We start from the raw sequence: 54,565 nt of genomic DNA, 5'->3' as shown, positions 1-54,565 counted from the left end.
CGGTACGCGGTGCCGGCGGTACGCGGTGCCGGCGGTACGCGGTGCCGGCGGTACGCGGTGCCGGCGGTACGCGGTGCCGGCGGTACGCGGTGCCGGCGGTACGCGGTGCCGGTCGGCGCGGCGGCGCACGGCGCGTCCGCCGGCGTGTCGGGGCCGGCTCGTAGACTCCCCGGGTGACCTCATCGACCGAGACGCGCACCACCGACGCCCTCGGCGTGCTGCGCCGGGTCTTCGGCTACGACGCCTTCCGCGGCTTCCAGCGGGAGGTCATCGACCACGTGGTGGCCGGCGGCGACGCCCTGGTGCTGATGCCCACCGGCGGCGGCAAGTCGCTCTGCTACCAGGTGCCCGCCCTGGTCCGCGACGGCGTGGCCGTGGTGGTCTCCCCGCTGATCGCGCTGATGCAGGACCAGGTCGACGCACTGACCGCGGTGGGCGTGCGGGCCGGCTTCCTCAACTCCACCCAGGATCTCGACGCCCGCCGCGCGGTCGAGCGGGCGTTCGTCGCCGGCGAGCTCGACCTGCTCTACCTGGCCCCCGAGGCGCTCGGCACCCGGGGCGTCCAGCAGCTGCTCGACCGGGGCCGGATCGGCCTGTTCGCGATCGACGAGGCACACTGCGTCTCCCAGTGGGGGCACGACTTCCGCCCCGACTACCTGGGCCTGTCGCTGCTGCACGAGCGCTGGCCGGCGGTGCCGCGGATCGCGTTGACCGCCACCGCCACCGGCGCCACCCGGGCCGAGATCGCCACCCGGCTCCAGCTCACCGACGCGAAGCACTTCGTGGCGAGCTTCGACCGGCCCAACATCCAGTACCGGATCGTGCCAAAGAAGGAGCCCCGCCGGCAGCTGCTCGCCCTGCTGCGCGACGAGCACCCGGGCGACGCCGGCATCGTCTACTGCCTGTCCCGCGCCTCGGTGGAGAAGACCGCCCAGTTCCTGGTCGACAACGGCGTCGCCGCCCTGCCGTACCACGCCGGCCTGGACGCCCGCACCCGCGCGGCCAACCAGCAGCGGTTCCTGCGCGAGGACGGCCTGGTGATGGTGGCGACCATCGCGTTCGGCATGGGCATCGACAAGCCGGACGTCCGGTTCGTCGCCCACCTCGACCTGCCCAAGTCGGTGGAGGGCTACTACCAGGAGACCGGCCGCGCCGGCCGGGACGGGCTGCCGTCGACCGCCTGGCTGGCGTACGGGCTGCAGGACGTGGTGCAGCAGCGCAAGATGATCGAGACGTCCGACGGCGACCTGGCGCACCGGCGCAACCTGGCCGCCCACCTCGACGCGATGCTGGCGCTCTGCGAGACGGTCCGCTGCCGCCGGGCGCAGCTGCTCGACTACTTCGGCGAGCCGGGCACGGCCGACTGCGGCAACTGCGACACCTGCCTGAACCCGCCGGAGACCTGGGACGGCACGGTTGCCGCGCAGAAGCTGCTCTCCACGGTCTACCGGCTGGACCGCGAACGCAACCAGCGGTTCGGCGCGGGGCACTGCGTCGACATCCTGCTCGGCAAGCAGAACGACAAGATCGGCCAGTACGGTCACGACACGCTGAGCACCTTCGGCATCGGCACCGAGCTGCGCGAGGCCGAGTGGCGCGGGGTGGTCCGCCAGCTGCTGGCCGAGGGGCTGCTCGCGGTCGAGGGCGACTACGGCACCCTGGCCCTGACCGAGGCCAGCGCCGAGGTGCTGGGCCGGCGGCGCTCGGTCATGCTGCGCAAGGAGCCGGAGAAGGCCGCTTCCACCCGGACGGCGAAGCCGCGCGGCGCCGCCACCGTGGTCGCCGAGCTGCCGCCCGCCGCCGCGCCGGTCTTCGAGCGCCTGCGCGCCTGGCGGGCGGCCACCGCCAAGGAGCAGGGCGTCCCGGCGTACGTGATCTTCCACGACGCGACCCTGCGGCAGATCGCCGCCGAGCCGCCGGCCTCGCTGGCCGAGCTGTCCCGGTTCAACGGAGTGGGCGAGAACAAGCTCGCCAAGTACGGCGAGGGCATCCTCGCCGTACTCGCCGCGCCCGCCTAGTCGGTCGCCGGAGCCGCGGGCTGGTCGGCGTCCAGGGCGGCGAGGATCGCCTCGGCGGTCCGCTTGCCCACCCCGGGCACCTCGGTGATCTCCTCCACCGTGGCGGCGGAGAGCCGCTTCAGCGAGCCGAAGTGTCGCAGCAGCGCCTTGCGCCGCACCTCACCCAGCCCCGGGATGGTGTCCAGCGCCGACTCCGTCATCCGCTTGGAGCGCCGCTGCCGGTGGAAGGTGATGGCGAACCGGTGCGCCTCGTCCCGGGCCCGCTGCAGCAGGTAGAGCCCCTCCGAGGTGCGCGGCAGGATGACCGGGAACTCGTCGTCCGGCAGCCAGACCTCCTCCAGCCGCTTGGCCAGCCCGCACAGCGCCACGTCGTCGATGCCCAGCTCGGCCAGCGCCTGGGCGGCCGCCGCCACCTGCGGCGCGCCGCCGTCGACCACGACCAGCTGCGGCGGGTACGCGAACTTGCGCGGCCGCCCGGTGGTCGGGTCGATGCCGGGGCGGTCCGGGTCGGCGGCGGTCTCCTCGCCCAGCTCGCCGGTCTCGGCCCGGGCGTCGAGGTAGCGGGCGAACCGTCGGCGCAGCACCTCGGACATCGCCGAGAGGTCGTCGGTGGCGCCCCGGACGATGAACCGGCGGTACTCGCTCCTGCGCGGGAGGCCGTCCTCGAAGACCACCATGCTGGCCACCACGTCGGTGCCCTGGATCTGCGAGATGTCGAAACACTCGATCCGCAGCGGTGAGGTGCGCATGTCGAGCGCCTCGGCGATCTCGTCCAGCGCCTTGCTGCGGGTGGTCAGGTCGCTGCCCCGCTTGAGCTTGTGCCGGGTCAGCGCGTCCTTGGCGTTGCGCTCGACCGTCTCCAGCAGCGTGCGCTTGTCGCCGCGCTGCGGCACCCGCAGCGACACCCGGCTGCCGCGGCGGGCGGAGAGCCAGTCGGCGAGCGCGTCGGCGTCCGCCGGCAGCTCAGGCACCAGCAGCTCGCGGGGCACGTCGGCCTCGCCGTGCTCGCCGCCGTACACCTGGGTGCAGAAGTGGTGCACCAGGTCCCCGGTGGTCAGCTCCTCGGTCTTCTCCACCACCCAGCCGCGCTGCCCGCGCACCCGGCCGTCGCGGACCCGGAACACCTGGACGGCGGCCTCCAGCGGGTCGTCGGCGAACGCCACCACGTCGGCGTCGGTGCCGTCGCCGAGCACCACGGTCTGCTTCTCCATGGCCCGGCGCAGCGCGGCCACGTCGTCGCGCAGCCGGGCCGCCCGCTCGAACTCCAACTGCTCGCTGGCCTCGGTCATCTCGCGTTCCAGCCGGCGGACCATGCTGTCGGTGCGGCCGGCCATGAAGTCGCAGAAGCCGTCGACGATTTCCCGGTGCCGCTCCGGCGTGACGCTGCCCACGCAGGGCGCGGAGCACTTGCCGATGTAGCCAAGCAGGCAGGGCCGCCCGACCTGGCCGGCCCGCTTGAACACCCCGGACGAGCAGGTCCTTGCCGGGAAGACCCGCAGCAGCAGGTCGAGCGTCTCGCGGATCGCCCAGGCGTGCGAGTACGGCCCGAAGTAGCGCACCCCCTTGCGCTTGGCGCCCCGCATCACCTGCAGTCGGGGGAACTCCTCGTCGAGGGTGACCGCCAGGTAGGGGTAGGACTTGTCGTCCCGGTAGCGGACGTTGAACCGGGGATCATACTGCTTGATCCAGGTGAACTCCTGCTGGAGCGCCTCCACCTCGGTGCCGACGGTGATCCAGTCGACCGACTCGGCGGTGGTGACCATCTGCCGGGTGCGCTCGTGCAGGTTCCAGATATCGCCGAAGTAGGAGTTGAGCCGGCTGCGCAGATTCTTCGCCTTGCCGACGTAGATCACCCGGCCGGTGCCGTCCCGGAACCGGTAGACCCCCGGCGACTCCGGAATGGTGCCGGTTGCGGGACGGTACGTCGACGGATCAGCCACCCCCCAACCCTAATCCGCACCCCCGACACCCTCCCCACCCCGCGCCCGGCGCCGCCACCGTCCCCGCCGATCTAGATCAGTAATTCCTAAGTGTTAGTGGTCGTAGGCGATGAGGGATCGGGTGGTGGGTTGGTGGGTGTGGCGGTTGTGCCAGATGGTGGCGGTGTAGGCGAGGAGTCGTTGGGCGATGCGGGTGGTGACGCCGTCGATGGTGCGGCCGCCGTGCAGTTCGAGGTCGAGGCGGCGTTTGAGGGTGTCGTAGACGGCTTCGATGAGTTGGCGGACGGGTTTGAGGAGGTGGTGGTCGGGGCGGGGTTTCTGGTGGCGGTAGGCGGGGCGTAGGAGTCGGATGCCGCGGTCGGTGAGCCAGCGGTCGAGTTCGTGGGAGATGTAGCCCTTGTCGCCGACGATCAGTAGGTCGTGCCGGGTGGTGTGCAGGTCGGGGTCGTGGTCGAGGATCGCGGTCAGGACGGCGCGGTCGTCGAGGTTCGCGGCGGCCAGGGCCCAGGTGATGGGCAGGCCGGCGGGGGTGCAGATGAGGTGGAGGCGTAGTCCCCAGAACCAGCGTGAGTGAGAGGCGCAGTAGCTGTAGTGGGCCCAGCCGGCCAGGTGTGAACGTTTCACGGTGGGTCGGGAGCGGGCGCATTCCACGGGTGTGGAGTCGACCAGCCACACGGTGTCGGCCCACAGGTCGGTGTCTTCGGCCAGCACCCGGATCGCGCGTTTGAGCAGCGGCAGCGCGGCGCGCAGGCGTTTGTTGTAGCCGGACTGGCCGGGCAGGTAGGGAAACGCTCCGGGCAGATGCGCGGGCACGAACCGCAGCCAGCGGGCCTCGGAACGCACCCCGAGCAGGGCCTGCGCCACGGCCAGGGTCAACAGCTCCGCGTCCGACAGTTTGGGTGCCCGGCCCTGCCGGACCGGCCGTCCGAGCCAGTCATCGATCGTCACGTACAGTGCGGTCAGAAGGGTGTTGAGGTCTGTCGTCACACACGGATCCTCAACACCCTTCCCTCGTTCCGCAGCCCCACCACCCCACCCGACTTAGGAATTACTGATCTAGGGCGAATCGCTGTGATTGGAGATCAACAAGCAGCGACAATCCCTAGATCGGCGAGGTCAGCGGGGAGCGCGGCGCGAGCGCCGTCAGGCGAGGGAGATCTGGTCGCCCTGGACCTTGATCTGCTTGGGGGGCAGGGGCTTGGTGGCGGGGCCCTGCTTGACCGAGCCGTCGGTGATGGCGAACCGGCTGCCGTGGCAGGTGCAGTTGATGGTGCCACCGTCGATGTTCGACACCGGGCAGTTCTGGTGGGTGCAGATCGGGTCGAACGCCTTGAACTCCCCGGCGGTGGGCTGGGTGATCACCACGCCCTGGGCCGCGAAGATCGCCCCGCCGCCGACCGGGATGTCCGCGGTCCGGGCGATCGACGCCGCGCCCTGCCGGTCGCCACCCCCGGCGTCGCCGGCGCTGGCCCCGGGCCCGCCGCTGGTCGGGGCGGCCGCGCCGTCGCCGGAGTCGTCGCTCCCGCAGGCGGCCAGGACCACCGACACCCCCACCGCGCCGGCGCCGGCGAGCAGCGCCCGCCGGGTCTGCGTACCGGGCCCGTTCACCATCTGATCGTCACTCATCTCCGGCCTCTCTGTGTCGTCGTCGCCGCCGGTCGCGATCCCGGGGCCACCACCCGTGCACACGCACGGCCGCGCCCGACGGTTCACCGATCGTCCGGGACGCCCGGATACGGCGACGGGTGGGTCGATCGTCGACCCGCCCGTCGTACCGTCGCTCAGCGGGCCCCGGCCGGCACCTTGCGGGTACGCGTCTTCGGCGCGCTGCCGTTGGCCTTCGCGGCGCGGGTGGTGGCCGCCCGGGCCCCCTTCGCCTCGCCGTCGAGCTTGAGCACCTGCCGCAGGAACTGGCCGGTGTGGCTCTCGGCCACCTCGGCGACCTCCTCCGGAGTGCCGGTGGCCAGCACGGTGCCGCCGCGGTGGCCGCCCTCCGGGCCCATGTCGATCAGCCAGTCGGCGGTCTTGATCACGTCGAGGTTGTGCTCGATCGTGATCACCGTGTTGCCCTTGTCGACCAGGCCCTCGAGCACCATCAGCAGCTTGCGGATGTCCTCGAAGTGCAGGCCGGTGGTCGGCTCGTCGAGCACGTAGACCGTCCGCCCGGTGGAGCGCTTCTGCAGCTCGGAGGCGAGCTTGACGCGCTGCGCCTCACCGCCGGAGAGGGTCGGCGCGGGCTGACCCAGCCGGACGTAGCCGAGGCCCACGTCGTTGAGCGTCTTGAGGTGCCGGTGGATGGCCGGGATGGCGGAGAAGAACTCGGCCGCCTCCTCGATCGGCATCTCCAGCACGTCGGAGACGGTCCTGCCCTTGTAGTGCACCTCCAGGGTCTCCCGGTTGTACCGGGCGCCCTTGCACACCTCGCACGGGACATAGACGTCCGGCAGGAAGTTCATCTCGATCTTGATGGTGCCGTCGCCGGAGCACGCCTCGCAGCGGCCGCCCTTGACGTTGAACGAGAACCGACCCGGGCCGTACCCCCGGACCTTGGCCTCGGTGGTCTCGGCGAAGAGCTTGCGGACGTGGTCCCACACCCCGGTGTAGGTGGCCGGGTTGGAGCGCGGGGTACGACCGATCGGCGACTGGTCGACGCCGACCACCTTGTCGACGTGCTCCAGCCCGGTGACCCGGGTGTGCCGGCCGGGCACCAGCCGGGCGCCGTTGATCTGGTTGGCCAGCACGGCGTGCAGGATGTCGTTGACCAGCGTCGACTTGCCCGAGCCGCTGACCCCGGTGACCGCGATCAGCTGCCCCAGCGGGAAGCCGACGGTGAGGTTGCGCAGGTTGTGCTCGCGCGCCCCGTGCACCACCAGCTCGCGGCCGGGGGTCTGCGGACGGCGGCCGCGCGGCGTCGGGATCTCCTTGCGCCCGGCCAGGTACGCCCCGGTGATCGACTCGGGATTGTCCAGCAGGGCCGGCACCGAGCCGCTGTGCACGATCTTGCCGCCGTGCTCGCCGGCGCCCGGGCCGATGTCGACGATCCAGTCGGCGACCCGGATGGTGTCCTCGTCGTGCTCGACCACGATCAGCGTGTTGCCCAGGCCGCGCAGCCGCAGCAGGGTCTCGATCAGCCGGTGGTTGTCCCGCTGGTGCAGCCCGATCGACGGCTCGTCCAGCACGTAGAGCACGCCGACCAGGCCGGAGCCGATCTGGGTGGCGAGCCGGATGCGCTGCGCCTCGCCGCCGGAGAGGGTGCCGGCGCCGCGGTCCAGGGAGAGGTAGTCCAGCCCGACGTCGAGCAGGAACTTCAGCCGGGCGTTGATCTCCTTGAGCACCCGCTCGGCGATCAGCTTCTGCCGGTCGGTCAGCTCGATCCCGGCGAGCAGCTCGGCCGCCTCGCCGACGGACAGGTTGCACACCTCGGCGATGCTCCGGCCGGCCAGCGTGACCGCCAGCACCTCGGGCTTGAGCCGGGTGCCGCCGCAGGCCGCGCAGGGCACGTCCCGCATGTAGCCCTCGTACTTGTCGCGCGACCACTCCGACTCGGTGTCGGTGTGCCGGCGCTCGATCCACTGCACCACGCCCTCGAAGCCGGTGTAGTAGGAGCGCTCGCGGCCGTACTTGTTGCGGTAGCGCACGTGCACCTGGTCGTCCGAGCCGTGCAGGATGATCTTCTGGGCCCGGGACGGCAGCGCCCGCCAGGGCGTGTCGATGTCGAAGTGCTGGCTGTCGCCGAGCGCCTCCAGCAGTCGGAGGAAGTACTCCAGGTTGTGCCCGGTGGCCCAGGGCTGGATGGCGCCCTCGCGCAGGGTGCGCTCCGGGTCGGGGACGACCAGCTCCGGGTCGACCTCCTTCTTGGTGCCCAGGCCGGTGCACTCGGGGCAGGCGCCGTACGGCGCGTTGAACGAGAAGACCCGGGGCTCCAGGTCCTCGATCGCCAGCGGGTGGTCGTTGGGGCAGGCCAGGTGCTCGGAGTAGCGGCGCTCGCGGTCCGGGTCGTCCTCGGGCAGGTCGACGAAGTCCAGCAGCACCAGCCCGTCGGAGAGACCGAGCGCCGCCTCCACCGAGTCGGTGAGCCGCTGCTTGGCGGTCGGCTTGACGCTGAGCCGGTCGATCACCACCTCGATGGTGTGCTTCTCCTGCTTCTTGAGCTTCGGCGGCTCGGTCAGCGGGTGCACCACGCCGTCGACCCGGGCCCGGGCGTAGCCCTTGGCCTGCAGCTCGGCGAAGAGGTCGACGTACTCGCCCTTGCGGCCACGGATCACCGGGGCGAGCACCATGAACTTCGTGCCCTCGGGCATGGCCAGCACCCGGTCGACGATCTGCTGCGGGCTCTGCTTGGAGATCCGCTCGCCGCAGACCGGGCAGTGCGGCTCGCCGATGCGGGCGAACAGCAGGCGGAGGTAGTCGTAGACCTCGGTGATCGTGCCGACGGTGGAGCGCGGGTTGCGCGAGGTCGACTTCTGGTCGATGGAGACGGCCGGGCTGAGCCCCTCGATGAAGTCGACGTCGGGCTTGTCCATCTGGCCGAGGAACTGCCGGGCGTACGACGACAGCGACTCGACGTAGCGCCGCTGTCCCTCGGCGAAGATGGTGTCGAAGGCCAGGCTCGACTTGCCCGAACCGGACAAGCCGGTGAAGACGATCAGGGCGTCCCGGGGCAGGTCGAGACTGACGTCACGCAGGTTGTGCTCGCGCGCGCCACGGATGATCAGTCGGTCGGCCACGGTGCGTGTGCTCCCGGAGAAAGAGAGTGAGCGGAACTGTCCGCTTCAAGCGGGTTCTGAGCGGTTCGCGGGCGCAGAAAGTACGCCTGGGCAAGACTAGCCCCGAGGTACGACAACTTTCCGCGCCCGCCCATTCCCCCAGCTCACGCCGGCCCTGGCGGAGCCGACCGGTCAGAATCCCCCGGGCCCGGGCGGCACCGACGGACGCCCGGTGCGACGCCGACCGGCACGCCAGCCACCACGCCGCTCCGCCGCGAGCCGGGCCTCCCGCCGGCCGCCCTCGTACGCCACCTCCCGCCGCAACCGGCGCCAGCTCTCCCAGCGCCGGACCGGCAGCTCACCCGTCTCCAGCGCCTCCCGCACCGCGCACGCCGGCTCGGCGTCGTGCGCGCAGTCGGCGTACCGGCAACCGGTGGCCAGCTCGGCGATGTCGGCGAACGCCCGGTCCAGCCCGGCGGCGCCGTCCAGCAGGCCGACCGCGCGTACCCCCGGGGTGTCCAGCACCGCGCCACCACCCGGCACCGGCACCAGCGCCCGCCAGGTGGTGGTGTGCCGGCCCTTGCCGTCCACCCGGCGGATCGCCTGGGTGGGCATCACGACGGCGCCGGCCAACGCGTTGACCAGGCTCGACTTGCCGGCGCCGGACGGCCCGAGCAGGCCCAGGGTGAGCCCGGGGGCGACCAGCGGCCGCAGCGGCGCCAGCCCGGTCCCCCGCTCGGCGCTGACCGGCAGCACCGGCACCCCGGGCGCCACCGCGGCCAGCTGCCGCGCCACCGCCGCCGGATCGGCGGCCAGGTCGGCCTTGGTGAGCACCACCAACGGCCGGGCGCCGGACTCGTGGGCCAGCGCCAGCAGCCGCTCAATCCGGGCCAGGTCCGGCTCCGGGTGCACCGGCTCGACCACGGCGGCGGCGTCCAGGTTCGCGGCGAGCACCTGCCCGCTGGCGTCCTTGCCCGCGGTGCGGCGCACCAGCGCGGTCCGCCGGGGCAGCACCGCGTCCACGGTCACCGGCCCGTCCGGCCAGCTGGCCAGCAGCACCCAGTCGCCGGCGCAGGGCAGCGCGGTCAGGTCGCGCGCGGCGGCCGCCAGCACCGCCGGGCCGAGGCTGGCCCGGACCGGGCCGTCCGCGCAGAGCACGGTGCAGACACCGCGGTCGACCCGGGCCACCCGGCCCGGCCGGCGGTCGGCGCGCCGCCGTGCGTACGCCGCCCGCTCGGCATCCAGGCCGAGGGCGGTCAGATCGATGCTCATGGCGTCCTCTTCAGGGTCGGGGTGGGCGTGCGGCCTGCGGAAACCGGCACCGTCACCACCCCCGTCCGCCGTCCGCCACCGCTGTCGACGCCGACGGTAGGTGGCCCGCCGACGCGCCGAAAGCGATTTCCCCGGCGGCGCGGGCCGGGCCGGACCGCTAGGGTCGGGGCGTGACCACGGATCCGCTTCTGCTGACCGGCGAGGTGGACGCCGCCACGGCGCGCCTGCTGCGCACCGCCGGCGCCTTCGACGCCGCGGACCTGGCGGCCGCGTCGCTGCTGCCGGGCTGGAGCCGGGGTCACGTGCTGACCCACCTGGCCCGCAACGCCGACGGCTTCGTCAACCTGCTCACCGCCGCCCGCACCGGCGAACGGATCCCGATGTACGCCAGCGCGGCCGCCCGGTCCGCGGACATCGAGGCGGGCGCCAGCCGACCGCCGGCCGCCCACCTGGACGACCTGCGCCGCGCCGCGGACCGGTTCGCCGAGGCGGCCGCCGCGATGCCCGCCGAGGCGTGGACGGCCACCGTGGAGACGCCGCGCGGCGGACGGATCGCCGCCGAGCTGGTCTGGGGTCGGCTGCGCGAGGTGGAGATCCACCACGTCGACCTCGACACCGGCCATCGACCCGCGGACTGGCCCGAGGCGTTCGGCCACCGCCTGCTGCACGAGGTGGCGGCCGACCTGGCCGGCCGACCCGACGTGCCCGCGATGGTGCTGCGGTTCGACGGCGACCGGCACGAGCTGGTGATCGGCGAGCCGGCGGACGCGCCCCGGGTCACCGGCCACCCGACCGAGCTGGCCGCCTGGTTGATCGGCCGCAGCAGCGGCGCGTCGCTGACCGTCACCCCGGACGGTCGGCTGCCGATCCCACCGGAATGGATATGACCACGACATGAGCTACACCGGAGAGGTCTCCCACGGCGGTCCGCCCGCCGTCCGGGAGCTGGCCGGGCTGACCGTCAGCAAGCTGTCGGTCGGCCCGATGGACAACAACGCCTACCTGCTGCGCTGCGCCGCGACCGGCGAGCAGGTCCTGATCGACGCCGCGAACGAGGCGCCCCGGCTGCTGGAGCTGGTCGGCGACGGCGGGCTCACCGCCGTGATCACCACCCACCAACACATGGACCACTGGGTGGCGCTCGAGGAGGTCGTCGCCAAGACCGGCGCCCGGGCGCTGGTGCACGCCGACGACGCCGAGGGCCTGCCCATCCCGGCCGAGCCGCTCGCCGACGGCGACACCGTCGCGGTGGGTGACTGCGCGCTGGAGGTCATCCACATCAAGGGGCACACCCCGGGGTCGATCGCGCTGCTCTACCGTGAGCCGGGCGGCGTGCCGCACCTGTTCACCGGCGACAGCCTCTTTCCCGGCGGGGTCGGCAACACCGACAAGGACCCGGAGCGCTTCGCCCAGCTGATCGACGACGTCGAGCACAAGCTGTTCGACCGGCTGCCGGACGAGACGTGGTTCTATCCCGGTCACGGCAACGACGGCACGCTCGGCGCGGAGCGCCCCGCGCTGCCGCAGTGGCGGGCCCGCGGCTGGTGAGACCGGTCGGCGCCGGTCGGTGACCGACCGGCGCCGACCACCGCGTACGCGGCCCCGGCTCGCTCCGCGCCGGGGCCGGCCCGCAATCCCCGTGCGGTCGGTCAGCGCGGGCGGAGCACCTGCACCTGGCGTACCGGGGAGTCGACCTGCGGCTCGGTGGTCGGCACCGGGTAGCGGGCCACCACCTCCAGCGCGTCGCCGGGCAGGTGCCCCCGGTCCGGGTCGCCGACCAGCACCAGCGCGCCGCCGGCGGCCGCCCGCCGCAGGAACGGCAGCACCCGCCGGGCCAACCCGGCGTCGTAGAGCACGTCGCCGGCGAGCAGCACGTCCGCGTCGTCCGGGTCGCCGTCGAGCAGGTCGCCCTCGGTCACGGTGACCGGCACCCCGTTGGCCCGGGCGTTGACCGTCACCGCCGCCACCGCGTACGGGTCGATGTCGTTGGCGACCACCCGGCCGGCGCCGGCCAGCGCGGCGGCGATGGCCACCAGTCCCGAGCCGGCGGCCAGGTCGAGCACCCGGCGCCCCCGCACCAGCTCGGGGTGGTCGAGCAGGTGCCGGGCGAGCGCCTGCCCGCCGGGCCAGGCCGACGCCCAGAACGGCGGCGGCAGGGAGCGGCCGGCGGCCGCCTCCATCCGCGCCCACCACACGATCGCGTCCTCCGCCAGGTGCAGCCGCACCTCGGGCACGAACGGGGTGGGGACCAGCCGCAGCCGGTCCAACCCGCCTCCCGGTAGGTCGATCTCGCGTTCGAGGACGGTCAGCGCCGACGTGCTGGCTCGGGTCACCGGTCGAGCATGCCGGAGTCGACCGGGCGGCGCGCCGGTTTCCCCCCGCGACCCGCTCGGCGGTTTCCGTCGACATTGGTGCGGCACTTCGGACGGCAAATCGGCCATCGGGCGGTTACTGTCGGGGAAGTACAGGGAGACCGCCCGTCAGGCGCGGGGGTCACCCGTTGTGAACAGGGAGAGATGCATGGCAACCGGCACGGTCAAGTGGTTCAACTCGGAAAAGGGCTTCGGCTTCATCGAGCAGGACGGCGGAGGTCCGGACGTGTTCGTCCACTACTCGGCCATCGCGACGAGTGGTTACCGGGAACTGAACGAGGGCCAGAAGGTCGAGTTCGAGGTGACCCAGGGGCAGAAGGGCCCGCAGGCGGACAACGTCCGCCCGATGTAGTTCCGTGCCGGTGGCGGCGGTCGTTCCCGACCGCCGCCGCCGCGCGTGTCACGCCCCGACCGCGGTCGGCAGGTCCCGGCGTCGCCGGATCGGGCCGATCAGCAGGATCAGCGGGGTCAGCGCCAGCCAGCCGGTCATCACCAGGATGGCCCGCTGCGGCCCGTACCCGGCGCCGATGGCCCCGGCCAGCAGCGCCGCCAGCGGGATGGTGCCGTAGTTGAGCAGGTGCCCGCTCACGGTGACCCGGCCGAGCAGGTGGTGCGGCGTGTACGTCTGCCGGAAACTGGCCTTGGCCACGTTGCCGACCGCCACGCCGAGGCTCACCAGCACCCCACCGAGCACCGGCCAGACCAGCCCGGCCCCGCCCCCGGCCAGCGGGATGAGCAGCGCGGGCGGCCCGGTGAGCGCGCCGGCCAGCAGGATCGTCCGGCCGGTGCCGAACCGCCGACCCGCGGCGGCGGCGAGCGCCGCCCCGACCACCCCGCCGACGCTCATGGCGGCGACCAGCAGGCCGACCGTCCCGGGCGCCAGCTCGACCTCGCGCACGAGGAACACCACCAGCACGGCCTGGTAGCCGGTCAGCCCGACGTTGCAGGCCGCCCCGAAGGCGGTGAGCACCCGCAGGTACGGGTCGCGGACGACGAAGCGTAGGCCGTCGGCGATCTCCCGGCGCAGCGATCCCGACCCGTCCCGCCGGGCGGACCGCGATTCGCGGGTGCGGATCCGCAGCAGGAGGCAGGCGGACACCAGGAAGCTGACCGCGTCGACCAGCAGGGCCACCACCGCGCCGGCGAGCTGGGCGATCAGGCCGGCGAGCCCCGGCCCGACCACGTAGCTGGCGGTCAGCGTGGCCTGCAGCCGGGCGTTCGCCCGGGGCACCTGCGTGGGCCGCAGCAGCACCGGCAGGTAGACCTGGTCGGCCGTCTCGAAGAACACCCGGGCCACCCCGGCGCCGAGCGCCACGACCAGCAGCTGGCCGATGGTGAGCACGCCGAGCACGGCGGCCACCGGGATGCTGAGGAACAGCAGCGCGGCGACGAGGTCGCAGACCACCATCACCGGCCGGCGCGGCAGCCGGTCGACCCAGGCGCCCGCCGGCAGCCCGATGAGCAGCCAGGGCAGCCAGGCCGCGGCGGTCAGCACGGCGGTCTGGAAGGTCCCCGCGTGCAGGACGGCCACGGCCACCAGGGGCAGCGCCACGGTGGTGACGTTGCTGCCCACCGCGCTGACCGTCTGGGCCGTCCAGAGCAGTCGGAAGTCGCGCCGCCGGGCCGCCTCGTCGGCCGGCGACGCGGCGGAATGGTCCGGCGCCGGCCCGCCGGCACGGTCGGCCGGAATCCCGGTGGTACGGCCCGTCGTCGACCCGGCGGCCATCGACCCGGCAGGCGGCGACCCGGCGGACGGCGACCCGGCGGGCAGGTCGGGCGGCGGCGCGGTGCGCCGGCCCGGTGTCACGGCTGGGCCGGAACGCCGTAGGCGAACAGGAAGACCGGCTGCCGGTCGCGCCCGTCGTCGGGCACCTCGCGATCGCCCCACCGGGCCAGCAGGTCGATCAGCTCCCGGCCCAGCTCGGTCAGCTCCTCGGGGGTGAGGCGCAACCACCGGTCGGTGGAGAACGGACCGTCGCCCCAGGCCGCCTGCGCGGACTCGTCCGCGGCGTGCCAGGCCCGGGCCAGCGCGACGTGCCGGTCGAGGTTCAGCGAGGTGGCGGCGTCCGCGACGGCCCGCTCGGCGGGGTCGGCGTCGAAGTCGGTGTTGGACCAGCGGACGCCGCGGGTGACCAGCCGCCACCACCGCTCCCGCCGGTCCCGCGCCAGCTCGGGCGCCTCGACCACCAGGTCGGCGGCGGCGAGCACCCTGAGGTGGTGGCTGACGTTGGCGGGCGCCTGCCCGGTGCGGTCGGCCAGCATGCCCACGGTCGACGGGCCGTCCACCTTGAGCACGTCCATCAGGCGTCGGCGCAGCGGATGGGACATGGCGGCGAGCACCCGCGAGTCGGTGATCTGACGTACCTGTGGCGTCTCCATCCATCGAGGGTGGCATGCGCAACACTTCTTCCGCAAGATTTGTTGCGGAAGAAGTGTTGCGAGTGGCGTCACGGGTGAACGAGCGACTGCAGGGGTGCGCGTGGACGGTCTCCCACCAGGCGTGCTCCTCGGCCGGGCCGACCTCGCCTCGGCGGAGGGTCGTTGCCGACCGGCAGGCGGCCGGGGCGGTTACGGAATCAGTCGCCGGTACGCCGGAGCGGCTCGGGTCGCGCGGCCCGGATCGCCTCCCGGTGCTCCCCCATCGACGCGACCATGGCCCGCATGAACCGGTGGACCACTGCCAGCTCCTCGTCGGTGAAGCCGGACATCGCCTGGTCGGTACGGCGGCCCAGCGGGCCGAAGAAGTCCATCGCCAGGGCGGCGCCCTGGTCGGCGTAGTGCAGCAGGACCTTCCGCCGATCGACGGTGTCCCGGTCCCGGCGGATATGCCCGGCCCGCTCCAGCCGGTCGATCAGCGCGGTCACCGAGCCGGAGGACAGGTTGAGCCACTCCCCGAGCCGGCCCGGCGTGATCGGGTCCTCGGCCAGCTCGGCGTCCATCACCGCGATCAGCGCCTGCAGGTCGGTGGCGTTGAGCCCGTGCTGCCCGGCGAAGGCGTGGCCGACGTGCTGGGCTTCCGTGGAGTAGAGCCGCAGCTCGTTGGTGATCTCCGCGATCATCTGCCCGCGCCGGTCCGCCGGCCGCCGATACATGCCGTGCGCTGCCACGTCTGGTCGTTTCCCCCTGTCCGGACGGCCGGCTTGCAGCATAGAACCCGGGAAACAATCTCGCTCGTCGAGATACTCGGGTGTCGAGTTGCCGGGTTACTCTTGATGGGCGAAACTCTCGCCAGTCGAGATTTTACCGTCGAAGGACCGTGAGGGCATCCGATGTCTGTGTTCACCCGCGTAGCGCGCGGCCGGCTGGCCGCGTGGCTCACCGTGGTCGCCGCGATCCTCGTCGGCGCGGCCGTCTTCGGGCTACCCCGCCCCGACAACCCCGCGCCCGTGTCGTCCACCGGCCTGTCCGTGCAGTGGCAGTCGACCCAGGTCGAGCGGCTCCAGGAGCAGCTGCCGTCGAGCGACGTCCAGCCCGCCATCGTGGTGCTCAGCCGGGACGACCGTGCCCCGCTCACCGAGGCCGACCGGGCGGCGCTGACCGGCGCCTCGACCCAGCTGGGCCGGTTCGCGGTGGGCGGGCAGGTCAGCCCGCCGCAGGTCTCCCCGGACGGCACCGTCGCGCTGGTGGCCGTGCCGCTGTCCACCGCCGGGAGCCAGGAGCAGCTCGCCGACACCGTCGACCAGATCCGCGGCGCCCTGGACGGCGTACCGGACGAGCTGACCGTGGAGGTGACCGGCGGGCCGGCCTTCACCGCCGACCTCACCAAGGTCTTCGAAGGTGCCGACACCACCCTGCTGCTGGTCACCGCCGGTGTCGTCGCGCTGCTGCTGCTGATCACCTACCGCAGCCCGTTCCTGTGGATCGTGCCGCTGGTCGTGGTGGCCGCCACCGAGCAGCTCACCCTGCGGGCGGTGGACACGATCGTCCCGGCGTTCGGCATCAACCTCGAGGAGGGCGCGGTCACCGGCATCGCCAGCGTGCTGGTCTTCGGCGCCGCCACCGACTACGCCCTGCTGCTCATCGCCCGCTACCGCGAGGAGCTGCACCGCGAGCAGGACCGCTTCGCGGCGATGCGCGCCGCCCTGCGCCGCACCGCCGAGCCGATCCTGGCCAGCGGCATCACCGTCGTCCTGGGCGTGCTCACCCTGCTGCTGTCCGAGCAGGAGACGAACCGGGCGCTCGCGGTGGCCTGCGCCACCGGCGTGGTCTTCGCCATGCTCTCCGCGCTGTTCGTGCTGCCGGCCGCCCTGGTGATCTTCGGCCGGGGGCTGTTCTGGCCGTTCGTGCCCCGGGTCGGCGACACCGCCCGGGAGGGCCGGCTCTGGGGCCGGCTCGGCGCCGCCGTGGTGCGCCGCCCGGCGCCGGTCGCGATCCTCGCGACGCTGCTGCTGGCCGCCCTCGCGCTCGGCGGGCTGGGCATCCGCACCGGCCTGTCCGAGACCGAGCAGTTCCGGGTGAAGCCGGAGGCGGTGGCGGGCGCGCAGACCCTGGCCCGGGCCTTCCCGGCCGGCACCACCCAACCGGTCGCGGTGCTGACCAACCCGTCGGCGGTCAAGGCCGTCACCGACGCGGCCACCGCCGTGGAGGGCGTCGCCTCCGCCCAGCCGGGCGCCGCGGGAGCGCAGGTCGCCCAGGTCGACGTCGTGTTCAAGGCGGAGCCGGGCACCACCGCCTCCGACCGGGCCGTCGAGGCGCTGCGCAGCGCCGTCGCCGCCGTACCCGGGTCGGCCCCGCCGGCCGTCGCGGGCGCGGAGGCACCCGGCGGCGCGCTGGTGGGCGGCACGGTGGCCGCCACGTACGACACCGACGAGGCCAACGGCCAGGACCAGCGGCTGATCCTGCCGATCATCCTGCTGCTGGTGGGCGCGGTGCTGGTGCTGCTGCTGCGCGGGCTGCTCGCCCCGCTGCTGCTGGTGCTGACCGTCATCGCCTCGTTCTTCGCCAGCCTGGGCGCGGCGTGGTTGCTCTTCGACCACGTGCTCGACTTCCCGGCGTTGGACTCCGGGGTGCTGCTGCTGGCGTTCGTGTTCCTGGTGGCCCTCGGGGTGGACTACAACATCTTCCTGGTCACCCGGGCCCGGGAGGACGCCCGCCGTACCGGCACCCGGGACGGCATGCTCTCCGCGCTGCGGGTGACCGGCGGAGTGATCACCAGCGCCGGCATCCTGCTCGCCGCGGTCTTCGCGGTGCTCGGCGTGCTGCCGCTGATCACGCTGACCCAGATCGGCATCATCGTCTGCATCGGTGTGCTGCTGGACACGCTGCTGGTCCGCACGGTGCTGGTGCCGGCGCTGGCCTTCCTGCTCGGCGACCGCTTCTGGTGGCCCGGCCGGATCACCCGCACCGAGCCGGCCGAGGCCGACCACGACGCGGTGCCCGCCCGGGACTGACCGGTGAGGGGCCGCGGCGACCACGCCGCGGCCCCTCACCGGGTCAGAAGCCCAGACAGGCGCAGGTACGCATCAACGTCCGGACGTTGTCCACGTAGCCGGCGTTGGGGATGACGACCGGGCCCTTCTCCTCCTGCGGGATCACCGCGCCGATCCCGAAGTTGTACGCCGCGATCACCGCGTTCAGCAGGCAGGAGTTCGCCGCCCCGGTGCATCTCGACGCGTCCAGCCGGTAGTCCGAGCGGAAGTGGGTGTCGCCGATCTTCTTGGTCAGCCAGGCCAGGTAGGTGCCGCCGAGATAGGCGTTGTCGCGGTGGTCGGACACGTCGTAGTCCTGCTCGAAGCGCTGGTTCATCCAGGCCGCGGTCTCCGGCTGGATCTGCATCAGCCCGATCCCGCCGTCGCACGCCACGATGTTGGACTGCCACCCGCTCTCCTGCCACGCGACGGCCTTGACCAGGGCGAGCGGGATCTTGATCTCCGGCGCGGAGACCGGCCAGTACGTCCGCGACGCCGCCTCGGTCAGCGCCGCCTTCGCCTGCGCCCGACTCACCGCCCTGCCCCGGTAACTGGGCGGGCAGGTGTTCGCCGCCGGCGCGGGCGGGGCCGGCGGGGCGCCCGTCTCGGTCAGCTCCCGCACCGGTGGCCGCGGGGCGTCCGGCCGCCGGGTCCGGGACGGCGTCGGCTTGGCGCTGGGTCGCGGCGCGGCGCCAAGCGACGCCCGGGCGGACGGCGCGCCGGCCGGGTCGACGGCCGCCGTGGTCGGCGGCGGCTCGGGCGCCTCGGTGGCCGCCGCGTCGGGAGCCGCCAGCTCGACCGGCGGCGCCGGCTGGCCACCGCAGCCCACCGTGACCACCAGCACCAGCGCGGTCAGCGCCGGCCCCGCCCAGCGACGCGCGCGTCGGCCCATTCGATCCTCCCCCGTCGATCGTTCCGGCACCGTAACAGGGCACCGGCCGACCGCGCCGCCCCGCGAACCGGTCGCGCTCGCCGGGCCACCCTCGCTCCGTCAGCGCCGAGCGGCCGCCGCGTCGGCCCGTACCGCCCGGTCGCGGGTCGCCCAGGCCACCACGAGCACCACCGTCCAGGCCACCCCGAGCAGCACCGCGGTCGCGGTGGCGCTGGCCGTGCTCAAGCCGAGGTAGAGGCGGGCGCCGCCGCACAGCACGGTGCCGCCGGCCGCCGCCGTCCAGGCCGCCACCGCCGCCGGCCACCGGGCGTCCCGGGACACCAGCCAGGCCAGCGTGCACAGGCTCGCCGCCACCACCGTGGTCTGAGTCGGCGGGAAGACCCCCGGGCCGGGCGGCGTCGTCGCCTCGGCGACCAGGGCCAGGATCACCAGCGGCAGGAACGCCCCGGCGGTGCCCAGGACGCTGAGCAGGTCGGTCCGCCACGGCCGGGTCCGCCAGGCCAGCACTCCGGCCGCCAGCGCCACCGCCAGGATCAGGAACGAGCCCCGCAGCACCGAGACGGTCAGCAGCGCGGCGTCCACCGCGCCGGGGGTACGGCGCTGCGCGAACCACCCGGCGATCGCCCCGTCCACCCGGCCCAGCCCGCTCCAGCGCACCACCACGGCGAACAGCCGGGCCACCCCGAAGCCCAGCGCGAACAGCAGCGCCAACCCGGCGACAAGGTTGCCCAGCAGCGCCCAGCCCGGCCCGACCCGTTCGGCGACCGTGGTGAAGAGGGTCCCGTACCGCCGGGCGACCACGCGGACCGGCGGCAGGCCGGCCGCCCGGGACAGCAACGCCCGCACCGGGTCGGGGTTGCGGCCGAGCCACCGGCCGGCCAGGACGATGCCCACCAGCACCGCCAGCAGCACCGCCACCGCCCCGGTGGCCCGACCGAGCAGCCGGGAGACCGTCTCGTACGACTCGCCGGCCAGCCGGCCGAGCAGGATCGACCCGCCGACCTGGCCGACCACCCCGGCCAGGTTCCACGGCGCGAACCGCCGGTACGGCATGCCGCCCGCCCCGGCCAGCCGGGGCACCAGGGTGCGGGCGAAGGCCACGAACCGGGCGACGAACACCCCGCGACCGCCCAGCCGGGCGAGCATCGCGTCGGCGCGGGCCAGTCGGGCCGGGCCGACCCGGTTGCCCAGGCCGGACGCGCGCAGCCGGGGGCCGTACCGGCGGCCGGAGCGGAAGGCGAGTGTGTCCCCGATCACGGCGGCCGTGGTCAGCACCAACAGCGCCGGTACGAGCCGCAGCGTGCCCGCGTACGCTAGGAACCCGACCAGCAGCAGGGTCGCCTCTCCCGGCACCAGCAGACCGAAGATCACCGCGGTCTCGCCCGCGACGATCGTCGCGGCGACCAGGTAGATCAGCAGGGTCGGCAGGCCCTGCAGCGACATCAGCAGGTCGGGCATCCGGTCCCCAGCAGCACGGGGGCCAGCATGCCAGCAGCAGGAACGGTCGGGACAGCAGTTTCGGCACAGATCCGGGCCCGGTCGGGGGCAACCCCGACGCGCGTCCCGGCAACCGTAGACAGGAGTATGGAGGGTATGCAGCTTCGCACCGACCTCCGCAACGTCGCCATCATCGCCCACGTCGACCACGGCAAGACGACCCTGGTCGACGCCATGTTGCGGCAGGCCGGCGCCTACGGCGCCCGCGGCGAGAACACCGAGCGGGTCATGGACTCCGGGGATCTTGAGCGGGAAAAGGGCATCACCATCCTGGCCAAGAACACCGGCGTGCGGTACCTGCCGGCGGACGGCTCCGACCCGGTGACGATCAACATCATCGACACCCCCGGCCACGCCGACTTCGGCGGCGAGGTCGAGCGCGGCCTCACCATGGTCGACGGCGTGGTCCTGCTGGTCGACGCCAGCGAGGGCCCGCTGCCGCAGACCCGGTTCGTGCTCCGCAAGGCGCTGCGCGCCCGGATGCCGATCATCCTGGTGATCAACAAGGTGGACCGCCCGGACGCCCGGATCAAGGAGGTCGTGGACGACACCTACGAGCTCTTCCTCGACCTGGACGCCGACGAGGAGCAGATCGACTTCCCGATCGTCTACGCCTGCGCCCGCGACGGCATCGCCTCGTTGACCCAGCCCGCCAACGGTTCGGTGCCGGACGACAGCACCTCGCTGGAGCCGCTGTTCCGCACCCTGCTGGACACCATCCCCGCCCCCGCGTACGACGAGGGCGCGCCGCTGCAGGCGCACGTCACCAACCTGGACGCCTCGCCGTTCCTCGGCCGGCTGGCGCTGTGCCGGGTCCGGCAGGGCACCATCGCCAAGGGCCAGACGGTCACCTGGTGCCGCACCGACGGCAGCACCCAGCGGGTCCGCATCTCCGAGATGCTGATGACCGAGGGCCTGGAGCGCAAGCCGGCCGAGTCGGCCGGGCCGGGCGACATCATCGCGGTCGCCGGCATCTCGGACATCATGATCGGTGAGACCCTCGCCGACGCGGAGAACCCGGTCGCGCTGCCGCTGATCACCGTCGACGAGCCGGCCATCTCGATGACCATCGGCACCAACACCTCGCCGCTGGTCGGCCGGGTCAAGGGCTCGAAGGTCACCGCCCGGATGGTCAAGGACCGGCTCGACAAGGAGCTGATCGGCAACGTGTCGCTGCGGGTGCTGCCCACCGAGCGCCCGGACGCGTGGGAGGTGCAGGGCCGTGGCGAGCTGGCCCTGGCCATCCTGGTCGAGCAGATGCGCCGCGAGTCGTACGAGCTGACCGTCGGCAAGCCGCAGGTGGTCACCAGGGAGATCGACGGCAAGACCTGCGAGCCGGTCGAGCGGCTGACCATCGACTCCCCGGAGGAGTACCTGGGCGCGATCACCCAGCTCCTCGCGACCCGCAAGGGCCGGATGGAGCAGCTGGTCAACCACGGCACCGGCTGGATCCGGATGGAGTGGCTGGTCCCGGCGCGCGGCCTGATCGGCTTCCGCACCGAGTTCCTCACCGACACCCGCGGCACCGGCATCCTGCACCACGTCTTCGAGTCGTACGAGCCGTGGTTCGGTGAGCTGCGCACCCGGCAGAACGGCTCCCTGGTCGCCGACCGGGCCGGCGCGGTCACCTCGTTCGCGATGATCAACCTGCAGGAGCGCGGCCAGCTCTTCGTCGAGCCGACCACCGAGGTGTACGAGGGCATGATCGTCGGGGAGAACTCCCGCTCCGACGACATGGACGTCAACATCACCAAGGAGAAGAAGCTCACCAACATGCGGGCCTCGACCTCCGACGAGACCGAGAAGCTGATCCCGCCGCGCAAGCTCTCCCTGGAGCAGGCGCTGGAGTTCTGCCGCGAGGACGAGTGCGTCGAGGTCACCCCGACCGCGGTGCGCATCCGCAAGGTGGTGCTCGACCAGCAGCAGCGCGGCCGGGCCGCGGCCCGCCGCAAGCACGCCGGCTGACCCCACCGCGCCCGAAGCCCCGGACCGCCACCGCGGTCCGGGGCTTGCGCGTTGCTACCGTCACCGGATGACCTGGGACGCACTCGACGCGCACCTGGACCGGGCGCCCGGCACCGTGTCCGCGTACGTGGGCCGGCTCGACGCCGCCCCGACCTGGACCCGACTGCCCGACGCCACCCACTACGCGGCCAGCACGATGAAGGTCGCGGTGCTGCTCGCGCTCTGGCGGGCCGCCGAGGCGGACACCCTCGACCTGGACGCGCCGGTCCCGGTGGTCAACGAGTTCGACTCGGCGCTGCCGGGCGCGCCGCGCTTCGCCAACGCCCGCGACTACGACAACGACGAGGCGGTCTGGCAGCGGCTCGGCGGCGAGGCGTCGCCGCGCTGGCTCGCCGACCGCATGATCACCCGGTCCAGCAACCTGGCCACCAACATCGTGATCGACCGGGTCGGCCTGCCCGCGGTCGCCCGGGCGTGGGACCTCGCCGGCGCCCGGCACAGCGTCACCGGGCGCGGCATCGAGGACTTCGCCGCCCGGGAGGCCGGCGTCACCAACCTGGTCACCGCCGCCGACCTGGCCGCCCTGCTCGGCGGGCTGGTGGCGGGCGCCGACCGGCCCGGCCCGCTGGCCTCGCCCGCCGGCTGCGCGGCCATGCGGGACGTGCTGCTGGCCCAGGAGCACCGCGAGGACCTGGCCGCCGGGCTGCCCGACGGCACCCGGATCGCGCACAAGAACGGCTGGGTGCGCGGGGTGCGGCACGGCGCCGGGGTGGTCCTGCCCGCCGACGCCCCGCCGTACGTGATCGTGGTGTGCACGACCACCGACCTGGCCGACGGGGGCGCCTCCGGCGAGGAGATCGAGGACGACGCCTGCCGCCTGATCGCGAACGTGTCGGCGGCGGTCTGGGCGGCCCGGCACGACCTGTCCGACTGATCCCACCACCGGCCGGGCGGCTCACTCCAGCAGGTTGTCCCGCAGCCGCTCGCGCAGCGCGTCGGTGACGCCCAGCCCGTCGGCCAGGTACCGGTCGAACGAGCCGTGCACCCGGTGGACCTCGTCGTACGCCGCGTCCAGGTACGCCGCCCGCACCTCCAGCACCGGGCGCACGGTCTCCGGGTCGAGGGTGGGGTGCCGGCGGGCCATCGCGTCCAGCAGCACCCGGCGCAGGCTCACGGTCAGCTCGTTGTGCCGCAGGTAGTCGGCCCGGATGGCCGCGTCGTCCACGCCCAGCGCGGTCAGCAGCACCACGGCCAGCCAGCCCGTCCGGTCCTTGCCGGCCGAGCAGTGGAACAGCAGCGGCAGGTTGCCCGGCTCGGCGGCCAGCCGCAGCGCCGCGCCGAATCCGTCCCGCGCCGAGGCGCCGGTCACGAACCAGCGGTAGATCGCCGCCATCGCCGCCGGCGTCCCCTGGGCCGCCAGCTCGTCGTACGCGGCCAGGTCGTGGCCGAGCAGCACCGCCGAGACGTACGTGAAGACCGGGTGGGCCGGGTCGTGGACGGGCAGGTGCACCACCCGCGGCTCGCCCACCAGCCGGTCCGCCGGGGCGACCTCCTGCTCCGAGGAGTCGCGCAGGTCCACCACGCAGGCCGGGGCCAGCTTGCCCAGCACCGGCAGGTCGGCGTCGGTCAGCCGGCCCAGCGCCGGGGTCCGGATCAGCCGGCCGGCCACCACCCGCCGCCCGTCCGCGGCCGGCAGGCCACCCAGATCCCGGGCGTTCGGCGCACCCTCCAGCTCCCAGTCCCGCGCGGTCATCGCCCGTCCCCCTCCGGCTCGTCCTGCCGTATAGGGTGCCCCACATGACGATCGCCGCGGTACGCACCCACCGGCTCTCCGCGCCGCTGCACACGCCGTTCGTCACCGCGCTGCGCCGCACCACCACGGTGGAGACCCTGGTGGTCGAGATCATCGACGCCGACGGGCGATCCGGCTTCGGCGAGGCGCCCCAGGTGTGGCAGGTGACCGGCTCCTCGGTGGCCGGCGCCGAGTCGTGCGTCCGGGACGTGCTCGCCCCGGCGATCGCCGGCCGGGACGCCGACGACCTGGTGGCCCGGTGCACCCAGGTGCGGGAGGCGGTCGCCGGCAATGCCTCCGCCCGGGCCGCGGTGGACGTCGCCCTGCACGACCTGGCGGCGCGGCGGTTGGGCGTACCCCTGGTGCGGTTGCTCGGCGGGAGCACGCTGCGCGTCCCGACGGACGTCACGCTCGCCGCGGGTGACGCGGTGGAGCTGGCGTCGGCGGCGCGGCAGCGGCACGCCGACGGCTTCCGGATGTTGAAGCTCAAGGTCGGCGCCGACCCGGCCGGCGACCTGGACCGGGTGCGCGCGGTACGCACCGCGGTCGGCCCCGCGGTGGGCATCCGCCTGGACGCCAACCAGGGCTGGACCCCGCGGGAGGCGGTCCGGGTGATCCGCGGCATCGAGGACGCCGGCCTCGACGTGGAGCTGGTCGAGCAGCCGGTGGCGCGCTGGGACCTGGACGGGATGGCCTGGGTCAGCGACCGGGTGGGCGTGCCGATCCTCGCCGACGAGTCGGTCTTCGGCGTCCGCGACCTGGTGGAGGTGATCCGGCGCCGGGCGGCCGACATGGTCAACGTGAAGCTGGCCAAGTGCGGCGGCCTGCTGGCCGCCCGCACCCTGCTGGAGCTGGCCCGGGAGCACGGCATGGGCACGGTCGTCGGGTCGATGATGGAGAGTGGGATCGGCGTGGGGGCCGCCGCCAGCCTGGTCGCCGCCCACCCGACCACCGCGATCAGCGACCTGGACGCCGCCTGGTGGCTGGCCTGGTCGCCGCTGCACGGCGGGATCCGGTACGACGGCCCCACGGTGCTGCTGCCGGACGCGCCCGGGCTCGGCGTCGAGGCGGTGAGCGAAAGAAAGGTTCATCGTCTCGGTTGAGTGCCGGACTTTTCTTTCATAGGGTCGCGGTAGTCGCCAACGCGAACCGGAGGTCGGCGTGGAGTTGCGAGCGGGCCGTGAGGCGCGGGTCGGGGTCGCCGTGGCGACGCTGTGGAGCACCCCCGAGGCGGTCAGGCCGGTCGACCGCCCGGCGCTCGCCCCGCAGCTCACCGACATTCCGGCCTGGATCACGGGCCTGGACGCCGACCAGCAGGTCGGCGACTGCGTGCTCACCCAGCTGCTGCTCGGCGAGCGGGTGCTGGTGACCCGGGTACGGCCCGACGGCTGGGCGCACGTGGTGGCCGTCGAACAGCCCGCGGTGACGCTCGACCCGCGCGGATATCCGGGCTGGTTGCCCACCAGCCAGCTCACCGCCGACGCACCCCCGGCCGAGGGGCCGCTGGTCGTCGACGCCACCGTCACCGCGCTGCGCGCCGCCTCGGGCGACCGGGTGGCGCTGCCCGGCGTGGTGCTCGGCACCCGGCTCACCCCGGCCGGGCCGGCCGTCGACGGCTGGTGGCCGGTCCAGGTGCCCGGGCATCCCGATCCGCTCCGAGTGGCCGCCGCGGACGTCGTACCGCTGCCCGAGCGGCCCCCCACCGCCCGCGAGGTGCTGGCGGTCGCCGAGCGGCTGCGGGACGCGGTCTACATCTGGGGCGGCGTCTCCAGCCACGGCATCGACTGCTCCGGCCTGGTCCACCTGGCCTGGCGCCGGTTCGGGGTCACCCTGCCGCGCAACGCCGACGACCAGGCCGGCGCCACCACCCCGCTGCCGGCGGGCGAGGAACGCCCCGGCGACCTTTACTTCTTCGCCCGGCCCGGGCGGCACATCCACCACGTCGGCCTGGTCGCCGGCGAGCCCGGCGCGGACCGGCGGCTGCTGCACGCCTGCTACCGCCAACGCCGGGTGGTGGACGAGCCGCTGCCCGCCGACCGTGCCGCCACCCTGGTCGCCACCCACCGGGTCTGAGACGGCGGCGGGGGCGCCCCCGAGCTCGGGAGGCGCCCCCGGCACCGGCCGGGCACGGGTCAGCGGCGGGCCTCGGCCAGCTCCCGCCGCCGGTCCCGGGACGACTTCACCAGGCTGGCCACGGTCGCCACGGCGAGACAGCCCAGGATGACCAGCAGCGACAACCAGATCGGGATGTGCGGCGCCCAGGCGACGTGCTCGCCGCCGTTGATGAACGGCAGATTGTTCTCGGCCAGCGCCTCCAGCACCAGCTTGACGCCGATGAAGCCGAGCACCACGGCGAGCCCGTAGCTGAGGTAGATCAGCCGGTCCAGCAGGCCCCCGAGCAGGAAGTACAGCTGCCGCAGGCCCATCAGCGCGAAGACGTTCGCGGTGAAGACCAGGTACGGCTCCTGGGTGATGCCGAAGATCGCCGGGATGGAGTCCAACGCGAAGATCAGGTCGGTGGTGCCGATCGCGATCATCACGATCAGCATCGGGGTGAACAGCCGCCGGCCGGTCTGCCGGGTGGTCAGCTTCGCGCCGTCGTAGTCCCGGGAGATCGGCAGCGCCTTGCGGCTCCACCGGATCAGCACGTTCTCCTTGAACTCGTCCTCCTCCGGCTCACCCTGCCGGGCCAGGTTCACCGCGGTGTAGATCAGGAAGGCGCCGAAGATGTAGAAGACCCAGGAGAACTGGGAGATCAACGCCGCGCCCGCGGCGATGAACCCGCCCCGCATGACCAGCGCCAGCACGATGCCGATGAGCAGCACCTTCTGCTGGTACTGCCGGGGCACCCCGAAGCGGGCCATGATGATCACGAAGACGAAGAGGTTGTCCACCGAGAGGCTGTACTCGGTGAGCCAGCCGGTGTAGAACTGGCCGGCCACGCCGCCGCCGGCGGTGAGCCACAGGACCACCCCGAACAGCAGGGCGAGGCCGACGTAGAAGCCCACCCACAGGCTCGACTCGCGGACGCTGGGCTCGTGGGGGCGTCGGCCCACGATGAAGAGATCGACGAGGAGCACCGCCGTCATCGCGACGAGCGTTCCCGCCCACACCATTCCGGACACGTTCAATCCATTCCTCCGGCAGGCACGCTGCGTCGGGCACACCGTACGCCGAGTGACGACGGGGCGGGTGGCGACGCGAACTGTGGTGACTGTCGGAGGTCTCTTCCGCCAGCGACCCCGGGGTGGGCCGCTGACCGATGGAGCCGGGTCGGGTGCCGAGGGTTGGCGGTCGACCGTGCTGACGACTCCGTCACGGGGGAATACTCCCCTCCGTTGGCCATTCTTCACCATCGGAGGCCACGGGCGCACCTTCAGGGGCCCGGATTGCCTGCAGCGTCACGTTCAGTCGTCGCCGGGAATGCGGGCGTGGTCACGTCGCGTACGGCGTCCTAGGAGGCTAGGTGTGGCCGCCGAGCCCGCGGACCGCCCGCGTTGCCGGGTGCGGGGCCGCCGTCGCCGGGGGCGGGAACGGCACCGGGTGGGACGGGTCAGGGCGGTGGCAGCAGCGGGGCGGCCAGGGACCAGCCGGCGGCCAGCAGCGCGTCGCAGGCCTCGACCGCGCGCGCCAACCGCTGCGGGTGCGGGCCGCCGAGCTCGACCACCGGCACCCCGCAGCCGGCCAGCTCGGCCCGGAACCGGTTGGTCATCCAGGCCCGCAGGTGCGCGCCGTCGCGCAACCCGTCGTCCTCGAACGGCACCCCGACGTGGTCGGTGAGCAGGTACAGCGCCGGCCGCCGGGCCGCCGCCCGGACGGCCGCCGAGGCGGACCCCAGATAGCGCTCCTCCCACACCGCGGTGGCCCGGGCGTCCGTGTCGCAGATCAGCAGCGGGCCGCTGCGCCGGGCCGCCGCGTCCTCGGCCGCCTGCTGGGCGCGGGCCACCTCGACGAAGTCGTCCCGCTCCCAGGTCACGTCGAAGACCGTCGCCGCCGGCCGGTCGGTCCGCAGCCGCGCCAGCTTGCGGGCGGTCAGCTCCCGGCCGTACTCGGGCACCCAGGCGGTCGCGTAGTGCGCGGCCAGCGCGCGGGCCATCGTGGTGGTACCGGTCGACTCGGCGCCGACCACCACCACCCGGCGCACGAACCAGGCCCGCACCGCCGGCGTCAGCCACCGCCAGTGCCCGGCCGGGTCGGCCCGCACCCGGGTGCCGGAGACCGGCACCGCGTCGCGCCGAAGGTCCGCCTCCACCGGTACGGCGTCGAACCGGCGGGCCAGCTCCGGGCCGTACGCCTCGGAGCTGAAGACGGCGTCCACCCGCCGACCGTCGAGCGCGGCGCGGAACACCGCGCAGTGCGCGTCCCACGCGCCCGGGTCGGCGTAGTCGACCGGATGGTCGTCGTACCGGCCGACGAACCGGACCCACGGGGTGTGCTGGTGCGCCTCGCGCAACCAGTCCAGGCGTAGCGGCAGCGGGACGGACTCCCGGCGAGACGGGGCGACCACCACGGTCACTTCGGCACAGCGGGCCGCCGCGGCCTCGATCAGGGCGTGGTGCCCCGCGTGCGGCGGATAGAACTTGCCCACCACCAGGCCGTGCCGGAACTCCGGGCGCCGCGGACCGGCCGCACCGCGCGGCCCGCTGTCGCCTCCGCCGCCACCCGATCCGGTCCCACCGCCGGGCGGCCCGCTCACGCGGCCGCCGGCGCGGGACCGGGCGGCACCAGCGTGGCCGGCGCGGCTCGCCGCAGGTCCGCCCGCCAGGCCCGCAGGCCCGCCACACAGAGCCCCAGGAAGACCAGGTACAGGCCGCCGGTCAGCCAGAGCCCCTTGTACGCGTAGAGCGGGATGTAGATCAGGTCGGCCACGATCCACAGCCACCAGCTCTCCACCAGCTTGCGGGTCTGCCCGTACGTGGCCAGCAGCGACAGCGCGGTGGTGAGCGCGTCGGCCAGCGGCACGGTGGAGTCGGTGGCGCGGTCCAGCAGCGCCCACAGCCCGGCGGTGAGCAGCACGCCGGCGACCGCGATCCCGGCCCACTCCCGGCCCCCGGTACGGGTGACCGTCAGCCGGCCACGTCGCTCGCCACCGAACAGCCAGTGGTACCAGCCGTAGAGGCCGAGCACGACGTAGACGACCTGCAGGCCGGCGTCGGCGTACAGGCCGGCGGCCTGGAACAGCAGCATCAGCAGCAGCACGTTGGCGATCCCGACCGGCCAGTTCACGATGTGCTGCCGCGCGACGAGCCAGACGTTCAGCACGCCGGTGGCGAACCCGAGCAGCTCCGCCCAGGTCGTGCCCACCCCGCCGACGCTGAACACCGTGCTGGTCAACCAGTCCGGCACCATCCGCACCCCTCCCCGCGATCCGACCGATCACCCTAGGGCGGGCCCGGACGGGAGAACAGCCCCCCTCGGGCAGCGGCCGCGGCGGTGGACGTGGGAGGCTTCCGGAATGGTGCTTGAGGTCGCGCTCATCGACGTACTGCCCGGACACGAGGACGAGTTCGCCGCCGCCTACGCGCAGGCGCACTCCATCATCACCGCGGTGCAGGGCTGCCGGTCGGTCCGGATGACCCGGGGCATCGAGACCCCGACCCGGTTCGTGCTGCTGGTCGAGTGGGACTCGGTGGAGGCGCACGACCAGAACTTCCGGGCCACCGAGGCGTTCGGCCGGTGGCGCGCCCTGATCGGGCCGCACTTCGCCGGGCCGCCGCGGGTCGAGCACTTCACCGACGTACCGGCCTGACCGGTCGCGTTCCGGCTTCCTGTCGTACCCCGGGGGTAGCGTGCGCGCACGCGCGGCGCACCGGCCCCGGCGCGTTCGGGGGTGCCGGGTCCGGTCGCTCCGCCCGGCCCCCGTGGGCCGGCGGCGGGTGATCGGGCGGCCGGGCTCAGCCGCCGTCCTCGTCCTCCTTGACCGCCTCCTCGACCGGGCCGTCCGCCGCCGCGGCGGCGCTGCGGCCGAGCAGCTCCACCGTCTGGGCGGCGGTCAACGCGACCGCGGTCAGCCAGGCGGTCATCCGCTCGTACCGGGCGACGTCGACGTCGGACACCAGCCGCACGTCGGTGGTGAGCGCCTCCAGCATCACCGTGTGCGGATCGGCCGGGTCGGGGAACGCGTAGCAGGAATACGGGGTCAACGGGAGCAGCCCGCCGCGCGGCACCGCCGTACGCGGCACCAGCCTCAGCGTCACGTGCGGCAGCTCGGCCAGTGCCACCAGGTGGGCCACCTGCTCCTGCCAGACGTCGACCGGATCGCCGGCCGGGTCGCAGGCCCGCTCGTCGAGCAGCCCGACGTAGTGCGGCGGATCCGGCCGGTGCAGCACCTCCTGCCGACTCAGTCGGGCCCGCAGGTCGGCCTCCGCGTCCAGCTCGGGATGCAGCTGGCGACCGGCGGCGATCCGTAGCCGGGCGTACCCGGGGGTCTGCAGCAGCCCGGGCACGACCGTCGGCTGGAACTCCACGATGGTCGCCGCGCCGGCCTCCAGCTCCGCGTACGTGCGCTGGCGCTCGCTCATCTCGCCGAGCGCCTTCCACCAGCCGCGCCCGGTCGCGGCGTCCCGGGCGATCACGATCAGCGCGTCCCGCTGCGGTGACGCGACGGCGTAGACGTCGAGCAGGTCCAGCACGTCGGCCAGGTCGGGCCGGCTCTGGCCGAGCTCGATGCGGGACAGCTTGGACGTGGACGCCCAGCCGAGCCGGCCGCACACCTGTTCCAGCGTGAGCACCTCCCGCCGGCGCAGCTTGCGCAGCTCGGCACCGAGTCGGGCACGTCGAACGACAGGACTTGATGACAACGGCATCCCGGCCTCCCAGACGGAGGGTACGCAGGACAGTCACCCAGGGCAATACTTTGCATGCGGACTGCGACGGGGAGACCCGGTGCCCCCGTGGCACCGGGTCACCGGGGATTCGGGTCAGGGGCGGTAGGTGCCGAACGACCAGACGTTGCCGGCCAGGTCGCGGGCGGCGTACTCGCGGGAGCCGTAGTCGGTGTCGTACGGCTCCCGGACGATCTCGGCGCCGGCGGCGCGGGCCTGGGCGCAGTGCCCGTCGACGTCGGCCAGGGCGACGTAGACCGTCCCGTCGTCGTCAGCCAGTCGGGGCCGGACCCCCTCCCCCACCATGATCATGCCGTCGTCGAGAGTGAGTTGGGCGTGCGCCACCGAGCCGTCCGGGGCGTCGTGCACCACGTTGACCGACAGGCCGAACGCGGCGCAGAGCCACTCGATGGCGGACCGGGCGTCTGAGTACCGGAAGACCGGATAGAAGGTTCGCATGCCGTCATCCTGCCCGCCCGGGGGTCACCCCGGATTGGACGAATGTGACCTGAGCAGGGCCGCCGGCGTCTCCCCCGCGAACTCGCGGAAGTCCCGGATCAGGTGGGACTGGTCGTAGTAGCCGCAGCGGGCGGCCAGCTCGGCGCCGTGCGGCGCCACCCCGCCGGCCGCGGTCAGCGCCGCGTGGGCCCGCGCGAACCGCAGCAGCCGGCCGGTGGTCTTCGGGGTCAGCCCGAACTCGCGGCGGAACACGGTGGCCAGGTGTCGCCGGCTCCAGCCCAGCTCGGCGGCCAGCTCGCCCACCCCCACCTGCCCGTCGCCGGCGGACAGCCGGCGCCAGGCCCGGCCGAGCCGGGGATCGACCGGCTCGGTGGCCGCGAGCCGCCCGAGCAGCGCGGCGTCGAGCAGCCGGAACCGCGCCGCCCAGTGCGGCGCCTCGGCCAGCCGGCAGCGGAGCCGGTCGAGCCACCGGTCGGGCAGCTGCTCCACCGCCACCGCCCGGTTGGCCACCTCCACCAGGGGCAGGCCGAGGATCCGCCGGGCCGCCGGCGGGGTGAGCACGACCTGCGCCCCGGTGCCCACGCCGGCCGTGCGGGTGGTGCAGTATCCGTCGAACGTGCCGGCCACGAAGGAATCCGTCCCGGTGGCGCCGCGCTGGGCGCAGCGCGGATCGATCACGTCCAGCGGGGCGCCCCAGCCGAGGATCAGCACCACGAAGGCGCCGGCCGTCTCCCGGCGCACCCCCGGCGGCTCGACCCGCTCGCGGTAGCCGACGTACCGGTCGACGTACGGCAGCAGCCGAGCCTCGGGCCGGCCGGTGACGACGCCCAACTCCCCCATCCCGTCACCGCACCCCGGCGGCGTCCATTCCGCGCAGCTCCTTCTTCAGATCCGCCACCTCGTCCCGGATCCGGGCGGCCAGCTCGAACTGCAGCTCGCGGGCGGCGGCCAGCATCTGGTCGTTCAGCTCCTGGATGAGCTGGGCCAGGTCGGACCGGGCCATGCCCTCCCGGGACGGGACGGCGGCGCCCGCCGCCCGGCCGCGACTGCGGGTCTCCTTGACCGGCGCCTTGCCGCGGGACAACTGCCGGGCCGCGCCGCCGACCTGGCTGTTCTCGGTGTCCTCGGCCTCGCGGTAGATGTCGTCCAGGATGTCGTGGATCTTCTTGCGCAGCGGCTCGGGGCTGATCCCGTTGGCCTCGTTGTGCGCGATCTGCTTGTCCCGCCGGCGGTTGGTCTCGTCGATGGCGTTTGCCATCGACGGGGTGATCTTGTCGGCGTACATGTGGACCTGGCCGGAGACGTTACGGGCGGCCCGGCCGATGGTCTGGATCAGCGACCGGCCGCTGCGCAGGAAGCCCTCCTTGTCGGCGTCCAGGATCGCCACCAGCGACACCTCGGGCAGGTCGAGGCCCTCCCGGAGCAGGTTGATGCCGACGAGCACGTCGTAGTCGCCCTTGCGCAGCTCACGCAGCAGCTCCACCCGGCGCAGGGTGTCGACCTCGGAGTGCAGGTACCGCACCCGGATGCCGTTCTCCAGCAGGTAGTCGGAGAGGTCCTCGGCCATCTTCTTGGTCAGCGTGGTGACCAGCACCCGCTCGTCGCGCTCGGTGCGCAGCCGGATCTCGTGCATCAGGTCGTCGATCTGCCCCTTGGTGGGCTTGACCACGACCTCCGGGTCGATCAGGCCGGTCGGGCGGATCACCTGCTCGACGAACTCGCCCTGGGACTGCTCCAGCTCCCAGGAGCCGGGGGTGGCCGACAGGTAGACCAGCTGACCGACCCGCTCCAGGAACTCGTCGAACCGCAGCGGCCGGTTGTCGGCGGCGCTGGGCAGCCGGAAGCCGTGGTCGATCAGCATCCGCTTGCGGGACGCGTCGCCCTCGTACATGCCGCCGATCTGGGAGACCGTCTGGTGCGACTCGTCGATCACGGTGAGGAAGTCGTCGGGGAAGTAGTCGAGCAGGCAGTGCGGCGGGCTGCCGGGCAACCGGCCGTCCATGTGCATGGAGTAGTTCTCGATGCCGGAGCAGAAGCCCACCTGGCGCATCATCTCGATGTCGTACGTGGTGCGCATCCGCAGCCGCTGCGCCTCCAGCAGCTTGCCCTGCCGCTCCAGCTCGGCCAGCCGCTCGGCCAGCTCGGCCTCGATGTCGCGGATCGCCCGCTCCATCCGCTCCGGGCCGGCGGCGTAGTGGGTGGCCGGGAAGATCAACAGGTGGTCGACCTCGCGGACCACGTCACCGGTGAGCGGGTTGAGGTAGTAGAGCTTCTCCACCTCGTCGCCGAAGAACTCGATCCGCAGCGCGAGCTCCTCGTACGCCGGGATGATCTCCAGCGTGTCGCCGCGGACCCGGAAGGTGCCCCGGTTGAAGGCCATGTCGTTGCGGGTGTACTGCACGTCGACCAGCCGGCGCAGCAGCTTGTCACGCTCGATCTCCTGGCCGACCCGGATCCGGACCGCGCGGTCGAGGTACTCCTCGGGGGTGCCCAGGCCGTAGATCGCCGAGACGGTCGCCACCACCACCACGTCCCGCCGGGTGAGCAGCGACATGGTGGCCTTGTGCCGCAACCGCTCGACCTCCTCGTTGACCGAGGAGTCCTTCTCGATGTAGGTGTCGGTCTGCGGAATGTACGCCTCGGGCTGGTAGTAGTCGTAGTAGGAGACGAAGTACTCCACCGCGTTGTGCGGGAGCAGCTCGCTGAACTCCTTGGCCAACTGGGCGCAGAGCGTCTTGTTCGGGGCGAGCACCAGGGTGGGCCGCTGCAACCGCTCGACCAGCCACGCGGTGGTGGCGCTCTTGCCGGTGCCGGTCGCGCCCAGCAGCACGGTGTTGCGGTCGCCACGCCGCACCCGGCGCTCCAGGTCGTCGATGGCGGCCGGCTGGTCGCCGGCGGGTTGAAACTCGCTGACGACCTGGAAGCGGCCGTCCAGCCGGGAAATGTCGAGCGCCATGACCACAACGGTACGCCCGGGGTCCGACACTCCGGCGCCGTCACCGTGGGTCCCTGACCGGCTTCGATATTCCCATTGTGGCCCACTTCTCAGGGCGCTAGCCTGTACCCCGTAGGCCGCTCGCGGCGGCCGACCGGGCCGGTGGCCGACCCTCACGGGCGGCCCGCCCCCGGCACGACAGGGTCGCAGCACCCGGACATCACCGGCGTGCGCACCCGACGTGGTCGCGCTGACGCGCAGACCGGCCGCCGCGAGCGCCCCTGCACCCCACCCACGTCCGCCGCCCGCCCGCGTCACCCTGCCGGGTGCGGGCCGTTCAACACTCGTGGACACCTCATCCGAGCGGCCGTCGGTTCCGTCCCCGGAGCGTCCCGCACCCGACGGCGGCCACCGCTTTGCGCCGGACCGGGTGATCGTCCGCGCGACGCCGCTGCGTACCGCCGGCGCGAACGGCGGACCCGGGCCGGTGGACCGCCCCGGCCGCCGGCGGCGCCGGGCCGGCCGGCACCACCGCGCCCGCCCCGGCCCTCCCCCGCCCGTCGCCGGGCCCTCGGCCGCCGGCCAGGAGCCGACTGGCCGCCGCCGCAGCGCCCTGGTCGCGCTGGGTGTGGTGGCCGCGACCTCCGCCGCCGCGCTGGTGGCCGGGCTGCTCAGCTGGGCGCCGGCGCCCGGCGAACCCGCCCGGGCGCTGACCGTGGACGAGTCCGAACGGCTCGCCGCCACCCGGGTCGGCAACTACCGGGACGTCCGGGTCGGGGTGCGGGCGACGGTCGGGACCGGCGCGGCCCGCACCGACCTGGTGGGTTGGGTGGACTGGGGGCGGCCGCTGGTCTACCTGGACGTGGGCGGCCCGGGCGCGGGCGCGAACCGGGGCCTGCTGCAGGCCACGCCCACGCTGGTGGTGATCCGTCCCGACCCGGCGGCGGTGCCCACCCCGGCTGCGCCGCCGCTGGTCCCGCCCGAGGACGGTTGGCGGCTGCGTGACCCGGCACCCGGGCGGGGACTGGCCGGGGCGCTCGAGCTGCTCTTCGCGCTCGGCGTCGACCGGCCGGAACCGGCCGACCCGCTGCGTCGGGGCGGCGGCCGCTGGGTCGGCCGGGAGCTGCTGGCCGGTGAGCCGGTCGACGTGTTGCAGGCCGCCCTGACCTCACCCGCCCCGACCGCGCCGGACGGCACCCCGTCCGCACCGCCACCGGCCGGCGACGGCGACCCCCGCTGGTGGATCGACCGGGACGCCCGGCTGCACCGGTTCGCCGGCCGGCTGCCCGACGGCACGCCGGTCACCGTCGACCTGGAGCACGGCGACCGGCCCACGGTCCGGCCGGTGGACGCGCTCGGCGGCCGGCCCGGGCTGCCCCGCGCGCTCACCGACGGGGAGGCCGCGCGGCTCGGCCGGGTGCCGGCCCGGCTGCGGGCCCGCGGCGGGGCCGCGGTCGCCGTCACCGCCCCCCTGGGCACCGCGGCGAACCTGCGGGGCGCCGGCTGGTTGAGCTGGTCGGCCGGGGTGGCGTACCTGTCGGTGGCGGAGCTGGACACCCTCGGCCGGCGGACGCTGCTGCGCCGGGACGCGACCGGCTACGCCCGGGCGGAGCTGCCGGTCGGGCCGGCCAGCGGCAGCGCGGCGGCGCCGGTCCGGCCGCCGCTGCCGGCGCCGCGCACCGGTTGGCGCCCGGCGGTACGCCCCGCCGACGACGTCGACCTGCTGGTGGACGTGGCCCTGCGCGCCGCGACGGAGCCGGTGCGCCCCGGCGCGGCGATCCGGCTGCGGGGTGACCGGTTGGCCGGCGCGCCGGTCGACGTGGTCGAGCTGCAGGTCCAGGGCCTCCGGCTGCGCCAGTGGGTGGACCGGGGCGGCCTGCTGCGCCGGCTGGAGCTGCGCACCGGCGCCGGGGCGTGGGCCCAGCTCGACCTCGGCTACTCCCCGGTGCCGCCCGGCGTCGTGCCGGCCCGGCCGAAGGCCCCGGCGACGACGCCACCCCGGCCCCCGGCCCCGGCCCGCCCGTCGGTGTGAGTCCGCGCAGCCAGGGGGCGCTCGTGGCCCCGGCCGGCGACCGACCGCGACGTCAGGGGCGCCAGCCGGTCCGGTCGGCCCACTCCTGCGCCCGCAGTCGCTCCTCGTCGAACCAGGGGTCCCGTGCGGTCGACGATCCGCCGCCCGCCGGGGCGGTGGCCGCCAGCTCCCGCTTCAGCAGCAGGTAGGCCGACCGCTGGTCGGGATCGGCCCGCAGGTGGTCGCGCATCAGCAGGGCGTGGCGCCAGCCGGGCGAGCCGGCCACCCGCAGGTGCAGGTTGACCGGGCGGCCCGGGTCGGCGCTGCCGTGCAGCCGCTTCTCCCAGCGCCCGCCGTCAGCCGGGCGGGCGATGTCCCACCGGTCGTCGGGCAGCCGGGGGAAACCCGCATCCGCGAGCCGGTCGGCGAGTGGCCCGTCGGCCGCCTCCAGCGAAGGCACGGTCAGCTGCACGTCGATCACATCCCGCGCGGCCAGGCCGGGCACGGCGGTCGAGCCGATGTGGTCGACGCGCAGGTCGTCCGGGGCGATCGCGTGCCGGATCCGGGCGGCCAGCCGGGCGTACTGCTGGGGCCAGGTCGGGTCCGGCCCGGTCAGCGGCGCCCGCTGGTCGGTGCCGACCGCGCGCCGCTGCCGCACGTTGCGTTCGTAGGGCACCAGCCGGTCCCGCCAGAGGGCGTCCACCGCCGCGTGCAGCTGGTCCAGGCCGCCGTCGTTGTCGAGGACCACGTCGGCGGCGGCTCCCCGGCGGTCGTCGTCGGCCTGGGCGGCGATCCGCCGCTCGGCCTCCGCGCGGGGCATGCCCCGGCCGCGCTCCAGTCGCTCCAGTCGGGTGCCGACGGCCGCCCGCACCACCACCACCAGGTGGTACGTCGGCGCGAGCCCCACCTCGACCAGCAGCGGCACGTCGTTGACGACGACCGCGTCGGGCGGCGCCGCGGCGACCAGCTCGGCGGTACGCGCCCGGACCCGGGGGTGGGTGATCGCCTCCAGCCGGCGGCGCGCGACGTCGTCGCCGAAGACCACCGCCCCGAGCGCGGCCCGGTCGAGGGTCCCGTCGGCGGCGAGCACCCGCTCGGAGAAGGCGGCGACGACCTCGGCCAGGCCCTCCGTGCCGGGCGCGACCACCTCGCGGGCGACCACGTCGGCGTCGACGATCACCGCTCCCCGTTCGGCCAGCCGGGCCGCCGCCGCGCTCTTGCCCGACCCGATCCCGCCGGTCAACCCCACCCTCAGCACCGGACCAGTCAACCGGATCGCCCGGGCGGTCGCCACACCACCCCGGCCACCCGGTGCTGCTGCCTCCGGGGCGGCCAGGCGCCGGGCGCGACCCGGCGGGATCCCTGACCCCCGTCCGGCAGCAGTACCCCGATGGGCGGCGGGCGCCACCCAAGGGCCTCCCGGCCCCTGCCTGGCGTGCGCGGGGAAAGGCGAGAGGCCCCGCCCCCGACGACCCGTGAAACCGGATCGTGGGGACGGGGCCTCTCGGTGACAGGTCCCGACGGTCGCGCGGCGTGGACCGCGCGGCGTCGGAGGTGTCAGCGGGTCACTTGCCGCCGGCGAGCTTCTCCCGCAGAGCGGCGAGCGCCTCGTCGGTGGCCAGGGTGCCGGCCGGCTCCTCGGCCTGACGGCTCGGGGCCGCGCTGCTGGTCGAGGTGGTGGTGGTGCCACCGGCCGGGACGACGGGAGCCGGGTTGGCGGCAGCCTCGGCGTCGGCGGCGCGGGAGGTCTGCACCTGCTTGGTGTGGGCCTCCCAGCGCTGACGCGCCTCCGCGTACTGCGTCTCCCAGGTCTCGCGCTGCTTGTCGTACCCCTCGAGCCACTCGCCCGTCTCCGGGTCGAAGCCCTCCGGGTAGATGTAGTTGCCCTCGTTGTCGTACGTCGCGGCCATGCCGTAGAGGGTCGGGTCGAAGTGCTCCTCGCCCTCGACGAAGCCCTCGTTGGCCTGCTTGAGCGACAGCGAGATCCGGCGGCGCTCCAGGTCGATGTCGATGACCTTGACCATGACCTCGGAGCCGACCTGGACGACCTGCTCCGGGATCTCCACGTGGCGCTCGGCCAGCTCGGAGATGTGGACCAGGCCCTCGATGCCGTCGTCCACCCGGACGAAGGCGCCGAACGGCACCAGCTTGGTGACCTTACCCGGCACGATCTGCTGGATCGCGTGGGTGCGGGCGAACTGCCGCCACGGGTCCTCCTGGGTCGCCTTCAGCGACAGCGAGACGCGCTCGCGGTCCAGGTCGACGTCCAGGACCTCGACCTCGACCTCCTGGCCCACCTCGACGACCTCGGACGGGTGGTCGATGTGCTTCCAGGACAGCTCGGAGACGTGCACCAGACCGTCGACGCCGCCCAGGTCGACGAACGCGCCGAAGTTGACGATCGAGGACACGACGCCCTTGCGGACCTGGCCCTTCTGCAGCTTGTTGAGGAACTCGGTGCGCACCTCGGACTGCGTCTGCTCCAGCCAGGCCCGGCGGGACAGGACCACGTTGTTGCGGTTCTTGTCCAGCTCGATGATCTTGGCCTCGAGCTCGCGCCCGACGTACGGCTGCAGGTCGCGCACCCGCCGCATCTCGACCAGGGAGGCGGGCAGGAAGCCGCGCAGCCCGATGTCGAGGATGAGGCCGCCCTTGACCACCTCGATGACGGAGCCGCGGACGACGCCGTCCTCGTCCTTGATCTTCTCGATCGTGCCCCAGGCCCGCTCGTACTGTGCCCGCTTCTTGGAGAGGATCAGACGACCCTCCTTGTCCTCCTTCTGGAGGACCAGGGCCTCGATGTGGTCACCGACCGAAACGACCTCGGCCGGGTCCACGTCGTGCTTGATCGACAACTCACGAGAGGGGATGACACCCTCGGTCTTGTAGCCGATGTCGAGCAGGACCTCGTCCCGATCGACCTTGACGACGGTGCCTTCGACAATGTCGCCGTCGTTGAAGTACTTGATGGTCTCGTCGATCGCGGCGAGGAAAGCCTCCTCGGAACCGAGATCGTCGTGGGTGACCCGGGTGGCGCTCGAGGGGGCCTCGATGCTGCTCGTCATGTGGGCGGTTGCTCCGGTCGGATGGGTTGTCACAGCAGGCGTGGTGTCGCAGTGACCTGTTCGCGCCAGCGAATTCGCCGCCGGGCACACCGAACGATCGCCAAGTGAAGATCATTAGTGGCTCCGGTGACCGCGCACCTGCTCCCTGCCGAGGCACACGATCCGCGAGCGCATCGTCTAGCCTACCCGCTGTATTACCACAGCGTGCAAGGCCTCCCGGGTCCTCGCGACCTCGTCAGCTGCAAAAGCGGAGATTTCACTGGGAAAGCGGCACAACTGTCTCGTGCGTCACATCGGCACCAGCAGAAGGTAGCGCATGACCGGTCGACGGGGTCGTCCCGGCCGTCGGCCTGCCGTCGGGGACACCGGCGCCGGCAGGGCTAGCGTGGGCCGGATGGACGACGACAACCGGGTGATCCGGCGCCGGGTCGGCGACGCGGCGGCGCGCCGGGCCAACCGCGGCTGGTGGGACACCGACGCCGACGACTACCAGGCGGAGCACGGCGCGTTCCTGGGCGACGTCGACTTCGTCTGGTGCCCGGAGGGGCTGCGGGAGGCCGACGCCGGGCTGCTCGGCGACGTCGCCGGGTGCCGGGTGCTCGAGGTGGGTTGCGGCGCCGCGGCCTGCGCCCGCTGGCTGGCCACCCGGGGCGCCCGGCCGGTCGCCTTCGACCTGTCCGCCGGCATGCTGGCGCACGCCGCGCGCGCCGCCGCCACCACCGGGGTACGCGTCCCGCTGGTGCAGGCCGACGCGCTCGCTCTGCCGTTCGCCGACGGGGCGTTCGACATCGCCTGCACCGCCTTCGGCGCGATCCCGTTCGTCGAGGACTCGGCCGCCCTGATGACGGAGGTGCACCGGGTGCTGCGGCCCGGCGGCCGCTGGGTGTTCTCGGTGACCCACCCGATGCGCTGGATCTTCCTCGACGATCCCGGCGAGGGCGGACTGACCGCCACCCACTCGTACTTCGACCGCTCCCCGTACGTGGAGCAGGACGAGCGCGGCCGGCCCACGTACGTCGAGCAGCACCGCACCCTCGGCGACCGGATCCGGGAACTGGTCGGCGCCGGATTCCGGCTGGTCGACCTGGTCGAGCCGGAGTGGCCGGCGGGACACCAGGGCGTGTGGGGGCAGTGGAGCCCGCTGCGCGGCCGGCTCTTCCCCGGCACTGCCATCTTCGTGACGGAGAAGCCGTCGGCCTGAGTCCCGTCGCACCCGCGGTGCGACCCGGATCCCGCGCGGCGGCGTTAGGCTGCCCCCATGAGCGCCGAGCCCATCCCGACACCACCTGGCCCCTGGTGTCCGGATCCGATGCGGCAGCAGCGTGCGGACTACACGCTGGAGGATCTGCTCGCCCTGCCGGACGACGCCCCCCGCGTCGAACTCGTCGACGGAGTAATCCAGGTGACACCCTCCCCCACCCTGGGCCACCAGAACATCTCCAGCCTGCTGTGGATGTTCCTGCGGTCTCATGCGCCTGCACGGCTGAGTGCCGCCCAGGCCGTCGCTGTCGGGCTGAGTTCCAACACCAGCCGCCAACCGGACGTGCTGCTCCACCGGACCGGGGTGCCGCTGCGCGACTCGATGCTCACGGCGGAGGACGTCGTGCTCGCGGTGGAGATCGTCTCCCCCGGTACCCGGCGGATCGACCGGTTCGCCAAGCCCGGTGAGTACGCCGCCGCCGGCATCCCGTTCTACTGGCGGATCGAGCAGGACCCGGTGCACCTCTACGCGTACCGGATCGGCGACCGGGTCGGCCCGGGCGGCGAGCGACAGTACGAGCTGGTCACCGACAGCGCCGAGCTGATCGAGCTGACCGAGCCGTTCGACATCAAGCTGCCGATCGCCGAGATCACCCCGTAGGCGGGGCCTGTTTCGGGGCATCGACGCCGGGTACCCGCCGGACATGGCCGAGCAGGAGTTCCACCAGGGCGACCACGTCTCCTGGGCCAGCCACGGCGGCCGGGCGTACGGCGTGGTCAAGGAGAAGTTGACCGAGCGCACCCACGTACGCGGGCACACCGCGGACGCCTCGGCGGACGACCCGCAGTACCGGATCCGCAACGACGACTCGGGGCGGGACGTCGCGCACCGACCGGAGGCGCTGCGCCATGAGTCGAAGTGACGATCCGCAGCAGACCTACCGCGAGTTCACCGAGGCGGTGAACATGAAGCCCGGCGAGTTGTCCAGCTGGCTGGAGACCGACGAGTCGAAGCAGGTCGGCTGGCACAAGGGCGGTCGCTCCGGCGGCGGCGAGTCGGTCGGCCACGAATCCGGCCGGAAGATCATCGACCTGCTCCGCCGCAAGCGCGCCGAGCTGTCCGACGGCGACTACAAGCACATGCGCAAGGTCGTCGGGTACGTCCACCGGCACATGGCCCAGCGCCCCGCCGGCGACGTCCGGGACACCAAGTGGCGCTGGTCCCTGATGAACTGGGGCCACGACCCGCTCAAGTGACGGCTCAGTGGTCGGCGCTGTTCCAGTCCCGTCCCTCGCCGACCGACACCTCGAGCGGCACCGACAGCGGGTACGCCCCGCCCATCTGGCCACGCACCAGTGCCTCCAGCGCCTCCCGCTCGCCCGGCGCCACCTCGAAGACCAGCTCGTCGTGCACCTGCAGCAGCATCCGGGAGCGCAGCCCGGCGTCGCGCAGCGCGGTGTCGACGTGCAGCATGGCGACCTTGATGATGTCGGCGGCGGAGCCCTGGATGGGGGCGTTGAGCGCCATCCGCTCGGCCATGTCCCGCCGCTGCCGGTTGTCGCTGACCAGGTCGGGCAGGTAGCGCCGGCGGCCCAGGATGGTGGAGGTGTAACCGTCCTGGCGGGCCCGGGCGACCACCTCGTGCAGGTAGTCGCGCACCCCGCCGAAGCCGGCGAAGTAGTTTTCCATCAGCCCGCGCGCCTCGTCGGCGCTGATGCCGAGCTGCTGGGACAGGCCGAACGCGCTCAACCCGTACGCCAGGCCGTAGTTCATCGCCTTGATCTTGCGGCGCTGGTCGGGGGTGACCTCGGTGACGCCGACCTCGAACACCGACGACGCGGTGGCGGCGTGGAAGTCGTGACCGGAGTTGAACGCCTCGATCAACGCGTCGTCCGACGACAGGTGCGCCATGATCCGCATCTCGATCTGGCTGTAGTCGGCGGTCAGCAGGGTCTGGTAGCCCTCCCCCACCACGAAGGCGCGGCGGATCCGCCGGCCCTCCTCGGTGCGGATCGGGATGTTCTGCAGGTTCGGCTCGGTGGAGGAGAGCCGGCCGGTGGCGGCCACCGTCTGGTTGAAGGTGGTGTGGATCCGACCGTCGTCGGAGACGGACTTGAGCAGCCCGTCCACCGTCGACTTCAGCTTGGCCACGTCGCGGTGGCGCAGCAGGTGCTCCAGCACCGGGTGCGGGTTCTGCGCGTAGAGCCACTGCAGGGCGTCCGCGTCGGTGGTGTACCCGGTCTTGATCTTCTTGGTCTTGGGCAGGCCCAGCTCGGTGAAGAGGATCTCCTGCAGCTGCTTGGGCGAGCCGAGGTTGAACTCCCGGCCGACCGCCGCGTACGCGCCCTGGGCGGCGGCCTTCACCTCGGCGGCGAAGTGCGCCTCCAGCTCCGACAGGTACTGGGTGTCGGCGGCGATGCCGATCCGCTCCATGCCGGCGAGCACCCGCATCAGCGGCAGCTCCACGTCGGCCATCAGCCGGGCGGACTGCTCGCCGTCGCGGGACAGCTCGGCGTCGATCGCGTCGGCCAGGTCGAGGGTGGCCCGGGCCTGGAGCATCAGGTTCTGCTCGACGACGCCCTCGTCGCCCAGCCCGTCCAGGGTGAGCTGGCCGGTCTCCGGCGCGTCGACCCGCAGCTCCCGGTGCAGGTAGCGCAGCGCCAGGTCGGTCAGGTCGTACGAGCGCTGGTCGGGGCGGGCCAGGTAGGCGGCGATCTGGGTGTCCCGGGCGATGCCGGCGAGCTCCCAGCCGCGCGCGGCGAACGCCAGCACCGCCGGCTTGCTGTCGTGCAGCACCTTCGGCCGGTGCTCGTCGGCCAGCCAGGCGGCCAGCGCCGACTCGTCGGCCTGCTCCAGCGTGGCCGGGTCGAACCAGGCCGCCGCGCCGCCGCCGGTGGCCAGCGCCATGCCGGTGACCGAGGCGGTGTGCCGGCGGTTCGGGCCGGTGTCGAGCTTCACCGCGAGGCCCACCGGGGCGGCGGCCGGGGCGTGCGTCTCCAGCCAACCGTTCAGCGCGCCCGGCTCGGTGAGCAGCTCGCCGGCCAGGTCGAAGCCCGCCTCGGCCTCCGGCTCGACGGCCTCCAGGTATTGATAGAGCCGGTCGCGCAGGATGCGGAACTGGAGGGTGTCGAAGACCTGGTGCACGGCCTCCCGGTCCCAGCCCTGCCAGCGGGCGTCCTCGGGGCGCAGCGGCAGCTCCAGGTCGGAGACCAGCTGGTTGATCTCGTAGTTGCGGATCACGTCGGCCAGCCGCTCGCGCAGGCTGTCACCGGCCTTGCCCTTGATCTCGTCGGCCCGGGCGACCACGCCCTCCACCCCGCCGTACGTGATGATCCACTTGGCCGCGGTCTTCGGGCCGACGCCGGGGATGCCGGGCAGGTTGTCGCTGGCCTCGCCGACCAGGGCGGCCAGGTCGCGGTAGCGCTCCGGCGGCACGCCGTACTTCGCCTCGATCGCCGCCGGGTCCATCCGGGCCAGGTCGGAGACGCCCTTGCGCGGGTAGAGCACGGTGACCTGGTCGCCGACGAGCTGGAAGGCGTCCCGGTCGCCGCTGCTGATCAGCACCTGCATGCCCTGGTCGCGGGCCTGACAGGCCAGGGTGGCGATGACGTCGTCGGCCTCGAACCCCTCCCGCTCGACGACCGGGATCTGCAACGCCGCGAGGACCTCCTTGACCAGGCTGACCTGGCCCTTGAAGTCGCTCGGCGTCTCACTGCGGCCGGCCTTGTACTCGGCGTACTTCTCCGTGCGGAACGAACGGCGCGAGACGTCGAAGGCCACCACGATGTGGGTGGGCTGCTCGTCGCGCAGCACGTTGATCAGCATGGAGGTGAAGCCGTACACCGCGTTGGTCGGCTGCCCGGTCGTGGTGGAGAAGTTCTCCACCGGCAGGGCGAAGAACGCCCGATATGCCAGGGAGTGTCCGTCGACGAGGAGCAGGCGCGGCGTCGTAGCTGTCACGGCAGCGACTCTAGTCCGTACGCCCGACAAGTTCGGCCTCCGGTGCGGCGCGCGCCGCACCGGAGGCCGAGGTCAGAGCACCTTGGCCAGGAACGCCCTGGTCCGGTCGTGCCGCGGATTGGCGATCACCTCACGAGGATCACCGGACTCGACCACCACGCCGTCGTCCATGAAGACCAGCTTGTCGCCGACCTCCCGGGCGAAGCCGATCTCGTGGGTCACCACGATCATGGTCATTCCGTCCCGGGCCAGGTCCTTCATCACGTCCAGCACCTCACCCACCAGCTCCGGGTCGAGCGCGCTGGTCGGCTCGTCGAAGAGCATCAGCTTCGGCTGCATGGCCAGGGCCCGGGCGATCGCCACCCGCTGCTGCTGGCCGCCGGAGAGCTGACCGGGGTACGCACCGAGCTTGTCGCCCAGCCCCACCCGCTCCAGCAGCCGGGCGGCCCGGTCCCGGGCCTCCGCCTTCCGCACCCGGCCGAGCAGCACCGGCGCCTCCATGACGTTCTGCATCACCGTCATGTGCGGGAAGAGGTTGAACCGCTGGAAGACCATGCCGATCGCCCGGCGCTGCGCGGCCACCTCCTTCTCCCGCAGCTCGTGCAGCTTGCCGCCGTGCTCCCGGTAGCCGATCAGGTCGCCGTCCACCCAGATCCGGCCGGCGTTGATCTTCTCCAGGTGGTTGATGCACCGCAGGAACGTCGACTTGCCGGATCCGGACGGCCCGAGCAGGCAGCACACCTCACCGGCCCGGACCTCCAGGTCGATGCCCTTGAGCACGTCGAGCGGCCCGAACGACTTGTGCACCTGCTCGGCCCGGACCATCGGGCCCGACCCGGCCGCGGACCTGTCGGCCTGGGCCGGCACCGTCACCTCGGTCATACGCCCCCTGCCCCTCCGGTGTTGCGGCCCCAGACGCCGAAGCCCTGCAGCGTGCTCCTGGCGGCGGCGCCGCGCCCGAAGCCCCGGCCGAAGCGTCGCTCCAGGTAGTGCTGACCGACGAGCAGCACGCTGGTCAGCGCCAGGTACCACACGGTGGCCGCCACCAGCATCGGGAAGACCTGGAAGGTCCGGTTTCCCACCGCCTTGAGCTGAAAGAACAGCTCCATCGAGACCGGCACGAAGGCGACCAGCGAGGTGTCCTTGAGCATCGCGATCGTCTCGTTGCCGGTCGGCGGGACGATCACCCGCATGGCCTGCGGCAGCACGATGCGGCGCAGGATCTGCCCGCGGCTCAGGCCCAGCGCCTGGGCGGCCTCGGTCTGCCCCTCGTCCACCGACTGGATGCCGGCCCGGACGATCTCCGCCATGTACGCGGCCTCGGAGAGGCCGAGCGCGAGCATGCCGGCCACGAAGCCGGTGAGGATGTCCACCGCGGAGAAGCCGAACAGGCGCGCCTCGAAGTTGTCGATCCCGAACAGCGCGCCGATCTGCCGGTCGAAGGGCAGCCCGAACTCCACCCGGGCCCAGAGGATGCCCAGGTTGCCGAAGAGGATCGCCAGCACCAGCCGGGGCACCGCCCGGAAGAACCAGGTGTAGACCCAGGAGACCCAGCGCAGGATCGGATTCGGGGACAACCGCATGATCGCGATGATGATCCCGAGCACGATGCCGATCAGCATCGAGGTGACCAGCAGCAGGATGGTGCCGCGCAGCCCCTCGATGATCGGCGGCCGGAACATCTCGTCCACCATGAACGACCAGTTGAACGCCTTGTTCGTGACCAGCAGGTGCACAAACATCGCGACCAGCACGGCGATCACCGCCACCGCGACCCAGCGACCGGGGTGCCGCACGGGCACGGCCTGGATGGGTTCCGGCCGTGCCCGTTCGGGTGTGTCCGTCTCGACCGACATGGTCAGCCGGCGGGGTTGAGCTCTGCGGAGGTGATGGCGCCGCCGTCGACGCCCCACTTCTGCAGCGCGGACTTGTAGCTGCCGTCGGCGATCACCGCCGCGACGGCCTCCTTGAGCACCTCGGCGAAGGCCTGCTGGTCCTTCTTCACCGCGTAGCCGTACGGGGCCGACTCGTAGATGTCGCCGAGCAGCTCCATCTGGCCGTTGCTCTTCTTCACCGCGTACGCGCCGACCGGCGAGTCCGCGAGCATGGCGTCGTTCTTGCCGCTGACCACGGCGGCGGTGGCGTCGCTCTGCGCCTGGTACTGGTCGACCTTGATGGCCGGCTTGCCGGCGTCGGTGCACTTCTTCGACCGGGCGGTGATGTCGTCCACCTGCACGGTGCCGGTCTGCACCGCGATCTTCTTGCCGCAGGCGTTCTCCGCGTCGACGCCGGCCGGGTTGCCCTTCTTGGTGGCCCACTGGGTGCCGGCCGAGAAGTAGCTGACCATGTTGACGCTCTGCAGGCGCTTGGCGTTGATGGTGAACGAGGAGACGCCGACCTCGTACTTGCCCGAGTCGACACCCGGCAGGATGGAGTCGAACGGCGCCGACTCGTACTCGGCCTTCATTCCCAGCTTCTGGGCGACCGCGTTGAACAGCTCCACGTCGAAGCCGACCACGGTCTTGCCGTCCTGGTCGAGGAACTCGGCCGGGGCGTAGGTCGAGTCGGTGCCGACCTTGATCACGCCGTCCGCCTTGATGGCGTCCGGCACCTTCGCGGCCAGGTTCGAGTCCGCCGCGGCGGTCACCGAGGGGCCCGCGCCGGGCTCGGCCGAGTTCTCCTTCTCACCGCAGGCGGCGAGGGAGAGCAGGAGGACGGCCGCGCCGGCGACGCCGAGCGCCGCCCGCCGGCCGGGGTTGGGGTGGAACATGGTGCACTCCTTTTGCGAGGGGCGGCCGTCAGGCCACGCCGAGATAGGCCTCTTTGACCGAGGGGTCGTGCAGCAGGTCAGCGCCGGTGCCGCTCTTGACGATCCGGCCGGTCTCCAGCACGTACGCCCGGTGCGCGCGGGCCAGGGCCTGCTGGGCGTTCTGCTCCACCAGCAGGACCGTGGTGCCCTGCTGGTTGATCTCCGTGATGATGGTGAAGATCTGCTGGATCAGCATCGGCGCGAGACCCATCGACGGCTCGTCGAGCAGCAGCAGCTTCGGCCGGCTCATCAGCGCCCGGCCGACCGCGAGCATCTGCTGCTCGCCGCCGGAGAGGGTGCCGCCGGGCTGCTTGCGCCGCTCGGCCAGCCGGGGGAACAGCTCCAGCACCCGCGCCAGGTCCTGGGCGACGCCGGCCTTGTCCCGCCGGGTGTAGGCGCCCATGTCGAGGTTCTCCAGCACCGTCATGCCGGGGAAGATGCCCCGACCCTCCGGCGCCTGGCACAGCCCGCGCCGCACCCGCAGGTCGGCCCGGAGCTTGGAGATGTCCTCACCGGCGAACCGGATGCTGCCGGAGGCGATCGGCCGGATGCCGGAGATCGCCCGCATGGTGGTGGACTTGCCGGCGCCGTTCGCGCCGATCAGCGCGACGATCTCGCCCTCGTCCACGGTCAGGCTGATCCCGTGCAGCGCCTGGATCCGCCCGTAGAGCAGGCTCACGTCCTCGATCTCAAGCAGCATCGTCCGGCACCCCCAGGTACGCCGCGATCACCTTCGGGTTGTCCCGCACCTCGGCGGGCAGCCCCTCGGCGATCTTCTTTCCGAACTCCAGCACCACGATCCGGTCGGTCACACCCATCACCAGGCGCATGTCGTGCTCGATCAGCAGCACCGTCACGCCGGTGTCGCGGATCTGCCGGATGAGCTGGAGCAACTCCTCCTTCTCCGCCGGGTTGAAGCCGGCGGCCGGCTCGTCCAGGCAGAGCAGCACCGGGTCGGTGGCCAGCGCGCGGGCGATCTCCAACCGCCGCTGCTCGCCGTAGGAGAGGTTGCGGGCGAACTCGTGCATCCGGGGAAGGATGCCGACGAACTCCAGCAGCCGCTCGGCCTTCTCCCGACCCTCGCGCTCCTCCCGCCAGTGCCGCGGCAGGCGCAGCAACGCCGAGATCACGCTGGTCTTGTGGTGCGCGTCCGCGCCGACCTGCACGTTCTCCAGCGCGGTCATCTCCGGGAAGAGCCGGATGTTCTGGAACGTGCGGGCCATGCCCATCCGGGTGATCTGGTAGCGCTTCTTGCCGCTGATCTTCTCGCCCCGGAACCGGATCTGCCCCTCGGTGGGCTGGTAGATGCCGGTCATCGCGTTGAAGCAGGTGGTCTTGCCCGCGCCGTTGGGCCCGATCAGCCCGAGGATCTCGCCCTTGTAGAGGGTGAAGTCCACGTCGTTGAGCGCCACCACGCCGCCGAAGCGCAGCGTGACGTGGTCGACCTCCAGCAACGGCTCGCGGTCACGCACCGTCTCGACGGCGGGCGCCGCCGCCTGGGCCGGAACGGCCGGGGTCTGCTCGGTGTCACTCACCGACGATCACCTCCTTGCGACGGTCCTTGAACTCCGCCGCTCGTCGCCGGTTCGGGATCAGGCCCTGCGGCCGGAAGATCATCATGACCACGAGCACCAGGCCGAAGAAGAGGAACCGGTACTCGTACAGCTCGATGCCGAACAGCTCGATGCCACGGAACCGCTCGATCATGTACGCCACCAGGCCGCCGCCGACGATCGCGCCCACGATGTTGCCGGAACCGCCGAAGATGACCGCGGCCAGGATGATGATGGAGTTGAGCAGCTCGAAGTTCTGCGAGTTGACGAAGTTCTGCTTACCGGCGAACAGCGCGCCGGCCAGGCCGGCGATCGCCGCGCCCGAGGCGAACGCCCACAGCTTGAACTTGAACGTCGGCACGCCCATCAGCTGGGCCGCGTCCTCGTCCTCCCGGATCGAGATCCAGGCCCGGCCGACCCGGCTGTGGGTCAGGTTCCGCACCCCGATCACCACCAGGATGATCAGCGTGAGCACCAGCCAGTAGTAGGGGCGGGCGTCGAGCACCCCGAAGAACGGCTTGCCGTCGGCGTACTTGCCCGGCGGGTGCGGGATCTGGTTGAAGCCCCGCTGCCCCTTGAGGAAGTCGGAGCTGACCGCCGAGATCCGGATCATCTCGGCGAAGCCGAGCGTCACCAGCGCCAGGTAGTCGCCGCGCAACCGCAGCGTCGGAGTGCCCAGCACCACGCCGGAGACCATGGTCATGGCGATCGCGACCGGCACCACCAACAGCCACGGCCACAGCGTCTTGATGTTGCTGCTCGGCGAGGTCAGCACCGCGACGGTGTACGCGCCGACCGCGAAGAAGCCGAAATAGCCCAGGTCGAGCAGGCCGGCGAAGCCGACCACGATGTTCAACCCGACCGCCAGCAACACGTAGATCGAGACGGTGAAGAGCACCTGGGTGAAGTTCGCCCCGGGCGTCGGGATCGGCCCGAGGTACTGGTAGAACTCCTTGTTCGGCAACGCGTAGAAGAACACGATGACCGCGGCCAGCACCGCCCAGCGGACCCAGCGCGGGGCGTGGTGCCACCGCTGCGAGATCGCCTCCCGGCCGTGCCGCAGCTTGTCCACCGCGCTCTCCCGCCGCTCCGGCGGGTCGATGGTGGTCGTCATGCGCGTGCCCTCCCCAGTGATTCGCCCAGCAGGCCGGTCGGCCGGAACATCAGCAGCACGACCAGCACCGCGAACGCGGCGAAGTCCTTCCACTCGCTGCCGAACAGGCCCGCGGCGTAGTTCTCCACGAGGCCCAGCAGCAGGCCGCCGACCAGCGCGCCGCGCAGGTTGCCGATGCCGCCGAGCACCGCGGCGGTGAACGCCTTGAGGCCCAGCAGGAAGCCGACGCTGTAGGTCAGCGTCTGGATCCGGACGTCGTAGAGCAGGCCCGCGACACCGGCCATGGTGCCGCCGGCGATGAAGACCATCAGGATGATCCGGTCCTTGTTGACGCCCATCAGCGCCGCCGTGTTGGCGTCCTGGGCGACCGCCCGGATGCCGCGGCCGGTGCGACTGCGGTTGATGAACTGGTCCAGCGCGAACATCATCACCAGCGCGGAACCGATCGTGAGCAGCTGCACCGCGTCGATCGGCACCCCAGCGATGTGGAACAGCGGCTCCGAGCTGACCAAAATCGGCGCGCCCTCCGGCCGGCGCCGGGTGTAGACGCCGAACGCCTCGGAGATCGCGATCGAGGCGCCGATCGCGGTGATGAGGAAGGCCAGTGGCGGGGCGTTGCGCTTGCGCAGCGGCCGGTACGCTACCCGCTCGATCACCGTGGCGGTGCCCGCCGAGGCGATGGCCGCCACGATCATCGCCACCAGCAGGTAGAACAAGATCGATCCAACCCCGCTGACCTGGGAGTCCTGGTCGAGGCCGAAGCCGTTCCAGGTCCAGATCGCGGCGAAGGCACCAGCGATGAACACCTCGGAGTGGGCGAAGTTGATGAGCCTGAGCACGCCGTAGACCAGCGTGTAGCCGAGCGCGACCAGGGCGTAGATGGCGCCCTGGGTCAGGCCAGTCGTGGTGTATACCCCGAAGTTGGAGAACAATCCGTGGAAGTCCAAGGGAGGGACGCTCCGTCGCTCAAGAGAAAAGGAGGTGCGGCCGGGAGCCAGCGCCCCGGCCGCACCCGCGATCACAACTCAGTCGCCAGTGGCAGCGATCAACCAATCAGGACTTCGGGATCTCCTGGTCCGGAACGACCTTGCCGCCCTTCACCTTGAACGCCCAGACCTTGACCTGCGCCGGGTCCAGCTCGCCGCCCTCGACGAACTTGTAGCTGGCGGCCACGCCCTCGCCGCTGTAGCCCTTCACGAACTCCAGCAGGTCGGCGCGGGAGGTCTTGCCGGCCTTGATGCCGGCCAGCAGGATGTTCGCCGCGTCGAACGCGGTGTCGCTGTAGGTGCCCGGGTCGGTGCCGTTGAGCGCCTTGTAGTCGGCCGCGAAGGAACCACGCGCCTCGGTGGACGGCTGGCAGGGGCAGGTGAGGATGGTGCCCTCGGCCGCCGCAGCGCCGGCGGAGGTGATGTACGCGCCGTCGTTGACGCCGTCACCGGCGACCAGCGGAGCGGTGACCCCGGCAGCGGTGAGCTGCTTGCGGATCAGGCCGGCCTCCTGGTAGTAGCCGCCGTAGAAGACCGCCTTGACGTTGGCGGCCTTGACCTTGGTGACCACGCCGGAGAACTCGGTCTGCTTGCCCTCGCCCTGGACCTTGTCGGTGCCCACGACCGCCGAGCCGAGCACCTTCTTGACCTCGTCGGCCAGGCCCGCACCGTACGCCGACTGATCGTCGATGACGTAGACCCGGTCGGCCTTCATCACGTTCTTCATGTAGTTGCCGGCCGCCGGGCCCTGGCTGAAGTCGTTGCCGACCGCCCGGAAGAACGTCTTCCAGCCCTGCTGGGCGAGGCTGGGCCGGGTCGCGGAGGGGGTGATGGTGACCAGGCCGGCCTCGCTGAACAGCGGACCGGCGGCCTCCGACTCACCCGAGTAGGCCGGACCCACGACACCGAGGATCTTGGTGTCGTCGATCGCCTTCTGCGCGAGCTGCGGCGCCTGGTCCGGGCTGCCCTGCGAGTCGAGCTCGGCGAGCTCCACCTTGCAGTCGGCGTTCTCCTTGTTGTACTTGTCGACCGCCAGCTTGGCGCCGTTCTTCTCGTTGATGCCCAGCGCGGCCGAGCTACCGGTCAGCGCACCGAAGAAAGCGATCTTGCTCCCGCAGGCGCTGCCGCCGGAACCCTCATCGTCGCTGCCGCTGGAACAAGCGGTGCTACCGGCGACGAGCGCCAGCATGGCGACCCCGCCGATCACGCGTGCGAGCTTCTGCCTCAAGGCCCGAACCCTCCTCCGTCCATGGTCCGAACCACCCGCTGCTGATTGGCACTTGCGGGGGCGGACGAACCAGACCGTCGTCGCCGGTCTGGGCCGGGACGTTATCCCACCGGCGAGCGGTGGCGTAAGACCCGGAAAGCGGCGTTGACCGAACCGTTACACGCCGTGGCGGATTGCCGACGCTTCCCGTAAGAACCGAAGGCGCAGCAGGGCTTTCACCGCGTTTTCCTCGGTAACGGGTCAGGCCACCCCCACCCGCTACTCATCGACGTCCGGCAACGCCGCCCACCAGGCACGGGAGCTCTTCCCGTCATCGGCGACCACCACCAGCCCGTCATCGCCGGCGGCCACCGCCAACGCCGCGTCGCCGCGGGCCGGCACCCCCACCGGAACGATCACCGGCCGCCACGACACGCCACCGTCACCCGAGATCCACAGCCGCCGATCCGCGCCGTCTCCGGTCGCCGCGACAAGTCGACCGGCCGACGCCACCAGACCCGTCACCGACAGCACCCCGGGACCGGCCACGCCGAACCCGCCCACCCGCCGCCAACCGTCCGCCGACCCCGCCCGCCACACCGCGAAGCCGTCCCGCACCGGGCCCACCGCCGTCGGCGCGCCGTCGCGCGACACCACCCGCTCCGCCGTCCCGCCGCCGTCCGCCGGCAGCGCCACCCGCCGCCACGACCGGCCGTCCACCGACGACCAGGCCAACGGCACCAGGGCGGTGCCGCCGGTCGGCAGCAACGACCCCACCACCTGCCAGCCGGAACCCGCCGCCACCGCGTCGTACGCCGCCGTCCGGCCCCGGCCGTCACCGGCCAGCTCCGGCACCCCCTCGCGCAGCACGAACCCGTCGGCGTCCGGCGACGTCCACACCGCCGCCCCGTCGGCGCGCGCCCCGGCGACCAACCAGCCCCGCGGCCCGGCCGCCAGCCGCGCCGCGCTCACCGCACGCGGACCCCCGAACAGCTCGAACGCCGCCGGCACCTCCCGCACCGGCCCGCCCGGCCGCCAGACCCAGGTGCCGGTACGCGGATTGCCGTGCACGCCACCCGTCTTCGCCCCGAGGGCGGCCAGCTGATCGCCGCGGCAGGCGACCGCGTAGAGCACGTGCTGCCGGCCGTAGAACGACTGCGCCCGCACCGGCAACGCCGACCAGCTCACCCCGTCCGCACTGGACCAGGCCGCCGGCCGGGTCTCCCCGGCCCCGTCGACCAGCCCGCCGACGGCGTACCAACGGTGCGCGCAGTGTGCCGCGTCGCGCAGCAACGGGCGGCCCGCGGCCCCCACCGGCACCGGCAACTCGACAGCCCGCCAGGCCGGGCGCACCGGCGCCGGCTCGGCCGGCCGCTCCGACGCCGACCGGCAGGCGGCCAGCAGCACCACGGCACCGGCCACCCCGACGAGCAGGAGCCTCGGGCGCGGAAGCGGCATGGATCCGATCCTATCGATCGGTCGCCGTCCGCCGAACCGCGCCGGGCGGCTCAGGAAGCCGGCTGCGCCACCTCGCCGCCGGCGGTCTCCGCGAGGATCCGCTCGGCGACCTGCTTCATGGTCATCCGGTGGTCCATCGCGGTGCGCTGGATCCACTTGAACGCCTGCGGCTCGGTCATCCCGTATGTGGTCATCAGCGCGCCCTTGGCGCGCTCCACGGTCTTGCGGATCTCCAGCCGGTCGTTCAGGCCGGCGACCTCCGCCTCCAGCGCCGCGATCTCCGAGTAGCGGGACAGCGCGATCTCCACCGCCGGCACCAGGTCGCTCTTCTGGAACGGCTTGACCAGGTACGCCATCGCGCCGGCCGCCCGGGCCCGCTCGACCAGGTCACGCTGGCTGAACGCGGTCAGGATGATCACCGGGGCGATCCGCGCGCCGGCGATCCGCTCGGCGGCGGCGAGACCATCCATGATCGGCATCTTGATGTCGAGGATGACCAGGTCCGGCTTGAGCTCCTCGGCCAGCCTGACGGCGGTCTCGCCGTCACCGGCCTCGCCGACGACCTCGTACCCCTCCTCGACCAGCATCTCGGCCAGGTCCAGTCGGATGAGCGCCTCGTCCTCGGCGATCAGTACGCGCCTGCGCTCGGCATCCGTCTGCGTCTCGGCCACGAGCCACTCCCACCAGTTCGAGCCCGACACCGCCGTGCCGGGTGTCGCCACCCTTAGCCTAATGGGTAACCTATGCATGACCACGACAGCGTCGGGTCGCCCTGTCCCCGTATTCCAACGGTAGAGAAACGGAGCTCAAACCTCCGACAGTGTGGGTTCGAGTCCCACCGGGGACACCAAACTGTCGTACGGGCGTTCGAAGATGACGTCATGCATCCGCCCGAGATTCGCGCTCACGCGCGCCGCCTCTACCTCGATGGCGCAAGTGTCGCCGACGCCGCTCGCGGCGTCGGGCTCTCGTACCGCACCGTCTGGCACTGGTGCCGAGATCGACCGGAGCCAGTGGTGCATGGCTCGGCCCTGCGCTGTTTCCGCTGCCGGCAGGACATCGACTATCCGACAGACCCCGCGGCCTACAGCTACCTGCTCGGCCTCTACCTGGGCGACGGC

The 54,565-nt window shown here is 72.9% G+C and carries 47 protein-coding genes, 1 tRNA gene and 1 pseudogene (1 of these 49 cut by a window edge); 17 read left to right on the top strand and 32 right to left on the bottom strand.

The window, feature by feature from the left end; all coding sequences use genetic code 11:
* The first annotated feature begins 173 nt into the window (after positions 1-173).
* Positions 174-2,018: a DNA helicase RecQ gene (gene recQ, locus ACFY3U_RS06285; RefSeq protein ID WP_387195740.1), complete on the top strand. Its 1,845-nt coding sequence runs from the start codon at positions 174-176 to the stop codon at positions 2,016-2,018.
* Here recQ and uvrC read toward each other — a convergent pair.
* The 5 genes from uvrC to rsgA form a co-directional block, all read right to left on the bottom strand.
* Positions 2,015-3,958 carry an excinuclease ABC subunit UvrC gene (gene uvrC, locus ACFY3U_RS06280; RefSeq protein WP_387195737.1) on the bottom strand — a complete coding sequence of 648 codons (1,944 nt, stop codon included), beginning with the start codon at positions 3,956-3,958 and terminating at the stop codon, positions 2,015-2,017. The genes recQ and uvrC overlap by 4 nt on opposite strands.
* Before the next feature lie 93 nt (positions 3,959-4,051).
* The gene (locus ACFY3U_RS06275) at positions 4,052-4,945 is read right to left on the bottom strand and encodes an IS982 family transposase (RefSeq protein WP_387195734.1); all 894 of its coding nucleotides are present in this window, start codon (positions 4,943-4,945) and stop codon (positions 4,052-4,054) included.
* Positions 4,946-5,101: 156 nt separating this feature from the next.
* Positions 5,102-5,584 carry a Rieske (2Fe-2S) protein gene (locus ACFY3U_RS06270; protein WP_387195731.1) on the bottom strand — a complete coding sequence of 161 codons (483 nt, stop codon included), beginning with the start codon at positions 5,582-5,584 and terminating at the stop codon, positions 5,102-5,104.
* A gap of 155 nt (positions 5,585-5,739) precedes the next feature.
* Positions 5,740-8,685 carry an excinuclease ABC subunit UvrA gene (gene uvrA / locus ACFY3U_RS06265; RefSeq protein WP_387195728.1) on the bottom strand — a complete coding sequence of 982 codons (2,946 nt, stop codon included), beginning with the start codon at positions 8,683-8,685 and terminating at the stop codon, positions 5,740-5,742.
* 171 nt (positions 8,686-8,856) lie between these two features.
* Positions 8,857-9,936, bottom strand: coding sequence for a ribosome small subunit-dependent GTPase A (rsgA, locus tag ACFY3U_RS06260; RefSeq protein WP_387195725.1), 1,080 nt, complete (start codon positions 9,934-9,936; stop codon positions 8,857-8,859).
* Between the two features lie 170 nt (positions 9,937-10,106).
* Between rsgA and ACFY3U_RS06255 the strand changes: the two genes are divergently transcribed.
* Both ACFY3U_RS06255 and ACFY3U_RS06250 read left to right on the top strand, forming a co-directional pair.
* Positions 10,107-10,823 (top strand): maleylpyruvate isomerase family mycothiol-dependent enzyme, encoded by a 717-nt coding sequence (locus ACFY3U_RS06255; protein ID WP_387195722.1) that lies wholly within the window; start codon positions 10,107-10,109, stop codon positions 10,821-10,823.
* A 7-nt stretch (positions 10,824-10,830) separates the two neighbouring features.
* Positions 10,831-11,484 carry an MBL fold metallo-hydrolase gene (locus tag ACFY3U_RS06250; RefSeq protein ID WP_387195718.1) on the top strand — a complete coding sequence of 218 codons (654 nt, stop codon included), beginning with the start codon at positions 10,831-10,833 and terminating at the stop codon, positions 11,482-11,484.
* A gap of 101 nt (positions 11,485-11,585) precedes the next feature.
* Here the strand turns inward: ACFY3U_RS06250 and ACFY3U_RS06245 are convergent, their stop codons facing one another.
* Positions 11,586-12,269, bottom strand: coding sequence for a class I SAM-dependent methyltransferase (locus ACFY3U_RS06245; protein WP_387195715.1), 684 nt, complete (start codon positions 12,267-12,269; stop codon positions 11,586-11,588).
* 187 nt (positions 12,270-12,456) lie between these two features.
* On the opposite strand from ACFY3U_RS06245, the gene ACFY3U_RS06240 reads away from it, so the two are divergent.
* Positions 12,457-12,660 carry a cold-shock protein gene (locus ACFY3U_RS06240; RefSeq protein ID WP_007072071.1) on the top strand — a complete coding sequence of 68 codons (204 nt, stop codon included), beginning with the start codon at positions 12,457-12,459 and terminating at the stop codon, positions 12,658-12,660.
* Between the two features lie 48 nt (positions 12,661-12,708).
* Here the strand turns inward: ACFY3U_RS06240 and ACFY3U_RS06235 are convergent, their stop codons facing one another.
* The 3 genes from ACFY3U_RS06235 to ACFY3U_RS06225 all read right to left on the bottom strand — a co-directional run bounded on the left by ACFY3U_RS06235 (position 12,709) and on the right by ACFY3U_RS06225 (position 15,400).
* On the bottom strand, positions 12,709-14,115 hold the full coding sequence (locus tag ACFY3U_RS06235; RefSeq protein ID WP_387195712.1) for an MFS transporter: 1,407 nt from the start codon (positions 14,113-14,115) through the stop codon (positions 12,709-12,711).
* Positions 14,112-14,687, bottom strand: a complete 576-nt coding sequence (locus tag ACFY3U_RS06230; protein WP_387195709.1) for an ArsR/SmtB family transcription factor — start codon at positions 14,685-14,687, stop codon at positions 14,112-14,114. Before ACFY3U_RS06230 ends, ACFY3U_RS06235 begins: the two co-directional genes overlap by 4 nt.
* Positions 14,688-14,884: 197 nt before the next feature.
* Positions 14,885-15,400: a MarR family winged helix-turn-helix transcriptional regulator gene (locus ACFY3U_RS06225; protein WP_387195989.1), complete on the bottom strand. Its 516-nt coding sequence runs from the start codon at positions 15,398-15,400 to the stop codon at positions 14,885-14,887.
* Positions 15,401-15,577: 177 nt separating this feature from the next.
* On the opposite strand from ACFY3U_RS06225, the gene ACFY3U_RS06220 reads away from it, so the two are divergent.
* Positions 15,578-17,698: an MMPL family transporter gene (locus tag ACFY3U_RS06220; RefSeq protein ID WP_387195706.1), complete on the top strand. Its 2,121-nt coding sequence runs from the start codon at positions 15,578-15,580 to the stop codon at positions 17,696-17,698.
* Positions 17,699-17,741: 43 nt separating this feature from the next.
* Here the strand turns inward: ACFY3U_RS06220 and ACFY3U_RS06215 are convergent, their stop codons facing one another.
* Positions 17,742-18,608: a transglycosylase SLT domain-containing protein gene (locus ACFY3U_RS06215; RefSeq protein ID WP_387195703.1), complete on the bottom strand. Its 867-nt coding sequence runs from the start codon at positions 18,606-18,608 to the stop codon at positions 17,742-17,744.
* A gap of 99 nt (positions 18,609-18,707) precedes the next feature.
* Positions 18,708-20,066, bottom strand: coding sequence for a DedA family protein (locus ACFY3U_RS06210; RefSeq protein ID WP_387195700.1), 1,359 nt, complete (start codon positions 20,064-20,066; stop codon positions 18,708-18,710).
* Between the two features lie 135 nt (positions 20,067-20,201).
* Here ACFY3U_RS06210 and typA point away from each other — a divergent pair, with 135 nt between their 5' ends.
* Both typA and ACFY3U_RS06200 read left to right on the top strand, forming a co-directional pair.
* Entirely contained in the window at positions 20,202-22,070 is a 1,869-nt protein-coding gene (gene typA / locus ACFY3U_RS06205) for a translational GTPase TypA (RefSeq protein WP_387195697.1), read from the top strand.
* 67 nt (positions 22,071-22,137) lie between these two features.
* Positions 22,138-23,004 carry a serine hydrolase gene (locus ACFY3U_RS06200; RefSeq protein WP_387195694.1) on the top strand — a complete coding sequence of 289 codons (867 nt, stop codon included), beginning with the start codon at positions 22,138-22,140 and terminating at the stop codon, positions 23,002-23,004.
* A 21-nt stretch (positions 23,005-23,025) separates the two neighbouring features.
* Here the strand turns inward: ACFY3U_RS06200 and ACFY3U_RS06195 are convergent, their stop codons facing one another.
* Positions 23,026-23,823, bottom strand: a complete 798-nt coding sequence (locus ACFY3U_RS06195; RefSeq protein ID WP_387195691.1) for a tyrosine-protein phosphatase — start codon at positions 23,821-23,823, stop codon at positions 23,026-23,028.
* Between the two features lie 44 nt (positions 23,824-23,867).
* Between ACFY3U_RS06195 and ACFY3U_RS06190 the strand changes: the two genes are divergently transcribed.
* Together ACFY3U_RS06190 and ACFY3U_RS06185 are read left to right on the top strand one after the other, a co-directional pair.
* On the top strand, positions 23,868-24,965 hold the full coding sequence (locus tag ACFY3U_RS06190; protein WP_387195688.1) for a mandelate racemase/muconate lactonizing enzyme family protein: 1,098 nt from the start codon (positions 23,868-23,870) through the stop codon (positions 24,963-24,965).
* Positions 24,966-25,023: 58 nt separating this feature from the next.
* A complete protein-coding gene (locus tag ACFY3U_RS06185) occupies positions 25,024-25,935 on the top strand; it encodes an NlpC/P60 family protein (RefSeq protein ID WP_387195685.1) in 912 nt (303 codons plus the stop codon).
* Positions 25,936-25,994: 59 nt separating this feature from the next.
* Here the strand turns inward: ACFY3U_RS06185 and ACFY3U_RS06180 are convergent, their stop codons facing one another.
* The 3 genes from ACFY3U_RS06180 to pnuC form a co-directional block, all read right to left on the bottom strand.
* Positions 25,995-26,993, bottom strand: a complete 999-nt coding sequence (locus ACFY3U_RS06180) for a TerC family protein (RefSeq protein WP_387195682.1) — start codon at positions 26,991-26,993, stop codon at positions 25,995-25,997.
* A gap of 422 nt (positions 26,994-27,415) precedes the next feature.
* Positions 27,416-28,450, bottom strand: a complete 1,035-nt coding sequence (locus tag ACFY3U_RS06175; RefSeq protein WP_387195679.1) for an AAA family ATPase — start codon at positions 28,448-28,450, stop codon at positions 27,416-27,418.
* Positions 28,451-28,554: 104 nt separating this feature from the next.
* A complete protein-coding gene (gene pnuC, locus ACFY3U_RS06170; protein ID WP_387195675.1) occupies positions 28,555-29,211 on the bottom strand; it encodes a nicotinamide riboside transporter PnuC in 657 nt (218 codons plus the stop codon).
* A gap of 106 nt (positions 29,212-29,317) precedes the next feature.
* Between pnuC and ACFY3U_RS06165 the strand changes: the two genes are divergently transcribed.
* Positions 29,318-29,611: an antibiotic biosynthesis monooxygenase family protein gene (locus ACFY3U_RS06165; protein ID WP_387195672.1), complete on the top strand. Its 294-nt coding sequence runs from the start codon at positions 29,318-29,320 to the stop codon at positions 29,609-29,611.
* Positions 29,612-29,756: 145 nt separating this feature from the next.
* Here ACFY3U_RS06165 and ACFY3U_RS06160 read toward each other — a convergent pair whose 3' ends face one another.
* The 4 genes from ACFY3U_RS06160 to uvrB all read right to left on the bottom strand — a co-directional run bounded on the left by ACFY3U_RS06160 (position 29,757) and on the right by uvrB (position 34,101).
* Positions 29,757-30,668: a Scr1 family TA system antitoxin-like transcriptional regulator gene (locus tag ACFY3U_RS06160; RefSeq protein ID WP_387195669.1), complete on the bottom strand. Its 912-nt coding sequence runs from the start codon at positions 30,666-30,668 to the stop codon at positions 29,757-29,759.
* A 114-nt stretch (positions 30,669-30,782) separates the two neighbouring features.
* Positions 30,783-31,145 carry a VOC family protein gene (locus ACFY3U_RS06155; protein ID WP_387195666.1) on the bottom strand — a complete coding sequence of 121 codons (363 nt, stop codon included), beginning with the start codon at positions 31,143-31,145 and terminating at the stop codon, positions 30,783-30,785.
* Positions 31,146-31,169: 24 nt separating this feature from the next.
* Positions 31,170-31,985, bottom strand: coding sequence for a helix-turn-helix domain-containing protein (locus tag ACFY3U_RS06150; protein WP_387195663.1), 816 nt, complete (start codon positions 31,983-31,985; stop codon positions 31,170-31,172).
* A 4-nt stretch (positions 31,986-31,989) separates the two neighbouring features.
* Entirely contained in the window at positions 31,990-34,101 is a 2,112-nt protein-coding gene (gene uvrB, locus ACFY3U_RS06145; RefSeq protein WP_387195660.1) for an excinuclease ABC subunit UvrB, read from the bottom strand.
* Positions 34,102-34,510: 409 nt separating this feature from the next.
* Here uvrB and ACFY3U_RS06140 point away from each other — a divergent pair, with 409 nt between their 5' ends.
* The gene (locus ACFY3U_RS06140; protein WP_387195657.1) at positions 34,511-36,112 is read left to right on the top strand and encodes a hypothetical protein; all 1,602 of its coding nucleotides are present in this window, start codon (positions 34,511-34,513) and stop codon (positions 36,110-36,112) included.
* A 52-nt stretch (positions 36,113-36,164) separates the two neighbouring features.
* On the opposite strand, the gene coaE is transcribed toward ACFY3U_RS06140, so the two are convergent.
* Together coaE and rpsA are read right to left on the bottom strand one after the other, a co-directional pair.
* Entirely contained in the window at positions 36,165-37,349 is a 1,185-nt protein-coding gene (gene coaE, locus ACFY3U_RS06135; protein WP_387195654.1) for a dephospho-CoA kinase, read from the bottom strand.
* A gap of 307 nt (positions 37,350-37,656) precedes the next feature.
* Positions 37,657-39,156 carry a 30S ribosomal protein S1 gene (gene rpsA / locus ACFY3U_RS06130; RefSeq protein ID WP_387195651.1) on the bottom strand — a complete coding sequence of 500 codons (1,500 nt, stop codon included), beginning with the start codon at positions 39,154-39,156 and terminating at the stop codon, positions 37,657-37,659.
* 394 nt (positions 39,157-39,550) lie between these two features.
* Here rpsA and ACFY3U_RS06125 point away from each other — a divergent pair, with 394 nt between their 5' ends.
* The 4 genes and pseudogenes from ACFY3U_RS06125 to ACFY3U_RS06110 all read left to right on the top strand — a co-directional run.
* Positions 39,551-40,357, top strand: coding sequence for a class I SAM-dependent methyltransferase (locus tag ACFY3U_RS06125; RefSeq protein ID WP_387195648.1), 807 nt, complete (start codon positions 39,551-39,553; stop codon positions 40,355-40,357).
* A gap of 57 nt (positions 40,358-40,414) precedes the next feature.
* A complete protein-coding gene (locus tag ACFY3U_RS06120; RefSeq protein ID WP_387195645.1) occupies positions 40,415-41,017 on the top strand; it encodes a Uma2 family endonuclease in 603 nt (200 codons plus the stop codon).
* Positions 41,018-41,060: 43 nt separating this feature from the next.
* Positions 41,061-41,279 carry a DUF2945 domain-containing protein gene (locus ACFY3U_RS06115; RefSeq protein WP_387195642.1) on the top strand — a complete coding sequence of 73 codons (219 nt, stop codon included), beginning with the start codon at positions 41,061-41,063 and terminating at the stop codon, positions 41,277-41,279.
* Positions 41,266-41,610, top strand: a pseudogene (locus tag ACFY3U_RS06110) (DUF3140 domain-containing protein); the annotation flags it as partial. The gene ACFY3U_RS06115 and the pseudogene ACFY3U_RS06110, both read left to right, overlap by 14 nt.
* 7 nt (positions 41,611-41,617) lie before the next feature.
* Here ACFY3U_RS06110 and polA read toward each other — a convergent pair.
* The 11 genes from polA to ACFY3U_RS06055 all read right to left on the bottom strand — a co-directional run bounded on the left by polA (position 41,618) and on the right by ACFY3U_RS06055 (position 54,115).
* Positions 41,618-44,317, bottom strand: a complete 2,700-nt coding sequence (polA, locus tag ACFY3U_RS06105; RefSeq protein ID WP_387195639.1) for a DNA polymerase I — start codon at positions 44,315-44,317, stop codon at positions 41,618-41,620.
* Between the two features lie 72 nt (positions 44,318-44,389).
* Entirely contained in the window at positions 44,390-45,199 is an 810-nt protein-coding gene (locus tag ACFY3U_RS06100; protein ID WP_387195636.1) for an amino acid ABC transporter ATP-binding protein, read from the bottom strand.
* Positions 45,196-46,173 (bottom strand): amino acid ABC transporter permease, encoded by a 978-nt coding sequence (locus tag ACFY3U_RS06095; protein ID WP_387195633.1) that lies wholly within the window; start codon positions 46,171-46,173, stop codon positions 45,196-45,198. The genes ACFY3U_RS06100 and ACFY3U_RS06095 overlap by 4 nt, the downstream gene beginning before the upstream one ends.
* A gap of 2 nt (positions 46,174-46,175) precedes the next feature.
* A complete protein-coding gene (locus tag ACFY3U_RS06090; protein WP_387195630.1) occupies positions 46,176-47,087 on the bottom strand; it encodes an ABC transporter substrate-binding protein in 912 nt (303 codons plus the stop codon).
* Between the two features lie 28 nt (positions 47,088-47,115).
* The gene (locus tag ACFY3U_RS06085) at positions 47,116-47,826 is read right to left on the bottom strand and encodes an ABC transporter ATP-binding protein (RefSeq protein WP_387195627.1); all 711 of its coding nucleotides are present in this window, start codon (positions 47,824-47,826) and stop codon (positions 47,116-47,118) included.
* A complete protein-coding gene (locus ACFY3U_RS06080; protein WP_387195624.1) occupies positions 47,816-48,661 on the bottom strand; it encodes an ABC transporter ATP-binding protein in 846 nt (281 codons plus the stop codon). The genes ACFY3U_RS06085 and ACFY3U_RS06080 overlap by 11 nt, the downstream gene beginning before the upstream one ends.
* Positions 48,654-49,793: a branched-chain amino acid ABC transporter permease gene (locus ACFY3U_RS06075; RefSeq protein ID WP_387195621.1), complete on the bottom strand. Its 1,140-nt coding sequence runs from the start codon at positions 49,791-49,793 to the stop codon at positions 48,654-48,656. Before ACFY3U_RS06075 ends, ACFY3U_RS06080 begins: the two co-directional genes overlap by 8 nt.
* The gene (locus ACFY3U_RS06070) at positions 49,790-50,740 is read right to left on the bottom strand and encodes a branched-chain amino acid ABC transporter permease (protein WP_387195618.1); all 951 of its coding nucleotides are present in this window, start codon (positions 50,738-50,740) and stop codon (positions 49,790-49,792) included. The genes ACFY3U_RS06075 and ACFY3U_RS06070 overlap by 4 nt, the downstream gene beginning before the upstream one ends.
* 106 nt (positions 50,741-50,846) lie before the next feature.
* On the bottom strand, positions 50,847-52,007 hold the full coding sequence (locus ACFY3U_RS06065; protein ID WP_387195615.1) for a branched-chain amino acid ABC transporter substrate-binding protein: 1,161 nt from the start codon (positions 52,005-52,007) through the stop codon (positions 50,847-50,849).
* 258 nt (positions 52,008-52,265) lie between these two features.
* Complete coding sequence (locus ACFY3U_RS06060) at positions 52,266-53,444, bottom strand: hypothetical protein (RefSeq protein WP_387195612.1); 1,179 nt, start codon at positions 53,442-53,444, stop codon at positions 52,266-52,268.
* A 50-nt stretch (positions 53,445-53,494) separates the two neighbouring features.
* Positions 53,495-54,115 (bottom strand): ANTAR domain-containing response regulator, encoded by a 621-nt coding sequence (locus ACFY3U_RS06055; RefSeq protein ID WP_387195609.1) that lies wholly within the window; start codon positions 54,113-54,115, stop codon positions 53,495-53,497.
* 103 nt (positions 54,116-54,218) lie between these two features.
* Between ACFY3U_RS06055 and ACFY3U_RS06050 the strand changes: the two genes are divergently transcribed.
* A tRNA-Leu gene (locus tag ACFY3U_RS06050) sits at positions 54,219-54,294 on the top strand.
* Between the two features lie 31 nt (positions 54,295-54,325).
* Positions 54,326-54,565, top strand: partial view of a transcriptional regulator gene (locus ACFY3U_RS06045; protein ID WP_387195606.1) — the start only. Its footprint extends 510 nt past the window's final position; 240 of the gene's 750 nt are visible here — the first part of the coding sequence; it begins with the start codon at positions 54,326-54,328; the stop codon falls past the right edge of the window.

Source organism: Micromonospora sp. NPDC000089, assembly GCF_042899365.1.
Lineage (GTDB): Bacteria > Actinomycetota > Actinomycetes > Mycobacteriales > Micromonosporaceae > Micromonospora.
The sequence above is the reverse complement of the archived record's forward strand: the minus strand, read 5'-3'. Positions and strand labels throughout refer to the sequence as shown.

What these genes read in the sequence shown, in the direction of transcription:
- ACFY3U_RS06270 (WP_387195731.1), bottom strand. Translation starts at nt 5,584, where the DNA reads ATGAGTGACGATCAGATGGTGAACGGGCCCGGTACGCAGACCCGGCGG.
- rsgA (WP_387195725.1), bottom strand. Translation starts at nt 9,936, where the DNA reads ATGAGCATCGATCTGACCGCCCTCGGCCTGGATGCCGAGCGGGCGGCG.
- ACFY3U_RS06250 (WP_387195718.1), top strand. Translation starts at nt 10,831, where the DNA reads ATGAGCTACACCGGAGAGGTCTCCCACGGCGGTCCGCCCGCCGTCCGG.
- ACFY3U_RS06240 (WP_007072071.1), top strand. Translation starts at nt 12,457, where the DNA reads ATGGCAACCGGCACGGTCAAGTGGTTCAACTCGGAAAAGGGCTTCGGC.
- ACFY3U_RS06230 (WP_387195709.1), bottom strand. Translation starts at nt 14,687, where the DNA reads ATGGAGACGCCACAGGTACGTCAGATCACCGACTCGCGGGTGCTCGCC.
- ACFY3U_RS06225 (WP_387195989.1), bottom strand. Translation starts at nt 15,400, where the DNA reads ATGTATCGGCGGCCGGCGGACCGGCGCGGGCAGATGATCGCGGAGATC.
- ACFY3U_RS06220 (WP_387195706.1), top strand. Translation starts at nt 15,578, where the DNA reads ATGTCTGTGTTCACCCGCGTAGCGCGCGGCCGGCTGGCCGCGTGGCTC.
- ACFY3U_RS06215 (WP_387195703.1), bottom strand. Translation starts at nt 18,608, where the DNA reads ATGGGCCGACGCGCGCGTCGCTGGGCGGGGCCGGCGCTGACCGCGCTG.
- ACFY3U_RS06210 (WP_387195700.1), bottom strand. Translation starts at nt 20,066, where the DNA reads ATGCCCGACCTGCTGATGTCGCTGCAGGGCCTGCCGACCCTGCTGATC.
- typA (WP_387195697.1), top strand. Translation starts at nt 20,202, where the DNA reads ATGCAGCTTCGCACCGACCTCCGCAACGTCGCCATCATCGCCCACGTC.
- ACFY3U_RS06200 (WP_387195694.1), top strand. Translation starts at nt 22,138, where the DNA reads ATGACCTGGGACGCACTCGACGCGCACCTGGACCGGGCGCCCGGCACC.
- ACFY3U_RS06195 (WP_387195691.1), bottom strand. Translation starts at nt 23,823, where the DNA reads ATGACCGCGCGGGACTGGGAGCTGGAGGGTGCGCCGAACGCCCGGGAT.
- ACFY3U_RS06190 (WP_387195688.1), top strand. Translation starts at nt 23,868, where the DNA reads ATGACGATCGCCGCGGTACGCACCCACCGGCTCTCCGCGCCGCTGCAC.
- pnuC (WP_387195675.1), bottom strand. Translation starts at nt 29,211, where the DNA reads ATGGTGCCGGACTGGTTGACCAGCACGGTGTTCAGCGTCGGCGGGGTG.
- ACFY3U_RS06165 (WP_387195672.1), top strand. Translation starts at nt 29,318, where the DNA reads ATGGTGCTTGAGGTCGCGCTCATCGACGTACTGCCCGGACACGAGGAC.
- ACFY3U_RS06160 (WP_387195669.1), bottom strand. Translation starts at nt 30,668, where the DNA reads ATGCCGTTGTCATCAAGTCCTGTCGTTCGACGTGCCCGACTCGGTGCC.
- ACFY3U_RS06155 (WP_387195666.1), bottom strand. Translation starts at nt 31,145, where the DNA reads ATGCGAACCTTCTATCCGGTCTTCCGGTACTCAGACGCCCGGTCCGCC.
- ACFY3U_RS06150 (WP_387195663.1), bottom strand. Translation starts at nt 31,985, where the DNA reads ATGGGGGAGTTGGGCGTCGTCACCGGCCGGCCCGAGGCTCGGCTGCTG.
- uvrB (WP_387195660.1), bottom strand. Translation starts at nt 34,101, where the DNA reads ATGGCGCTCGACATTTCCCGGCTGGACGGCCGCTTCCAGGTCGTCAGC.
- rpsA (WP_387195651.1), bottom strand. Translation starts at nt 39,156, where the DNA reads ATGACGAGCAGCATCGAGGCCCCCTCGAGCGCCACCCGGGTCACCCAC.
- ACFY3U_RS06125 (WP_387195648.1), top strand. Translation starts at nt 39,551, where the DNA reads ATGGACGACGACAACCGGGTGATCCGGCGCCGGGTCGGCGACGCGGCG.
- ACFY3U_RS06120 (WP_387195645.1), top strand. Translation starts at nt 40,415, where the DNA reads ATGAGCGCCGAGCCCATCCCGACACCACCTGGCCCCTGGTGTCCGGAT.
- ACFY3U_RS06115 (WP_387195642.1), top strand. Translation starts at nt 41,061, where the DNA reads ATGGCCGAGCAGGAGTTCCACCAGGGCGACCACGTCTCCTGGGCCAGC.
- ACFY3U_RS06100 (WP_387195636.1), bottom strand. Translation starts at nt 45,199, where the DNA reads ATGACCGAGGTGACGGTGCCGGCCCAGGCCGACAGGTCCGCGGCCGGG.
- ACFY3U_RS06095 (WP_387195633.1), bottom strand. Translation starts at nt 46,173, where the DNA reads ATGTCGGTCGAGACGGACACACCCGAACGGGCACGGCCGGAACCCATC.
- ACFY3U_RS06090 (WP_387195630.1), bottom strand. Translation starts at nt 47,087, where the DNA reads ATGTTCCACCCCAACCCCGGCCGGCGGGCGGCGCTCGGCGTCGCCGGC.
- ACFY3U_RS06085 (WP_387195627.1), bottom strand. Translation starts at nt 47,826, where the DNA reads ATGCTGCTTGAGATCGAGGACGTGAGCCTGCTCTACGGGCGGATCCAG.
- ACFY3U_RS06075 (WP_387195621.1), bottom strand. Translation starts at nt 49,793, where the DNA reads ATGACGACCACCATCGACCCGCCGGAGCGGCGGGAGAGCGCGGTGGAC.
- ACFY3U_RS06060 (WP_387195612.1), bottom strand. Translation starts at nt 53,444, where the DNA reads ATGCCGCTTCCGCGCCCGAGGCTCCTGCTCGTCGGGGTGGCCGGTGCC.